We start from the raw sequence: 49000 nt of genomic DNA, 5'->3' as shown, positions 1-49000 counted from the left end.
AATCCCCCAATAGTAGACTGCCTATCCATTTTATCAGATAGGCTTTTTCACGTGTCTACTATAAGGGGATAATACCAAATTGAACGGTCTTTTACATTTTGATTCGGTAAAACCATTTCAAGATTATTTCTAACACTCTATCCAAACCCAGCATTTGTTTTCGTCTTGTTTTTCAATAATTCCACCGTTTTTCATTGCAACCTTTAATGAGTTTATATTGTTGATATGTATCGTTAGTAAAACTTTATCAATTCCCATTTCTTTAGCTCTTTCAAGCAATAACTTTAATTGAAGTTTGCCATAGTCTTTTCCTCGTTCAGAAGGAAGAATTGAATATCCAATATGTCCTCCATCATCTAACAACTTTTTTGTTAATCTGTGACGGATCTTACCGTAACCTACTGGAAATCCATTTGCAAAAAGCCAATAAATATCTTGAGGAACTCTACCTTCCCCAATTCCAATCCCCTTCGATTCGTTATCACGTTTAATCAGCCACGCCTGAAATTCCTCTAAAGTTGCTCCATTCATATCATTTAAGAACCCATTTTCATTATAAGGAATTTCTTGAAGCATCGCGTAAATTTCTTGGCCATCATTAGTTGATAATTTTTTTAAATTGAATTCCATAGTTTCAACTCTCCTTTTATTACCAAGTAATCCCCGAATGTTTATTCTCATACATATTTTACTAAGTTTTCAGGGGGTAATCTTTAAAAAAGGCAAAAAAAAAGAAAAAACAAGCTATGCTTGTTTTTTCTTTTCTTATGAAATAATTTCGTATATTTCAATTGCTACCATATCGATATTATCGAATGGGAACGTTTGTGGTTTTTCACCTTGTTGAAATACTTCTAATTCAAATGTTTCATTTTTCTCAGAATACTTTACGCTACACTTTCTTTCACCGTTAACTTCAAAATATCTTTGAGCAACCTCACCGTTCGTAGCTTGTTGTTTTAAACTTTCTAAGCGTTCTAAAATTCCTAATAATAAAGACATATTAGAACTCCTTTCTACCATGTGTCATTCCCTAAATATAGGTTTTACTTTCTTACAATTTCTATCCAAAAAACTTCTGATAGATTTCAGCTATGTAAGTGTCCATTAATAAGAATACTTGTATTTCAAGATAAATTCAAGAAAAATAGTCGTTTCAACTATAAACAAATTTCTTTATATACTATATTTTTCTATGTCATAATAGTTTTATACAATTGCTTTAAGAAAAAATAAAAAAGGATGTCGGTTTATGAAGATCGAATTATTCACACAAGATGGATGCCCTCCTTGTGAATTTTTGAAAAATTATTTAAAAGAAATGAATGTTTCTTATATTGAATATAACGTTTCAAAAGATGAAAGTGCTAAAAAAAGAATGATGTTTGAGTTAGATTCATTCTCAACACCTACTTTAATAATTGATGATGAGGTAATTAGAGGCGTTCAGATGGAGCAAATTGAAGCTGCATTACAAAAACGTTAATCCATTATCTATTCGTTTCCTTTTCAAATTAAAAACACCTAAATGAACTGTTACATTCATTTAGGTGTTTTTTATAGTTCTATACTTCATTTGTTTTTAAGATCGTTTCAAGGACTTGTCCAGATATAGTTTCTCATTACCCAACTCCAATAAAATGAAAAACGAAAAACAAGACGGACGATGTAAAAAGAACTTTCGAAATAAGTCCTCTCAAATAAAATCCTCCTCGGGCTGAACTTTTACTAATCGTATCATTTCTATATTGAAATTTACCACACGAATCGTTCTTATCTTTTTTACATTAGTTGACATAGAAAAACACTACTTTTAATTAAAATTAGGTTTTATATATGAATTCGTCGATTTTTGATAAAATTAACTAAACCTCTATGTTCCAAAACAAAATTTTTTCTGGGTAATTTCTCCCTTTATCTAAATAAAATTTAATGTTAAAGTTAGATAATTTGTGTCAACTTTTCAATTTTCAAAAACTTTTGGACGATTAGGGAGTGTTAATATGGAGTTTCGTGGTTCTACGGTTTACAATCAAGATGATTTTTTTTCAGAGTATATTCGACGAAAAAATAGAGAAGATAGTCCTAACAATGCGATTGAAGGACCAATCATCAATGAACTAATTGGGAATGTTGATCGAAAAAACATATTAGATTTAGGATGTGGTGACGCATCATTTGGTAATGAACTTCTACTACATGGAGCTAAAACCTATACCGGTATAGAGGGATCAGAGCACATGATTAAAGCAGCCTTGACTACTTTAAAGGATACAGTAGGTACCGTCCAACATACTTCAATCGAGGATTATCATTTTCCTACGAATTCATTTGAACTTGTCACTTCTAGATTTGTACTACACTATATTTCAAACATTGAGCTATTATTTCAAAAAATATTCTTCAGCTTAAAAGAAACCGGCCATTTTGTATTTAGTGTTCAACATCCTTTAACTACTGCCTCCTTTTTAAGTAAACAATCAGGAGATCGACGCGAAAATTGGATTGTAGACGATTACTTTCTAACTGGCGAAAGAAAAGAACCATGGATAAATGAAATAGTAGTCAAATACCATCGCACAATTGAACAATATTTTACTCTTTTAAGAAAGACTGGATTCCGGATTGATCAATTAAAAGAAGGTACTCCACAACAAATACATTTTAAAAGCAAAGAAGAGTTTTTAAGAAGACAAAGAATACCAATCGTACTTGTTTTTTCTTGTTTTAAATAGACTAAGCATAAAAAATGACTGTCATTTTTGAGACGACAGTCATTTTCTGATTAAATCTTATAAGAGAACTAAAAAAGTAACTCATTATGTTTAAATAAAAAATCATAACTTAAGTCAATATATAAATAGCTTCCATTATTCATTGGATAAGAAAACGTTCGAATCTTTTCACCGGTTTCAATATCTCTGTACATATCTGATAATTGTCCCTGATCATTTGATTGCATTTTCAAAACGGTTTCTAAAAAATATGGCCTCCAGCTCCAGTTTCTACCTTTATACTTTTCCTGAAGCTCCCACTGCTCGCCATTAACTTTAAACAAGTTAGCTGATTGCTGAAAACCGTCCTCATCACAAATATACATCCTAAAACAAAATGAATTTAATTCACTTGAAATATTAATTAAAAATGAATTTAAATCCGCTCCTAATTTAAATTTATTAATTGCCGATTCGACTTTTTGTTGTATTAAATTTGTCATATCTCTAAGCGCAATTAATTTGTTTTTTTCGCCTCGAATATATTTTAAGATATCATTCTTTAGTGGCTCACATTCATGATTTAATTGACTAATTGATGGTTGTGGTGCAAATAAGTATGCACCTTGATAGAATCTTCCACCATTCTTCCATGCATTTCTTAATTGAATTGAATCGATTATTCCATCGTAGTACATCGATGCCCCTACTTTTCTTGCCACATAAATTACGGAATTTAATAAATCTTGAAATGATGATGTATGTAGTTGTTGAACCATTTTAAAATCGATTTTAATGATATCTGGAGACAAAAACCGTAGTTTTTCTAAGTTAATTAACTTCTCATTTACGCTATTAATCGCAAATTTAATACCATATGTTTGATAATATGTAATTAAATTTTTTAATTCTTTCTCAAAACCATAAAAAAGTTGATGTTGAAGAATAATGACAATTTTATTTAGTTGTATGCCCTTTTCTTCATATGATTGTAAAATCGATAGAAGATTTTCTGGGTCATCTGAAAGAAGTGCTGAAGGGTGACGATTAATAAAAATACCACCATCGAATTTAGATTGTACAACTTCATCGAGAGCTTGAATTAAAATATGATTGTCAACCTCTAATAAGTAGTCATCTGGCACCAAATCATTTGCAAAGAAGAATTCAAGGCTGTGTAAATTTTCAAGTTTAAGTCTACCAACAACCTCAACTCCTACACAATTTTGTGTATCGGCTCCATATATTGGTTGAAAATATGGTACGACTTTATCTAAGTTACTTATTACGTCTAAAGGATCCATTTTGAACCTCCTTCTAAAATGGGTATTGATGTAAGGACTGTCCTCCATCCATTGTAAAACAAGAACCATTAATATAACCAGCCTCATTTGAAAATAAATATGCACAAAGTCCCGCTATTTCTTCTGGAGTGCCTAACCTGCCTAGTGGTACACTTTGTATTGTGCGGTTTTCTAATTCATCAGAAAGCCATAGTTTAGCCGCACCACCTGTACGCTCAATAGGTCCAGGAGCGATCGCATTGACTCTAATTCCATATCTTCTACCCCACTCAACGGCTAATGTTCTTGTCATAGCGAGGACACCAGCTTTAGCTGATGCAGAATGAATGACTCCAGGACCCGCATCCCAAGCATATGTAGCAATTATATTTGTAATCGCTCCTTTAATTTTATGTTGTATCATATACCGTCCAACTTCAGAACTACAATAAAAGGTTCCATTTAATACGATATTTATAACCGTGTTCCAACCGTTCACAGACAAATCCTCTGCAGCACAAATAAAATTGCCAGCCGCATTATTTACTAAGAAGTCTATCGTTCCAAATGTTTGATCAACTTCATTTACCATATTTTTAATTAATTCCGGATCCCGTACATCCATAACAATTGGTAATACTTGACCATCATATTGTTCAATTTCCTCTTTTGCATTATTTAATTTTTCTAAATCTCTTCCGGCAATAACCACTTTTGCACCTTCTTTTGCAAAACGCATAGCCATTGCTTTCCCCATACCACTAGAGCCACCAGTAACGATCACAACCTTATCCTTCACTCGTATCACTCCCTTTGTATTCTATAGTTTAACAACATTTTGTTATTTTGAGAATATTTTTAAGAATTAAACTATTTAATATAGTATGCAGTATTTATTTCTTTAAAAAGGTCGGGGGACAATTGAAAATTAAACTAACATCATTTTTTTTACTATTAATTTGTACAATCTATTATTCAGTCTATGTTGAGCCAACTTCAATTCGAACTAAGCATTTAACATTTTCAGACTATCGATTACATTCGAATACTACTATTAAATTAATACAAATCTCTGATACTCACTTTAATAATAAAAAAGATATAGAGCGATTTAAAAAGGTTGTAAATAATATAAACCAAATGAAGCCTGATTTTATTCTATTTACTGGAGATTTGGTTAGTGATATACGAAAGTTTTCTTACAAGCATGAAGTTATTCAACTTTTAAAAGAACTTAATCCAAAAATAGGAAAACTTGCAATATATGGTAACCATGATCATGGGGGTTATTTTACTGAACAATACGAAGAGCTGTTAACCCAAAGCAATTTTATATTATTAAAAAACGAAGAAAAAACTTATTTCGTTCAAAAACAAAAAGTATCATTTATCGGTCTCGATGATTATATGCTAGGAAACAAGCAATATAATCATATTTTAGAACGAATTCAAAAAAATAGTTATACGATTGTTCTAGCACATGAACCTGACATTGCTGATATGACGAAAAACTATCCGATCAATCTTCAGCTCTCTGGCCATAGCCATGGCGGACAAATTTATTTACCTATATATAAGTCCTTTATAATGCCTCCATATGCAAAGAAATACAACCGAGGTGTTTACACCCTTTCAAGTAAATTTAATAGTCATTTAGTCGTTTCAAATGGAATTGGGACAACTAAACTACCAATTCGCCTATTTACTCCACCTGAAATCGTATCAATTGAAATCACAGGCAAAAATAAAAAATAATAATGATCAAGAATTATTATTCCCCACAGCTCTCACCCGTACTAGGTTGGTTACCTATTTTTATGGGTACTTGCTCAATTATTTTAGTACTCCCATACACTAATATTGAAGACAAGAGAGGAGGTTAAATACATGAATTATCAATATCACCCTAATTTACATTATTATTATAGAGAAGATCATGCTCCATCCTACTACTATGATCATAACGAACAACGCTTTCTACCTTTTTTCCCAATTTTGCCAATAATAGGAGGGTTAGCGGGATTAGCAGGCGGATTCGCGTTAGGTGCACTAGCGTTTAGACCACCTTATTATCCGCCATACGGACCATACCCACCATATCCAGCATATCCTCCGTACGGTGGTGGGTTTGGCGGTGGGTTCGGTGGTGGATTCGGTGGCGGATTCGGCGGTGGGTTTCCTGGATACCAACAACCTTACCCACCTGTAAATCCTGGTGCTTTTTTACCTAGTAATGCCGGATTAAATTCGCCAGGTAATATAGGACCCTATCCATACTAAATAGAAAAAAGCTAGTCGTATTAATGAATATTATTTCGATTAGCTTTTTATTATATAACCACTTCTCTAGATTTGATTTGAAAAAATTTAAACTAAAGATATAATATACTCATATCTATTATTTTTTGGAGGTAACCAAGAAGCATGAAATCGAAAGAACCTAGCCTGAATAAACTAAATTTTACAAATGAAGAAATTTTTCAGGCAATATTTGTTGTAAATAAACATGCTAAAACAGCACTTGAACCAAGTGAACTATATTCACTAAAAAGACAAGCTATATTAAAGCTTATTGATAAAGGAATTGCTAAGAAAGTTGGATTACATTTTTCAAATAACCCCAAGTCAAGTAAACAACAATCTGATGTGTTGATTGCTTGTGGAGAATTTTTCTTTCATATACCACCGTTAAAAGAAGACTTTAAACTTCTCCCGCATTTAGGAATATTAGAAAATACTCACCGTAACCCAAAGGTATCCATGTCATTAAGTTATGCAAAAAAAATACTTCATCATTTCTTAGGTATTCAAAACGTTAAATCTGAAAACCATTTCAAAAACGGATCTAACTACCGAAAAAATACCCCAGGGCAATTTTTAAGAGCTTCTTCATTTCTAAATAACTCTACATTTACTTTTCCGAGTGAACCAATTCGTAAAAATAAAGGTAAGCAAGAGAGATAAGTTGAAACAATTCTTACTAAAATAACATTAATATAGATTAAATGGGAAGATTAAAAACCTTTTAAATTAAATGGTTTTTATCCTTCCCTTTTTTTATTTGAATGTACGGATATTCATATTTTCCCCCTATTATTTTAGTAGATTTGTCACACCTATTATATGAAGCAAGCATACTTTATTAACAGGGGGTGATTGATCTGTTCGGTAAAAATAACTTACAAGATATTATTCGTTATGTTGCTGGGTTCTTATTTGCACTTCAATTGTTACTAAATTCTTTTGGGTTTAAATTCTTAAATAATGAACAAATTGATGCTGTAATTAATATAATTTCATTCCTTTTTATTTTATACTTCGGTGCTAAGCATAATTATTTAGGTAAAAAAGGACAAGCTCAAAAGGCTGTACTTCAAGAAGCAGGATTAGAAAAAACAAATAAGCAGACAAATTCAGATCAATAGATTACTTTATGTCTACTTTTTGATAGATTAGATTACAAATTTAAAGATTTGGTTTGAGAGTGATTAAACATTGTTTCACTCTCTAATTTTGAGTCGAATTTATGCTATTTTTTAAGTAATATTTTCTATTTTTCACTATTTTTCCTCATATATTGATTTTAATTGTAGTAAACATATGGACTTTGTTATACATTGTAGAATTATTTTAAGAAGATTAGGTAGGAAAATTTTAACTTTGTATTGAATGTTCTAAAAACACACATTTTTCAGGAGGATATCAAATGTCAGTAATTTTTACAAGTAAAGACATTTCAAAGAAATTAAAAATAGGTAAATCTCGTGTAAGAGAGATTAGTAAGGAATTAGAAAAGAAAGAATATCATTTTACAAAGAACCAAGATACTAGAATCTATAATCAAAACGATTTCGAATTATTTCAAATGATTATTAAAGAGTACCAACAGAATGAAAATCTTCTACGATCAGTTGAATATGCTTTAAATAACCAATCAGTTCAAAGTCAATCTGAAGCTCATGTAATTGAAACACCTTCAATTGAGAATGAAATTACAGAAAAAATTACTGAAATCAATCCAAATAACACCCCGAATATTCCTCTAGAAATTAACATACATAAAAATTTTGACATGAAGTATGACTCAGAACTAATTGAAGTAGAAAAGAATGAAATAGTTGAAGTAGCAGTTTCCCAAATTGAAACAATTGATTCGGAATTAATCCATCATTCACTACTACAAGAAGAAACACCTTTAGAAGTGTCTGTATCCCAAGAAGAAACAATCGAAGTAGCAGAGATAAGCCAAATAACTTCACAAGATACAAATCATTTAGAAAAATCACTTTCACAACTAGAAACAATTGATGAAATCGTAATGGAGCAATCTATTTCACATGATACTGAGAAGTTTGAAGAGTCCGTATCACAATTCGAAATAATAGAAGAAGATGTAACAGATCAATCTTTACAAAAAGAAGAGCAAGTTACAGTATCTGGTGCATTAAATGAGCAAACAGATCAAAACACTGAGGTTGAAGTAGTCCAAGAATATCGTTTTGAAGAAATGACTGTTGAACAAGTACTTGAGGAAAATAAAAAACTACCTGATGAAGTAGTTCTTTCGAAGTTAAATGGATCAGTAACTGAACCTATTGTTTCAAAAGAAAATGTCACTACTTTTGTACCGACAAATTCTAATCAAATTATGTTTGAAGAATTTATGTCTCAAATTACGAATCTAGCATATCAAAATGAACAAATTCTAACTCAAAATCAAACATTAATTAATCAAAACTTGGAGAAGGATCAAAAGTTAGAAAAAATATTATATTCAGTTGAAGAAAAAAGTGAAGAGCTTCAAGGGTTAGCAACAGTAATTGAAGAAAAAGATGAAAAATTAGAGCAAATGTTTGAAGAAATTAAATCAAAAGAATCTGGTCGAGATGCTCAATTAATGAGGATGATTAGAGAATTACAGGAAACAAAAAAGATGGTAGCTGCCTCAAAAGAAAGAGACTGGAAGAATGCAATTAAATCACTCTTTTTTAAACCTAAGTCAGCAAAATAATTTGTTTATTATTTAGCACCTATCACTATTCACGAACATTAAATTTAAAGATAATTAGTTTAAAAAGAGAAGGGAAATTTCCAATTTCCCTTCTCTTTATTCTTTCATTTGGATCTCTTCACTCTGTTCTTGATGGTATGCTGGTAACACAATATGAACTTCAGTACCTTTACCCTCTTCACTTAAATACTCAATCGTTCCCTTATGGGCTTCAATGATACTAAAGGTAACCATTAGTCCAAGACCTGTTCCTTTTTCTTTTAAAGAATAAAAAGGTTGTCCTAACCGGTCCAATTGTGCTTTTGACATACCTACTCCATTATCTTTAACAACAATTCGTATGTACTCTCGATCTCTTTCTTTCTCAATATTAGCTTCAATCTTAATATAACCTTTCGTGTCCTTTATAGCTTCTACGCCATTTTTTAGAACATTAATGATTGCTTGTTTAAGCTTAGCTCGATCTCCGACAGTATACATATCCTCATTTACATTTACTTGTAAGAAAGCACCTTGCAGTGAGGCGTAACTCGACATTAATGTTGTTACTTCATTCAATTGCTCTGTCATATTGATTATTTTCTTTTCTTCAATTTGAGGTCTAGCTAAGTTTAAATAATCCGAAATGATATTTTCTGCTCGGTCTAGTTCAGCTAATACAAGTTTCATATACTCCCTATTCGTTCCACTTTCTTGATTCTCAATCAACTGAATGAAACCCCTTACAACTGTTAATGGATTTCTAACTTCATGAGCTACACTCGCCGCAAGTTCACTCACCATATTTAATTTCTCCGATTTCTGCATTTGAACACGAATTTCAGCATTTTCAAATAGAAACTCTCGTAAATAAACATGAAACAGCATTGTAATTGTTAAAACAGTAAAAAATATGCACGCCGAAAAAATTGTTTGATCTGATTGGTACTCTTTAATACCATTAACCGTTGCTTCATAATAAAGCAAACAGACCATACTGAACGAAAATAAAATTGGCATTAGTATACTTAAAGCAAATTTCTTTCGTTTAGAAAAACTAACCCAATGTGGTGAAACAATAAATGGTAAAATACACGAAATCAATTCAAAAGGAAAAGATTTCAAAGATGCTAAACCATATAGCAAATACACAAAAACTGCTTTCGTTAAAATAATAATCGTTCCGATCAATCTTCCACCATATAAAATAGATGAATAGATTAATAAAATACTAAAAGTAATAGCCATGCTTTTACTAATGTGAATTGGGTAAAGCAAGCAAATAAAAATATTAAAAAAAGTTAGCAATCCAACTAATATTCTATTTTGTTTCGGGCTTGTATTGTGGTATCTACTAAGCCAGAACATTTCGTATAAAAAGACCGGAATGATTATGATTGCAAATTGAATTAATAAATCTTTTAATTGCAGCATTAAAGTGTCCCCCACCCCTTCTTTCAACAAATTATAACATAGTTATTTAAACTTCTAATTATTAATACAAAAAATTCGAAAAAAACATTTCTACATAGAACGTCACATTATTACAAAGTATTCTAAAATATAAGAAAAGTCGTCAAGCTTAAGCGCTTAACGACTTAAAACCAACCTTTTCTTTTAAAAAATATGTACATTATGATCGTAACAAATCCCATTAAAATTAAGATAAATAAGTAACCATATTTCCATGTTAATTCTGGCATATAGTGGAAATTCATTCCATATAAACCTACGATAAACGTTAGTGGTAAAAAGAAAGATGATATGATTGTTAATGTTTTCATAATATTATTCATTTTTTCTGAGCTTAATGAAAAATAGCTTTCTCGAATATCAGAAGCTAAATCTCGATTCGTCTCAATCATATCCGAAAGCTTCATTAAATGATCGTGTATATCTTCAAAATAAATTCGATGTTCAGATATATCTTTAAATCGATTCGAGTTAAGGATTCGATATAATAAATCACGCGTTGGTAAAATCGTTCTTCTTAATTTCGATAAATCTGATTTAGTATCATATAATCTTTCTACAGCATTATCTACTTGTTTCCTTAATGGATCAATTTCTAGGTCTGATAGTTCATCCTCCAAACGATAAATTAATGGAAAATAACTATCTACAAGCTCATCAATAATTCGATGAGTTAAATGAAGTGGACTCTTCGAAGCTCGACGATCTGACATTATATTATCTAAAACTAGTTGTACAATCGGACTTTTATGTATATGAAAGGTGATAACATAATGATCACTTACAAAAATATCCAATTCCGTTTCATCTAAGTCTAATTTATTTAATTCGTGCAAAATTAAAAAATGATATCCTTCATAGTAGTCAAGTTTAGGTCGTTGTACATATTCCAAACAATCTTCAATCGCTAAAGGATGAAAATTAAATTCAGTTGATAAAAGTTGAATCTCATCTTCGGTCGGTTCATTAATATCTACCCAGTACCATAGGTAATTATTTGATTTAGCATCTGCAATCGTTATATTACGATCGATAACTTTATTTTTAGTTATTCCGATTACTTGTAACAAGTTTTTACTCACCTTCTTTAGTCAATCAAATTATTTCACTACTAAATACTTTTTTTATTATATGGTAAAATGAAGGAAATTTCATTGAATAGTTCGATTAAAAAGTTTTAATTTTAATATAAAAATAATAAGTTGAGGGATATAAAATGAACAGATTTATAAACGAAAGTGTAAAAGAAATTCAAATCTCTGGTATTAGAAAATTTGCCCAAAAAATTGAAAAATATGACAATGTCATTGCATTAACATTGGGTCAACCTGATTTTCCAACTCCAGCACCTATTAAAGAAGCTGCTATTCATGCAATTAATCAAAATCAAACAGTTTATACCCCTAATGCAGGACTGCCTGCACTTAGAAATTCTGCTTCTAATTTTTTACAGAAAAAATATTCTTTATCCTATGATCCAACGAACGAAGTAATCGTTACAGTAGGAGCTAGTCAAGCACTCGACGTTACATTTAGAACAATTCTTAACGATGATTGTGAGGTTATTCTTCCAGCACCAATCTATCCTGGCTATGCACCAATTATTCAAACATGTGGTGCAAAACCAGTATTTGTAGATACATCTACTAGTGGTTTTAAAATAACGCCTGAATTATTAGAAGAACAGATTACTGAAAAAACACGCTGTATTGTTTTACCTTATCCAAATAACCCAACAGGTGTCACATTAACGAAAGAGGAACTTGAGAATTTAGCTAACTATTTATCTCAGAAAGATCTATTCATTTTATCTGATGAAATCTATAGTGAACTGACATATGATACTACTCATACTTCTATTGCCAGTTTCCCTGGAATGAGAGAAAAGACAATTGTCATAAACGGTCTTAGTAAATCACATTCTATGACTGGTTGGAGAATTGGTTTTATCTATGCGCCTGCTTATTTAGCTCAGGAAATCTTAAAAGTGCATCAGTATAACGTATCATGCGCTACATCAATCTCTCAATATGCAGCAATTACAGCATTAACTGATTGCATTGATTCTCCGATCGAAATGGCAAAGGAATATAAAATAAGACGTAATTATATGATTGATCGATTAGAAAAGATGGGGCTACCTTGTATTAAGCCAGAAGGTGCATTTTATTTATTCCCTTCAATTAAAGAATTCAATATGCCTTCCATGGAATTCGCACTAAATCTAGTAGAAAAACATAATCTGGCGGTTATTCCAGGAGAAGCTTTTTCTGAATATGGAGATTCATATATTCGACTATCTTACGCTTATTCAATGAAGGAACTAGAACTTGCGTGTGATCGATTAGAAGAGTTTGTAACTAGTCTTAGAAATTAAAAGCTAAATTACGGAAATAAAAAAGCAGGGGTGGATATCTTAATCCTTCCCTGCTTTTTTTATCTAGCTTGTATTACTCTTGTTTTGAATAACAAATCTTGAATTGTTTTATGGTCTTTTCTAAATAACATTAAATAGACATTAACTATTAATGGTACACCTAAAAGTAGAACTGATATTGCTGCGATAAAGATAAAACGAATGAAAAATAGGATCATTGTTGTTTCTTCATAGTTATCTTTTATCATTTTAATAGCTAAAAATCTTTGACCAAATGTCATCCCTTTATTAAATTGTGGAACAACTACAAATAATATGATCATAATAATTGAAATAACGATTAAATCGACCGTTGAATTTCCTGATGTAGAATTAAAACGACTTAATATCTTCTCAGGATTCATTGTAATAATAGCGATAATGATCCCATAGGCTACTGAAACAATAAACGTATCGAATAAAAACGCACTTAATCGTTGATAAAACTTTGCAAGTTGAAAATTCTGCACTTGTTAACCTCTATTCATTAAATTATTGAATGTGGTGAGACGGATCGTATAAAGTATAAAGTGCTTGCGTTCCTTTTTCATCTAAACCATTTTTAGACAGTTCATCGTAGCATTTTTTTGCAAGTAAAAGTCCTGGTAGATTTAATTCCATCTTTTCCGCTTCTTCAATTGCGATTCCCATATCTTTTATAAAATGTTTAATATAGAATCCTGGCTCGAAATCGCCTCTTAATACACGAGGTGCTAAATTAGATAATGACCAACTACCTGCTGCACCAGTAGAAATACTTCCTAATACTTTTTCACCGTCTAATCCTGCTGATGAAGCATATGCAAGCGCCTCACAAACTCCTAACATACCTGAAGCTATTGCAATCTGATTACACATTTTTACATGTTGTCCACTACCAGCATTTCCATGATAAGCAATATTTTTTCCTAAAACATCAAATAATGTGGACATTTTATGAAAAGTTTCTTCTTCTCCACCAACCATAATCGCTAATCTAGCTTCTCTTGCCCCTAAATCCCCACCTGACACAGGTGCATCTAATGATGACATACCTACTGATTTCGTTAGTTCATCAATTTTTTTTGCTAAAGTTGGTGTCGAAGTTGTAAAGTCGATAAAAGTCGTCCCTTTTGAAGCCGATTGGATGATCCCATTATCGCCAAAATATACTTCTTCTAAGTCACTTGGATAACCGACCATCGTACAAATAACCTGACAATTTGGTGCTAATTCTTTAGGTGTATCATACCAAGTAGCACCTAAATCAATTAATTCATTTGCTTTTTCTTTTGTACGGTTATAAATATGTAATTTTGCACCTGCATTGATTAAATGCTTTGCCATACTTTTACCCATAACGCCAATTCCGATAAATCCAACTTGTAAATCTTTTAAATTAATTGCTTCCATTTTACACACTCCTCATTTAATATCCACAAATAAAATTACCATAAAAATTATTAATAAAAAAGCATGAGCTATTCTTATAAAAAAATAAGTAAACTAAACCTTATTCAAATTAAATTTAGGTTATTTCAACACTAATTTGTTGACTCTAATAATGGAACTATCTATATTAAATAAGTACATAAAAATGTAACTAATGCACCTAATATTTGGAGGTATTTCATATGAAAAATGAACAATTTTTTGAAATGATTAAAGAACGAAACTCTACTCGAGTATTCGACTCTTCTACTGAAATCAGTAGCAGTGAAATTACTGAGCTTCTTGATGCTGCAATGACTGCACCATCTGCTTGGAATTTACAACATTGGAAATTCGTTGTATTCCATGGTGAAAACGCACAAGGTAAATTATTACCTGTTGCATATAACCAAGGTCAGATTAAAGATGCTTCATGTGTAATTGCTGTATTAGCCGATACACAATCAGCAAAAAATGTTGACTTAGTTTTCGGACCTGCAGTGGAAGCTGGTTTTATGAAACAAGAAGCAAAAGACAAATTAAAAGCCAATGTTGAAAATGCTTATGCAACAGAGCAACGTAATCGCGAACAAGGTATTTTGAATTCTTCTCTTGCTGGTATGCAATTAATAATGGCTGCATCTGCGAAAGGTTGGAACACTTGTGCAATCGGTGGATTTAACGAACAAGCATTTAAAGAAACTTTCTTAACTGATGATCGCTATATTCCAACGATGTTGGTTGCCATTGGTAAAGAAAAAGTACCTGGACATCCTACTAAACGTTTTTCTGCAAAAGAAATGTCTATTTGGATTTAATAGTACATGAAAAGTAAAAGGGATTCTGACAATAGTCGGAGTCCCTTTTATGTCATTACGATTCATTAACAATGTTGTTCAACAGTTATGATTAATTTCTTAAGTAATTCTAGAGAAGAATCAATTGCTAATGAATAATATCTATGAGTGCCTTTTTGCTCAATTTGAACTAATTGATTATCACGCAATATCTTTAAATGATGTGATATAGCAGGTCTAGATAATGAAGTTTTTTCTGTAATTTCATTAACAGTTAGCGCTGCACCTTCTGATAACATTAAAATGATATCCTGTCTATAAGGATCGCTTAACGCTTGGAACAAGGGAATACATTCTCTAAATACTTCAATTGCTTCTTTACTCAAATCTTCCACCTACTTTTATTATCCAAAAATAATCTTATTCGTTTAATAATTTAAACATACACTAAATTAAAGAAGCGAATTTGTCAACAGTAGGAACTTTTCGATTCGGTTTGTTACTGAATATATATATAAATCCTAAAAATAAAACAACAGGTTTCCCTGTTGTTTTATTTTAGATGCTATTTACTAAATTAACAACTTCTTCAGCTGTAGACATAGATAAAGCTTTTTCAGCTAATAATTCCATCTCAGCTTTAGAAAGTTTAGCCATTTGACTACGAGCAGGTAGGATTGAAGTAGCACTCATAGAGAATTCATGTAAGCCTAATCCAACAAGTAAAGGAATAGCTAATGCATCTCCAGCCATCTCTCCACACATTCCAGCCCATTTACCTTCTTTATTTGCAGCATCGATTACCATTTTAACTAATCTTAAAATAGATGGGTTATATGGTTGATATAAATATGCAACCTGTTCATTCATACGGTCTGCAGCCATTGTATATTGGATTAAATCGTTTGTCCCAATACTAAAGAAATCAACTTCCTTAGCAAATACATCTGCTAGAACAGCAGAAGCAGGGATTTCAACCATCATACCAATTTCAATATTGTCTGAGACTTGAACATTTTCTTTTATTAACTGTTCTTTTTCTTCTAATAAAACAGCCTTTGCAGCTCTAAATTCATCTAAAGTTGCAATCATCGGGAACATAATTTTTAAATTACCATAAACACTAGCACGAAGTAATGCGCGTAATTGAGTACGGAATATGTCCTTCTGATCTAAACATAAACGAATCGCTCTGTATCCTAAGAATGGGTTCATTTCTTTTGGTAAGTGTAAATAAGATAATTCTTTATCTCCACCGATATCTAGTGTTCTTACTACTACCGGTTTGTCACCCATACTTTCAAGAACTGATTTATAAGATTCAAACTGCTCTTCTTCTGATGGGAAGTTATCGCGTCCCATATATAGGAACTCAGTACGGTAAAGGCCAACACCTTCACCACCATTATTGATAACGCCTTCTACATCATTTGGTGTACCAATATTAGCTACTAACTCAACATGATGTCCATCTTTTGTAACAGTTGGCTCATTTTTCAGCTTAGCCCATTCAACTTTTTGAAGCTCGAATTTTTCTTTTTTAGCTTTATACTCTTCTAATTCTTCATTAGAAGGATCTACTATTACATGACCATCTAATCCATCTACAATGACCATTACGCCATTTTCGATTTTACTTGTTACTTCTTTTGTCCCTACAACAGCAGGTATTTCAAGAGAACGAGCCATGATCGCTGAGTGAGATGTACGACCACCAATATCAGTTGTAAAACCTAAAGCATATTTACGGTTTAATTGCGCTGTATCAGATGGTGTTAAATCTTCTGCAATAATGATTACTTCTTCAGTAATATTGGCAGGGTTAGAAATGGTAACACATAAAAGATGCGCCATTACACGTTTCGTAACATCGCGGATATCTGCAGCACGTTCCTTCATATATTCATTATCCATGCTTTCAAACATTTGAACGAACATTGAAGCAACTTCATTCATAGCAAAATCAGCGTTTACACTTTCAGACTTAATTTTATCTTTAACTGGGTTAACTAGCTCTGGATCATTTAAAACTAAGATGTGCGCAGAAAAGATTGCAGCTTTATCTTCACCAAGTTCAGCATTCGCATGATCACGAATTTTTTCTAATTCAGTGTTAGAAACTTGAATTGCATTGTCAAGTTTAGCAATTTCAGCATCGATATCTGAAATTTGTTTTTTAACAATGTTTAATTCAGGATTTTCTAAGCGAAATGCTTTTGCAATTGCAATTCCACTAGAAGCGGCAATACCTTTGATATGTAAAGACATTATTCGCCTAAACCTTCTTTTTTCATTGTATCTTCGATTGCAGCTAGAGCTTGCTCTGCATCTTCACCGTTAGCACTAATTTTGATCTCAGTTCCTTGTTGAATTCCTAAAGACATTACACCCATGATTGATTTTAAGTTAACTGTTTTACCATTGTACTCAAGATTGATATCAGAATTAAATTTACCTGCTACGTTTACTAATAATGTTGCTGGACGTGCGTGGATTCCAGAATCAGCTGTTACTTTAAAAGTCTTTTCCATAATAATTTATCTCCTTTGTGATTAAATCTACATTTTTGGTATAGACGTTTGGCCTACTATAAATATTCTATTAAAAGGGGTGCATAGTGTCAACTATACTACCCCTTTTAAAAACAAACATTTTTCGTCTATTTAATTAGAATTATTTAATCTTAATGATGCCTACTTCACCTTTTGATTGCTTACCTGGTTTTTCGATTACAACTTGTTGTCCTTCAGCTAAGTTTGTAAATACAACAGGTGTAATTGTAGAAGGTGCATTTTCACGAATAAAGTGTAAATCAATTTTAACTAATTGTTGACCTTTTGTTACTTTCTCACCTTGTGATACCAGTACTTCAAAGCCTTCACCATTTAGTTTTACAGTATCGATTCCAATATGGATTAAAATTTCTTTTCCACCATTTGATAAGATACCAATCGCATGTTTTGTTGGGAATACATTTACAATTTCGCCATCAACTGGAGATACAACTGTACCTTCTGAAGGAATAATTGCAAAGCCATCACCCATCATTTTTCCAGAAAATACCTGATCTGGTACTTCTGTAATTGGGATAATTTCCCCTTCAATTGGATTAATAATAGCTTCTTCAATAGTAGTATCTACTGCTGAAGCTGTTTCTTTATGTGCATCTTGACTAACAACTGGTGTTTTTCCAGTCATAATGTCTTTAATTTGTGATTTTAATGTATCTGATTTAGGTCCAAAAATTGCTTGAATATTATTTCCAACTTCAAGAACTCCAGCGGCACCTAATGCTTTTAAACGATCTTTATTTACTTCATCTTTTGCATTAACTTGTACACGTAATCGTGTGATACATGCATCTAATGAAGAAATATTACTTTTTCCACCTAAAGCTTGTAAAATTTCATATGGTAATTCATTAGCTGGAGTATTACTTGTAGTATCTTCAGCTTTTGCATCTTCACGACCTGGAGTTTTTAAATCCCATTTTCTAATTGCAAATCGGAAACCGAAGTAGTAGATCACTGCTAATGCTAGACCAACGATGATTACCCACCACCAGCCAGTTCTATTCGGTAGAACCCCGAATAATAAGTAGTCGATTAGACCACCTGAGAAAGTCATACCAATTTTAACATTTAGTAATTGCATGATCATAAATGATAAACCAGCAAAGATTGCGTGAATTCCAAATAATACTGGAGCAACAAATAAGAATGAGAATTCGATTGGCTCTGTAATACCTGTTAAGAATGAAGTTAATGCTGCTGATGCTAAAATACCACCAGCGATTTTTTTATTTTCAGGTTTTGCTTCATGATACATTGCTAGTGCAGCAGCAGGTAGACCAAACATCATGAATGGGAATTTACCTACCATGAATGTACCGGCAGTTAATTTTACTCCATCTTTTAATTGAGCGAAGAAGATTTTTTGGTCACCGTGTACAACCATACCTGTTTTATCAGTATATGAACCAAACTCAAACCAGAAAGGTGCATAGAAAATATGGTGTAAACCAAATGGAATTAATGAACGCTCAATGACACCAAATACGAATGCGGATAATGTTAAATTCGCATCAATCATATTATGTGAGAATGAGTTTAAACCGTGCTGAATTGGCGGCCAAATAAAGCACATTAAAATACCAAGTAAAACTGAAAACGCCGCTGTAGCAATCGGTACAAATCGCTTACCTGCAAAGAAACCTAAATATGATGGCAAATCAATTTCATAATATTTATTGTAAGCCCAAGCAGCTAAAATACCGACTATAATACCACCAAATACACCAGTTTGTAGTGTAGGAATCCCTAATACATAAGCAAATGATGGATCATCAAATTTGGCAATATTTAATGTTTTATCTAAAACAACATATTGTCCAACATCTTTGAACACACTCATTGTTTTATTCATAATCAGGAATCCAACGATTGCAGCTAAACCTGCAACACCTTCTCCTCCTGCTAAACCTACGGCAACACCTACTGCGAATAATAATGACAGATTACTAAAAATGATGTCACCAGATTGTTCCATAACTTTCGCTACTAGTTGGAACCAGTGCGCGTCAAGAAACGGTAAATACTTTAATGTTTGTGGATTTTGAAATGCATTACCGAATGCAAGTAACAATCCAGCAGCTGGTAAAATTGCAACAGGAAGCATTAGCGCTTTACCAACTTTTTGTAACACTCCAAAGATTTTCTTAAACATTGTCTTCCTCCTTTTATCCAAACAAAAAAGGCATGAGCAGAAAAAATGAGATTATTGTATCCTGGATATAGTTTCCCCTACCCAAGTATAATAATTCACATTTTTTCAACTCATGCCTGATCGAATCAGTAACACGTTTAATGTGTACAATATTCAATTATGTTTTTATATGATTTCGCTTTCATTATATCTATAGAATTTAAAAATTTCAAGCCAAATTACCCATTTTTTAATTTTTTTTATTTATTATGTTAAAAAAGCGCCAAATTTCTATTTAGGCTTCTTAAATTATTTATTAATTTTACTCTGAACAAGTCGTTCTAAGTGTAAGGTTAAGTATATTACTTCAGCTTCACTTGCTTTTTTATTTAATGAAGCTTGGATTGACTTTAAAATTTTCCATGCTAAATCATAGCATACAGGGTATTCCTTTTTTAAGATTATGCCCAAAGCTGGTGACTCTTCAGATGAATTACCATGAAATATACGATCAATTAAAAATCGCAAATGACGAACTAATCTTGAATAATGAATACTTTCTTTATCAATTTTAATTTGTAAATATTCTTCTATATAGATGACTAAATCTTTAATGATCTGAGAGAACTTATTTACATCCGATACAACTTCCATTGATAAATTACTAACGATATGAAGAGTTACAAACCCTACTTCTTCGATCGGTAAATTTATATCTATTTCTTTATTTATCAAATCAATAACTTCTTGTGCAATTTTAAAATACTCTGGATACATTGCTTTCGTTTCTTGTAAGAAAGGATTATCAACATTATAGCCTTCTCTAATACGCTTAATCGCAAATATTAAGTGGTCTGTTAACCCGATATGAATTTGCTCATTTAAAGTACATCCTGTTCTTTCAGAAATTAAATAAATCGCCTGCTGCAGCGTACCCATTAATTTTTCATCCATAAAGTTGATTAATGATTTATATTGTTTTTGTTTTTGTTCATCTTTTAAGATGAACATTTTTTCTACTACACCTTCGGAAATTAAATCTCCTCTAGTTTTATTAAAACCGATGCCCTTACCCAACAAAACTACTTCGGTATGATCGGGATTTTTAGCTATTAAAACATTATTATTAAGAACTTTTTTGATTGTATAGCATACTGACATCTCTGACATTTTTTTTATCACCCCCAAGTTTAAAAAATCGCTTTTATATCATAACATAATTTTTCTGAAAAAGTTAAAACACGGTTTAAGTTTCATAAATTAATCATATTTTTTTGATAATCTATTATAGTAGGATAGAATATAAAAGTATAAATATAAATTGAGTAGGTGTTAAGAAAAATGATTAAGTTATTTGTTAGTGACCTAGATGGGACAATGTTTCACCAAGGTCAACTATTTGAACATGATGTTGAAGCATTAAAAAACCTTTTAGATCGCGGTGTTTTATTATGCTTTGCTTCCGGTCGTTTAGATTATGAAATCGTAAAAATTATGGAAAACTTAGAAGGTAATTTTCACCGTATTAGTATGAATGGAACTTATATTTATTCAAATGATGGCGAAGCACTGTTAGATGCAACATTCCATCCAAGTGTAATCGATCAAGTTTACGAAATGATATCAAACGATAAATTTTTAATCTACGTAGCTGATCATTCAACATACTATATCGAAGAGAAAACCGATTTAGTTAGAGAAATTGAAAAGAACTCTAGCATGAATGCAGTTGAATTAAAAACACTAAAAACCGATTTAGGTAAAACGATTACACCAAAAAAATATGTAGTTTTAGGTGAAGATGAAGACTTACTTGAGCTACAAAAAGAATTACAAAAAGAACTACCTGAATTTGTAACTTCCTTTATTTCTGCTAAAAATTGTTTAGATATCGTTCCAGTTAACGTAAGTAAAGGTTCAGCAATTCAAATACTAATCGAAAAATTAGGAATTAAACCGGATGAAATTGCTTGTATCGGTGATGCATACAACGATATCTCAATGTTTGAACTAACTCCTAATAGCTTTGCAATGGAAAATGCTGACGATGCAGTTAAGAAATATGCTTCGTATATCGTACCTTCTGTAGCCGAAGCAGTTAAAATTGTTTTACAAATTAAATAAAATGAATGGGTGCTAATTTAGGCACCCTTTTTCTTTGAAAAAAGAGTGCTTAAATAAGCACCCTTTTTAACGGTCAATATCAATTGTAAAACGATAGCGATCAGCTCGGTAAATACAGCTTACATATTCAAGTGGTATACCCTCATTAATAAACGTTACTTGATGTAGTTCTAATGCAGGAGAATCCTCCGCTACTTCAAGAATTAATGAATCTTTTTCTGTCATTAAAGATGCTTTAATCCATTTTGTAGCTTTTTGAATTGAATAACCTAATGTAACTTCAAAATATTCATATAAAGAATGATTCAATGCTTTTTCATCAATTCGATTTACTAATTTTTTTGGTAGATAAGTTGTTTCGATTGCAATGGGATGATCATTTGCTAAACGACATCTTTCAATTTTAAAAATTTCAGATCCACTTTCAATTGATAATACTTCCGCTAAATATTCATCAGCTTCGATCGTTGAAAAGCCAAGTAGTTTATTAGTAGGGGTCAATCCTATAGATGTAATATCCTCAGAAAAACTCCTTAATGATTTTAGTGATTCTTCAACTTCAATTCCATCTTTTACAGATACAAATGTACCAATTCCACGTTTCCGACTTATTAATGATTCTTTTACAAGATTGTTTAATGCTTGTCTTATTGTCATTCTGCTTACATTTAACATCTCACTCAATGTTTGCTCAGAGGGAATTCGCTCACCAGGTTTCCATTCTCCTGAGTTAATTTTTAGCTTTAAAATCTCTTGTATTTGAAAATAAATCGGTAACGGTGAATTTTTATCTAGTTTTAACATTATTTATTACAAAGTGAGTATGCTTCTTCATCAACAACAATTGTTACGTTATTGTGGTTTTGTAGTGCAGTAGCAGGACAGTTAATATCTAATTTTCCATTTAACATTTCTTTAACTGCTTCAGCCTTTTTGCTGCCTGAAGCTACTAAAATGATTTCTTTAGCTCTCATAATTGAACCAATTCCCATAGTTACTGCATGTGTAGGGACATCTTCTTCGTTCTCAAAATAAATTTTATTTGCGTTACGAGTTGATTCTGTAAGCTCTACAATATGAGTAGGTGTATCAAATGGTGTACCTGGCTCATTAAAAGCAATATGACCATTCTCACCTATTCCTAATAATTGTAAATCTACAGGATGCTTTTGTAGTAATTCTTCATAATTTTTACAAGCTTCTTCTAAATCTTTTGTATTTCCATTTGGTAAATGGTTTTCTTTAAAATTTAAGTGGTTAAAAAGTTGTTCTGCCATATAAGTGTGGTAGCTTGTTTGATCATCTTCTGCAAGACCTACATATTCATCAAGATTTACCGTAATGACGTTTGACACATCTGGTTTATGGATACGGAAAAGTTCATAAATACCTAGGGGAGATCCACCTGTCGCTAATCCTAATGTGAATTCTGCTTTCCCTTCAAATGCCTTTACCATTTTTTCATATGCTACTTTTGAAATTTCTTCTGCATTTTTTACTACGATTACGTTCATAAAGTCACCTCATCTATATTTTTACCTTGTCTAGTTGTATCAATAACGAAGAAATCAGGAGTCATTTGCACAAAATCAGCGTCTTTACCTGCTTCTAATGCGCCTTTATGTTTAAGACCAAATTCTTCAGCTTGGTTTATTGATGTCATTTGTACTGCTTCTTCAGGACTACAGCCAGTAAATGCCATAATGTTTCTGAATGCATCATCCATTTTTAAAATACTACCTGCAAGCGTTCCGTCTTCTAATCTTGCACTTTTATTTTTTACAAATACAGGTTGTCCACCTAATTCATATTTGCCGTCCTCTAACCCTTTTGCTCTCATCGCATCAGTAATAACACTTATTTTTTTAGCACCTTTTAGGCGATAAGCAAGTTTTACCATATCAGGATGAATATGAATTCCATCAGGTATCATTTCGACCATTACTCGGTCATCAAGTAATACATGTCCAACTGTTCCTGCTTCACGATGATGCATTGGTCTCATTTGGTTATACAAATGTGTAGCGTGGAAAATATTTCTACCTTCAAAATCTGATCTGATCGCATCAGAGTGACCTACTGTACCAACTACATTAGTCCGCTCTAGCTCTTTTTCTAATTCTTTTGCACCTTCAACCTCTGGCGCATAAGTAACTAATTTGATTAGTCCTCCAGAAGCTTCTTGCCATTCTTTAAATAGTTCAACCTCAGGGTTAATAATGTATTCTAATGGTTGTGCACCAGCTTTATTTTTATTAACAAACGGTCCTTCTAAATGAATATATTCAAAATGAGCACCGAGCTTTTTAGCCTCTTTTAAAGATTTTAAAGCATTTTTAATATTTTCTTTGGATTGTGTCATTGTAGTTGGGAAGAAAGTTGTTACCCCTTCCTTCATCATTTCTTTACTCATAGTTACCATTGAATTTGGATCAGCATCCATTGCATCGACATCATATGCTCCATGTATATGGATATCAATCATTCCAGGAATAATAACTGTTCCTTTTCCATCAATTATTTCTTCACCTTCATTTTCGTAACTATTCATATGCCCAACAGAAGAAATTTTTTCATCGTATCGAATATAACCAGTTTCAATTACTTCTGTACCTGTGTAAATTTTTACATTAATAATTGATTTCATTTACTCTCCTCTTTCCTTTGCTTAAGAAGTCTTCGCCAATACTCCAATATAGAAAGTAGTGTTTACTTAATCATCATTCACATTCATTTATAAGTACCTTGATTTCTTCATAACTATTTTATGATATATACTCCTAGTTGTCTATACTACTTATAAGCAATTAACAAAAACGTCACAAATAATGACGGCATTGTATATTCTTTAAATCCCTTATACCCCTAAAAAAGTAGAAGTATTGGTTCTTGTCCTTCATGGATCTACCAATACTTCTTCTTTTTCGATATATAATTTATGACCATTTGTTGCTAATTCGATATCTCCGAATTGGTCTGTTGTAAATTGTTTAATTCCTAGATGATTTAACCGCTTCATTACTGACCGATGTGGATGACCAAATAAGTTAAATTTATCATATGAAAGGATTGCGACTGTAGGATTTACAGCAAATAAAAACGCTTCTGAAGTTGATGTTGATGATCCATGATGCGGAATTTTTAGTACTTGAGCATTGATATTCTCATTTTTAATTAATCTTTGTTCGGCTTTTCTTTCAATATCTCCGGTTAATAGAATTGAAATGTCAGCATACTTAACTTTCAATACGATTGAACTATTATTATTCGTATACGATTTTTTCCCGCTATTTAAAACTGTGATATCTACATTGGGGTCAAGCATTATTTTTTCATCTAGCTTTGCAATACTAATTGGAATATTCTTCTGATATGCTTCTTTCTTATATAAATAATAAGAATGTGAATTATATTTTTTCCCACTATCTAGGATTTTTGTTATCTTAACACTATTCATCACTTTTAATAACCCACCAATATGATCAATATCTGGATGTGTACTGACTAATAGATCGATCGCATTTATATGTAGTCGTCTAAGTTTTTTTATAACGACTCCACCATGTTCAACGTCTCCTCCATCGATCAGTACTGTTTTACCATTTGGTAAAATCATAACCATGCTATCTCCTTGACCTACATCAAAAAAATAAATTAATAATGGGTGAGTAATATAGCCGTAATTTGTAGTTCTTGCTTCACTATTTATGTTATGACTAAAAAAAGCAGTAAAAAAAATAAAGATAGAAAATATGAGAGAGTATCGTTTTCGATTTTTGTTCATTCCCACTTCCTCCTAACATTATTTTCTCATAGCAAATTCAAAAGTATGTATGATGCCCATAAAATTAAGTTGGAAAATAGAGTATACTTCAAATTGGAATTGTAATTCAAATCGGTGATAAAGATCAGCCCACTATCATTAAAAATGCACAAGAAAAAACTGTAAGCAATTTTCGCTTACAGTTTTTAAATTTACTCAAATACTTCCTCTAGTTTTTTTACAACTAATAGGGAATCACTAACTTGCATAGTCGTTTGATTTGTAATGTATACTCCGTGCATACCTAATTTTAAAGCAGGAGAAATTTCATTAATAAAATTATCACCGATCGACACAATTTCATTTGGCATAACATTGAACTTATTCATTATACTTTTAAAATGGTTTTCGGTTTCTAACGGCTTCTTTCCATCAGTAATTTCAAGATGAAATAATTCGTTTAAATTAAGTAACTTCAATAATCTAGTTACATCTTCACGATCAGAGTTTGTTAACAATACTAATTTTTTAGAATCCTTAACTTTTTCTAAAGCCTCTTTTAAACCTTTTATATAAGGAATACTAAACTCTTTTGTTGCCATATACTCTTTTGTTTTATCATAACAGTGAAATACATCCTTTGCACCGTAGTGATAGCTTGCTACTAAAGGAATCCACCAACCATCTCCTACTGGAATAAAAGGTAATTCATAATTAATTTTTTCAATATAATCCGCTGGAAGTTCATCTTTAGATAGTAGCTGCCCTTCCCAAGTGAATACTTGAATCGGCATCAATGTAATTGGATCTAATGATATGATTAAATCATTTTCAGAGTCATATATTTTTCCAATTGTTAATGCATGGTCATAATCTTTTATTTTTTTATAATCGCTTAAAAAAGAATCACGTTTTTCTGGACTTATTTCATTAGCTAGTAATTTAGCATAGTAATCGTAGTGCTCAGTACCATCATACAAAGTACCATCTAAATCAAAAACTAATACTTTTGAATTCATTAATAAATTGTGCATTTCCTACTCCTTAGCTGTCTTTGTCTTTTACGTCTAAAATAAAATCAAATGATTTTTGATCATCATTTAATTTAAATTCATAAAATATTTTATACATACCTGCTTCAGGTAAATCAAGTTCATAGTTTACTTTTGAATGATTATTAGGATTACTAATTAGCTTAAAATATGTACCTTCTTCATTCATAATATAAAATTGCTGATCTGTAAATTTGGAACGTTTTTTAAACTGATCAAAATCAAATGTAATTTTACTCTTAGTTTTTGGAAGAATTGAAGTATAAAGTAGCGAAACTCTGTAATCATCTGTCTTTTTCGTTAAAATTGCTGTCGGAAATACTTCATCAGTTTTGTCCTTTTGTTTTTGGAAAATCTTTGTATCAAGCGTTTGATTATTTAAAAATAGACTAACATAATATGGAGTGTCTTTCTTAAAGGAATACTTGAATGTAAATTGATTATCTCCATTATATACAGGTTCAATGACTTTATAAGAATTTAATTGATCTGTCGTAATAAATAGTCTAATTTTTTCACGTTGTAACACATTCAAAGTTCTAGAAGATACGATTACTTCTTGTGAGGTTTTTTTAGTCGTAAGATTCCATTTTACTTTTTCAACTTTAATGTGGCTAACCTGGCTACCACTTGATAATATACTATGATTAACTAAGCGATTGCTAATTAATAGAATAATTAATATAGCTATACATAGAGCTGCAATAAAACGAAATTTCATAGATCATTCTCCCTTAAATAGTTAAAAAATTTTTAGTTATTTCAAGAAAGCTGAATTTCTAATTGTAAACTCTTTCATTATCTTATCACCTGTGCAATAATTAAAATTCGCCATAAATTATCTGTATTGGTTAATTTTGTCTATGAATATTTCTATATTTATTATGTACTACGTCCATCTTACTTTTTCCTTTAAGTAGCGATACAAATAAGAATGTTTTTTATTTAAATGTAGAAACTATCATACTGATAATCGATGGGCTATTTACCTACAGTTTTAAGGAGGATCATTAAATGAGTATACATATTGGTGCCGAACAAGGTGCAATTGCTGATAAAATTTTATTACCTGGTGACCCATTAAGAGCTAAATATATCGCAGAAACATTTTTAGAGGATGTTGTTTGCTATAATGATGTTCGTGGAATGCTTGGTTTTACTGGTACATATAAAGGCCAAAGAATTTCCGTTCAAGGTACTGGAATGGGAATACCTTCAATTGGTATTTATGTAAATGAACTGATTAGTAGTTATGGTGTAAAAACTTTGATTCGCGTTGGTACATGTGGTGGACTTCAAAAGGATGTAAAACTTCGTGATGTCATTATTGCGATGACGACTTGTACAGATTCAAATATGAATCGTCAAACATTCCCTGGTTTCGATTATTCTCCATGTGCTAGCTTTGATTTATTAAAGAAAGCATATGATGGAGCAGTGAATAAAGGGTTAAATGTTAAAGTAGGTAATATTTTAACTTCAGATATTTTCTACCGAGATAGTATGGACATGTATCAAAAGTTAGGTGATTACGGAGTTCTTGCTGTAGAAATGGAAACTACTGCATTATATACACTCGCAGCGAAACATAATGTAGATGCACTTACTGTCTTAACTGTAAGTGATCATATCTTCACTGGTGAAGAAACTTCTGCTCAAGAAAGACAAACTACTTTCAATGACATGATTGTTATTGCTTTAGATGCAGCAATCGCTTAATAGATCTTAAAAAAACCTGGGATACTGATCTCAGGTTTTTTCAGTGCGTTGAAATATGAATGAGGGAATTTTGAAAACTAGAACACTAAGTGAATAATTTATCGAAAAAGTTGAGTTTTGTTTGAATCGGTAAGTTGTACCTTTCTCTATTTCTTCATGAATAATGGTCCTGCTTGCAAATTTCTAATTATTATTAAAGATCTGCTTTTTTAATTGAACTTCTATTTATTGAATTCTTAGTCTAAGGGTTTAATTAACATGATTAATATTGATAACTAAAATTTAAATTTCTAAAAAATTAGCGACCTAATGACGTTTTAATAACACTTTACATCCAATCAAAGGTACAATAGCAATATCGAAAATCAAATTAAGGATGGTAAGGAATGAAGAAACAGCAATCAATTTTATTTTTCACCTGGATTGTAAGTATTATTGCAACACTAGGTAGTTTATCATTTTCAATTATTAATCATTGGACACCATGTTCATTATGCTGGTATCAGCGAATTTTTATGTACCCGATCGTTTTTATTATTGGAATCGCTTTTTATAAAAATAAAATAAAAGATGTAATTTATGTTTTACCTTTATCATTAATAGGTATGTGTATTTCAATCTATCATATTTTAATTCAAAAAGTTCCCGCACTGAAGGAAACAGCAACGCAGTGTGGTCCGGTCCCTTGTACTGGAGATTATTTAAATTGGTTTGGATTCATTACAATTCCAATGTTAGCATTTGTTGCATTCCTACTTATTAATATTTGCTGCATAACTCTTTTACGAAAATCAAATTAAAATAATTCAAGCTGCTCGGTAGAAGATGGTCCAAATTCAATACCTAGCAGCTTCATTAATTGTTTTGCATTATCCGCTGCATCTCCACCAGAATTATTATTAAACAGTATACAAATTTCTTTTGTGTTTTTTGATAACTGCTCAATTCTTTCTACCCATTCGTATAATTCCTCTTCATTATATCGGTATAAATAACGTACTTCACGCCAATTATCTTGTCCATTGTGATTCCATCCATATATATTTCGACCATGGAACCGGATTAAAGTTAATTTCGGATTTGTCGGATGTAACACGATTGGTATGCTACCATTACCTGCTTGTGGCTCATCACAAATTGAATGAATCCATCCTTCATCCTCCATAAACTTCAAAGTTTGATCATAAAAACTCGGATAAAACCAAGTCTGATTTCGAAATTCTAAAATTGCAGGAAGTCCTTTAAGTTTACTTTTCAAGGTTCTTAATATTTCAACATTTTCTTTTTTACAATTAAACCATGGTGGAAACTGAAATAAGATCCCTTTTAACTTATTCGCTTCAATTAAAGGCTGAATAGATTCCAAAAATGGCGTCAACAGTAAAATTTGCTCCTCTTTCGAATAATTTTGCCTTGAATGGCCAGTAATTCCACCATATGCTTTAACGATAAATGAAAAGTCAGCAGTTGTTTGATTTACCCATTTTTGATAGTTTGATTGTGGCATAATACTATAATAGGAAGAATCAATTTCAACAATTGGAAAATGCATACAATATTGTCTCAATTTTTTTGAAGAGTGAATCCGATCAGGGTATAAACTATCATGATCGCCCCACCCAGTAACTCCAATTTTAATTTCCATACTTCTCTCCCATTAGTTCTTTCATTACTAATTAATTATTTCTAATTTTCATTAAAATAAACGAATTAGTTTGATATAATGACTACAGTATAATCTTATTTTAGTAGAAATTGGAGTATAGTGTAAATGATTAACGGGACAGTACAAGAACTAAAAAATAAAATTACCGAACTAGAAGAAAAAGTAAAATCGTATGAAACAATTTTAAATACAATAACTTCCGAATCTATATTTTCAAATGAAACTCGTGAATTATCTAATTCGAATCATTTAACTAGAAATACAACTTTATATCATACAAATAATGATACAATTCCATTACATACTAAATTTTCTAACTTTTTATCTAATAGTAGAAGAACTTTGCAATCGATCTACGATGCATTACCGCACCATATATTATTTATAGATAAAGATGGTATCATTACGCTATACAATCAGCAAGTTGCGATTGATTTTAAAATTACTAAATGCGAATTAATCGGACGACATATTAGAGAATTATTAAAAATAGAGGATAAAGAAATTTGTTTATTACAAACACTTTATTCAGGCGAAGAATTTTATAATAAGGAAATTTTAAATATTAATTATGGCATTATCAATACTCGCATCATCCGTGATTTAAATGGAGAAATTTCAAGAGTAATTGGTGTTTTTCATAATTTAAACGAGGCAAGAGATTCTGAAAAGCTAGCATTGTCAGGTAGAATTGCTGCAGGTATAGCACATGAAGTCCGCAATCCACTTACAACTGTTAGAGGTTATTTGCAATTCTTGCAAGAAGAAGCTCCACCTAGGTATAAACAATTGTTTAATGATTTATTGATTCCAGAATTAGATCGAGCAAATGGAATTATTACAGACTTTTTATCGATAACAAAGAATGCGAACTATAAACCAGAGCCAATTAATATTAATGATTTTTTATCAAATCACATAAAACAGCTATTATTTAGCGAGACCGTTTTAAATAATGTTAAAATTGAATATTACCTATCTGAGGAATTAATAGGAGCACATATTTTCTTTGATAAAAACCAACTTGTCCAAGTAATTTTAAATTTATTTCATAATGCACTAGATGCAAAAAAAGAAGGTCAGCTTACAATTATCATTGCAACTTATATTGATAAAGATTTTATTTATATTGCAGTAAAAGATGATGGATCTGGAATTCCACCTTCAGATTTACCATATATATTTGATCCGTTTTTCTCAACTAAAGATGACGGTACTGGACTAGGTTTATCTCTAACTAAAAAACTGATTCAAAATCATAACGGGACCATTTCTGCAATAAGCGGTAATAATGGAACTACTTTTACGATTACATTACCAATTAAATAGCTTTTTTCATAAAAAAAGACCAAAACATCAAAGTTTTGGTCTTTTTTATTAAACAGATAATATGATTTTTCCAGTTGATTTTCTACTTTCTAATAGATCATGTGCAAGCTTACCATCTTTTAAAGGAAACACAGTAGGTTGTTGTACGATTAATTGTTTCGTTGCAATCCAATTAAATAGCTCGCTACTTCTACGTAGTCTCTCTTCTTTCGAAATTAGTACATTCCACAAGTCTCCACCAGTTAGCGTTTTTGAAGTATCCATTAACATTCTTGGATCAATATGAACTGGATCCCCTCCAGCCATTCCATAAAATACAACTGTACCGTGAACTTTTGTTGCTTCAAAGCTATCCATTATTGTAGAGCCCACTGATTCATATACAACATCTACACCATTTTTTTCTTTTGTAAACTCTTTTATTTGTGAAACCCAATTATCAGTATATAAAAATACTTCTTTCGCACCGATTGATAAAGCTTTTTCTCTTTTTTCTTGTGATGAGGTTAAGCCGATTACCTCTCCACCTTTTAAAAGAATCATTTGAGTCAATAATTGGCCAACACCACCTGCAACTGCATGAACAAGTGCAACATCACCTGCTTTTATTTTATAACTATCATTAATTAAATAATGTGCAGTTAACCCTTGTAGCATAATAGACGCAGCAATTTCAAAGTTAATTTCATCTGGTATTGGTACAATATGCGATTCCTTTGCAGCGACATACTCTGCATTCGAAAAAGGAACATCTGCAAACGCTACGCGATCTCCTACTTTATAGTCTTTTACATCAGAACCGACTTCGGTAATGATTCCAGAGCCCTCATAACCTAGAATATATGGAGGTTCACCTGCTAAATGATAATTTCCTTTACGACGATAAATATCTGCAAAGTTAACCCCTACAGCTTTCATTTCAACTAATACTTCATCGTTTGAAATTTTAGGTGTTGCTATTTCTTCGTATTTTAATACGTCTGATTTACCAAATTCTCTAAAAACAAGTGCTTTCATTTACATACTTCCTTACATTTAAAATTCAAAGACAAAATCCTCATCTGTTAATTTTTCCACTGTAACTGCTTTTACATACCCATTACCTTTAACAGAGAAGAAATCATGATTTTTAGTATCCGTTTTTAAACCGTTTAAAACAATTGGATTAATATCTTCTTCATCAAAATAAGGATCAAATCCTAAGTTCATTAACGCTTTGTTTGCATTATATCGAATAAACTTATTAACTTCATCCACTAAACCAATTGAAGAATAAATTTCATCTGTATATTGTAACTCAATTTCATATAATTGAACTAATAATGACATTGTTTCATTGTAAAGTCGAGTTTTTTGTTCATCAGTAAATTGGTCATAAATTTGTTGCGCTAATAGTCCTACAAAAACACCATGAATACTTTCATCACGTAAAATTAAATTAATAATCTCTCCACTAGCAGTCATTTTACCTTGACCAGCTAAGTATAACGGGTAGAAAAATCCACTATAAAATAAGTAACTTTCTAAAAATACACTTGCAACCATTGCCATATACAACTCTTCATCCGAAACATCACGCTTTAATAGATTTAAATAATAAGAAGAAATTAATTCCGATTTTTTAGTTAAAATTGGATGCTCGTCTACCCATTTAAACAAATCTTCAATTTCATCTTCAGTAGCAAGAGTTGTAAAAATATGCGAATAGCTTTTCGCATGTACTTCTTCCATCGCACCCATAAAGGCTAGTACACTTTTAGCTTGTAAATTTTTAAGATGAACTAAGATTAAAGGCATACCTTCTCCGCCTTGCTTAGTATCTAATAATGTTAGACCGCCTAAAACCTTTTTAAATGCCGATTGCTCCTCTTTTGATAATGTATTCCAAGTATTTTTATCAGATGAAACGACAATTTCTTCTTCAGTCCAAAACTGCGATAGATTTTGCTTCCAAAATACTAAACTAAAATCATCCTCTTTTTTATTCCAGTTAACAGCTTTCATTAATATTTCCCCCTAATCATAAAGAAAGCTCGATGATATAGAACAATATGCATAAAGCATTCTATATTCGAGCTTTTCATTTTAGATCATCAAGTAATTTATTTAGATTCAGGTTTAGATTATTCAACTCTTTATATACTAAAGTTTAATACTACTTTTTTATACTGAACAACTAATGCATTCTTCTACACTCAATTTACGAGTACGTGTGTAATATAAACTCTTTAATCCTTTTTTATTAGCATAAATATAGTATCTAGCAAGCTCTCGCGTTGAGATATCACTGTTTACATATAAAATTGTACTAATACCTTGATCGACATGCTGCTGAATTTCAGCAATTAAGTCAATTAACTTAAATTGGTTAATATCATATGCCGATTTATAATACCAGAAACTATTTTTTGATAAATATGGCATTGGATAATAAGTTGTTGAATTTGCGTAAGTTCTAGACTCTATAACATTTACAATCGGCATAACCGATGAAGTAGCATTTTGAATGTAGCTAATTGATTGAGTAGGTGCGATTGCTAAACGATAGCTGTTATATAATCCATACGCTTGTACTTGCTTACTTAATGTGACCCAGTCAAATTCATTCGGGATATAGATTCCATTAAATAATTCCTTTACTTTGTCTGTTTTAGGTTCAAATGATTTTGAAGTATACTTTTCAAAATAAGTACCTTTAGCATATTCACTCTTTTCAAAATCCTTAAACGTTTTACCAGTTTCTTTAGCAATTAGCATACTTTTTTCAATAGAATAAAAGTTTACCATCATAAAGAAAGTATTCGCAAAATCTTTAGCTTCAACACTTTCATATGAAATTCCATTTTTCGCTAAAAACCCATGCAAATTCATTGCACCTAGACCAACAGAATGAAGTTCTTCATTTGCCTTTTTAACTGTAGGTGCATTCTCTATTTCCGTCATATCTGTTACAGCTGTTAATGCCTCAATTCCAACATGTACAGATTCTCTGATCGCTTTATTTTCCATTACATTTACAATATTTAATGATCCTAAATTACAATTCACATCACGTTTAATCGCATCTTCTTCACCATAGTTATTGATGACTGATGTTTCTTGTAGTTGAAAAATTTCTGTCTCATATATTCAATCAGGCCCGCTACAACCTAACCCGTTCTCTTATGAACTGCTACATGTCACCATGCAGGATAGACTATATCATCACCTTCAGCTCAACCTGGTAAGGTGCTCTGCTTTTCCACTCGCTTCGAGTGTACTCTACTCGCTTCTTCACTGGAGTTTTTCATCCAGCTATGCTTTCGATAGTCGTTAGGCATTTACTTATCTTAATCTTTCAGAAAGTCTCTTATAGGTAGGAAATTTATTGCGACCTTGTCTCCTGATTGGGTTTCTTTAGACATTCCTAAATATTGTGCTACATTTTGATTAATGAATTAACACTTAATACCTATAAGACACTTACTATAAATAGTTTAGATTAACGAATTAAGATAAGATTTAGCACGGTAGATTACCTATTATAAGGCTTCTCCCGTTTAACAGAGTTTTCGACTAGAATTTCTTCTAGAAGGTGCTAGCTATTAACACAAATTAGACATTTTAATTTCGCCAATATCCTTCAATGCATGCTGCTGATTAGCATTACTCTTATACATCAAATATGGATAACCAGATTCTAACTGAATCGCAGCAATTTTTACTAAAAGATCTCGAGCATTTAAGTCTAGCTTTTTCTTTTTAATACGCTCATTATTTACTAACTCTTCATATCTTTCATCTATATCAAAGTCATCTAAATGAATTCCATATTCTTTATACACTGTATATGGTGCGAATACGTAGAATGGTTCATTTTTTTCTGCTAATTCAAAGAATTTATTTGGAACTATTAAACCGATTGATAGTGATTGAATTCTACTTTTCTCATCAGCATTGATTTTTTTTGTATCAAGAAATTCAACTACGTCCCAGTGGAAAATATTTAAATAGGTTGCACCAGCACCTTTACGTTGTCCAAGCTGGTTAGCATATGAAAATGAATCTTCTAATAGCTTCATAACAGGAACAACACCACTTGCAGCGTTATCAATTTCTTTAATTTGCTCTCCACGTGCTCTAAGTTTTGATAAATTCAGTGCAACACCACCGCCGATTTTTGACAGTTGCATTGCCGTATTAATTTGAAATCCTATTGAATTTAAACTATCGTCCATTTCTAGTAAGAAACATGACACCAATTCGCCTCTTCTACTTCTTCCAGCATTTAAGAAAGTTGGAGTAGCTGGCTGATAGTTTTGTTGAATCATCATTTTTGCTAATTTCAATGCTTTTTCAATATTGCCTCTTCCTAAATATAGTGCAACGATCGCAATTCGATCCTCATATCCTTCTAAATAATGCTTTCCATCATTTGTTTTTAATGCGTAATCTTTAAAGAATTTTGATGCGGCCATATATGATTGAAAAGTAAATCCTGCATTGTATACTAACTCATATAATTTTTCTATTTCATCAAAGGAGTAATCCATCTCAACATTATAATAGTAGTTTTCTTGAATCATATAGTTTAAGCGTTCTTTTAATGAAGAAAACTGAATCTTTTTATCTTCAACTTCTTTCAAGAAACAAAGAAGCGCTTCTTTATCTTTTGCGAGATCAAAAAAACCATCTTTTTTAATCGTCAATTCATTATTCAGCTCAATATGTCTCAAGCTTTTCCACTCCCTCAATAAAATATTGTACATCTCGACTTGTCCCTGACAGTTCAAACTTTGATAACACTGGAACTTGATAGTCTGATGCTATTTTATCTGCACTTGCTGCAAAAGAATCTCCCCAGTTTTTATTACCACTTGCACTGACTGCTTTTAAATACTTTGAATTACTCTCCAAAAAAGTACTTACGTTTTCAGGTACGTTACCAAATCCTGTAGTATAGGTTACGAGAATATACGGTACTTCAATTGTTAGTCCATCTTTTATTTGGATTGACGGCATTCTAACTTTATTGACAAATCGCTTAACATTGCCAGTCATTGAACTGTAAACTATCACCATATTATCACCCTCGTTAATATGTAAGAATATTGAAAATACTTATATTATATACCTACATATTGTATTACCTTTTTAGAACAAACACAACATATAGGTACTGAATTTAGAAAATAAACATTTCGACAATATGTCTCGAAATAAAACAATATATGAAATTTAACAAATTATGGAGAAGAGTGCAATAAAGTGTAAAACAATTTTTTTGTCAAATGAGGTCATAACATTTTCACAAAAAAAGTACTCATTAAGACCTTGCGAAATAAGAAAAAAAGCTAAAAAAACTTTTTTTTTTCGCAAACTTTTAATGAGTACTCGATTAAAATAATATTATTTTGACTTTAGATTTTAACAAAAATTGTTAACTTCTAGCTTCTTCTAAGTAAGTATAAATTGCATGGCCACCATGCTGTGCAATCCCACGAAAGTGCTTAAAGTCCTCTCGATTAACAATTATTTGTCTAAATGTTAAAAAATCATCTTTTGTAACACTAATTTCTGATATCTCACCTTTTACTAGCTGATCAATCAAATTGATAAATTCATTTTGTTCCATACTATCACCCTTTATTATTTTGATCGCCACAAGAAATAAACTTCAAACCTTACATTAACAAAGAATGTACTTAATGGAAACTAAATAGTTACATCAAGAATTTTTTCCGTAACAGCTAAATTCATATTTTTATTATTTACTAAAATTACTTCACTTTTTCCATCTTTTAAAACTAAGAATGCTTTAGGAATTACTTCTACTCCAGTTCCGATACTCGCAAACTCGTATGATGAATGTGCTTCACCTAGCGCTAAAATCATTTCAAAAAATGGTACTAAAATAATTTTTTCAAAATATAAAATCGGATCACCTATAAGAGTATTACTACTAACCAAATTTTTAATTTCATTTGAAATTTCTACTTCAAACTCTTCAAACCATTCTTTCAACAAACTAACCTCCTGAAAGTGCTACAACCATTTTTGCCTTTCAAAAGGTTTTTAAACATAATTTCTTATGAAAAAAGACAAAATTGTAAAAAAATTTAAATTTTCTCTTTACCTTTAAACCGTTTTCATGCATTATAGAAGGTGTCAAGTCAAAACTTTGTTAGGAGATATGCTCATGAAAATTGCAGAAGCAGGAAATATCATTGAGTTTAAACAGGGATTGAAAGGTAGAGTACAAAAAGTAAATAAAAATTCTGTCATTGTTGACATATCCATAATGGAAAACTTCAGAGATTTAGAAATGGAACCGCTAACAGTCGTAAACCATAAAAATTATAAAATACTAAAAACAGCTGAATAGTTTAATAACAGTAATATCAGCTTATATTCATATTTTAAAAGGTTCGAACTACATAAATTTCAATTATATTAAAATTTTATTAGAATTCTTTACCAAATCAGTCTCAGGTCCCGTGTATATCACGGGACTTTTTTTTATGATTACAAATGATAATGTGATAAGTAATGATCACGATAAAAATCTAGTACCATTCACTCTTTAGTAAAGGAGATGGCTATTTTGTTTCTTTGTCCAATTCTTTAAACGATTTTACTTTATCATGTGGCTGATGGTTCGACTTTCTTTCATTCCAAAATCGTTCCTTTTCTTTTTTTGATTTTGTCATTTTCATTCCTCCTAAAATTAATCAATTTCTTGCCATCTTATCATTTCACAAAAAATGAAAATCTATGTTAATTATTTTTAGAAGGATTGAGCAAGAAAATCGTATAAAACGTTTAGATCTTTTTCTTTTATTTTAAAAGAGTTGAAATGAACATGTTCTTTCTCCAGAGAAATAACGTCGTCTAAAGATTGAAAATTCGGATTATATTTTTTTATCACTTTATCACTATACATAGGAAGGAAGGTAATAAATGAACTTTTTAACAAAGTTTAGTTTAAAAAACTCTGTAGCAATTTTTATTATTTCGTTTTTATTAATAGTTGGAGGACTATATTCTTATTCAAAATTAAAAGTTGAAGAGCTTCCAAATATCGAGTTTCCAGCTATTTCTGTTCAAGTTGTTTACCCTGGTACAGCACCAGATGATATAAATGAGCAGATTACAACAAAACTTGAAAACTCATTTAAATCAATTGAAGGAATTAAGACACTTTCAAGTTCTTCTTTCGAAAGCGTTTCTGTAATTAATGTAGAATTCCCATTTAATACGGATATGGATAAAGTTGAACAACAAATTAACACAACATTAAAGGATGCTGGATTACCTGAAAATGTATCAACAAAAGTAGACCGTTTTTCGTTTGGTTCATTCCCTATTTATTACATTTCAATGTTTTCAAAAGATGGTTCAAATATCGAAACAACTTTAAATGACGAAATTGTACCAGCTTTAAATAAAATTGAAGGCGTAAACAGCGTTTCGATCGGTGGAGGAAAATCAACTTCATTATCAATCGAAGTTGATAAGCAAAAAATTGCAAACTTAGGTCTTTCATTAACAAGTATAAAAGATCAAATTAATGCAAAATTCCTATCCTTCCCGGCTGGAAAAATAAATGATGGCGATATTAAAATTCCAATTCGTGTTGAAGAAAAATTAGATACACTTCAGAAACTAAAGGATTTAGAATTACAACCTGCATCTTTTACTTCTACTACACCAAATCAAAATGCTCAAACTCCAAAAGTTTTATTAGGAGACATCGCTAAAATTGAATCAGTAGACTCTAAAGATGAATTAATTCGTTATAATGACAATGATGCTATATCAATGGCAATAACGAAAAAACAAGATGCAAATACAGTTGAAGTAGCTGACAAAGTAATAAAGGTACTAGATAAGCATAAAAATGAAATTTCATATAAAGTGGGTTATAGTTCTGCTGAAGGTGTAAAGTCATCTGTTGAATCTTTAATTAAAGAAGGCTTATTAGGCGCAATATTTGCCTCATTAGCAGTATTGATTTTCTTACGTAACTTCAGAGCTACATTTATTGCTATTATATCAATACCTTTATCATTATTAATTACATCGATTTTCTTACTTAAATTAGATATAACGCTAAATATTATGACCCTAGGTGGTATGGCAGTTGCAGTAGGACGTGTAGTTGACGATAGTATCGTTGTAATTGAAAATATTTTCCGAAGAATACGTAAATCTAAAGAAGGCATTTCAAATCATTTAATTTTATCTTCTACAAAAGAAATATTAAAAGCAGTCACATCTTCTACTATTACTACTATTGTAGTTTTCTTACCTTTAGGTGTTGTCGGTGGATTTACTAGTAAAATATTCCTACCATTTGCTTTAACAATTGTTTTTTCTTTACTAGCTTCATTGTTAGTTTCGATTACAATCGTACCAATTTTAGGTCGCTATGCTTTTAAGAAAGTGCCACCTGAAGAAAAAGAAGATAAAATTCAAGTTTGGTACGGTAATGTGATCGAAAAATCATTAAATCGCAAATGGATTGTTATTGTACTAGCTATTGTATTACTTGCAGGTTCTTTCTCTTTAGTAGGTAGACTTGGGTTCACATTTATTCCAAATGAATCTTCACGATCAATCATTGCTTCATTAGAACTGCCATCATCAACATCATTAGAAAAAACAAATGAAGTTTCATTAAAAATGGAAAAGATGTTCTTAAATATGAAGCAAGTTAAAGAAGTTTCTACTGGTGTTGGTAGCCGTGACTTTATGACTGGACTAAAAACTGAGAATAAAGCTAGCTATTTTATTAATTTAAAACAAAGTGCAGATGTTGATCAATTCATTAAAGATACAAAAAGTAAAATGGAGAAAGTAGCAACATCTGAAGTTCAAGGTGCTAAAGTAGGATTACAAGAAAACTCATCTGGTGGTCCACCATCAAATAATAACGTGGACATCAATTTATATTCTAATAACTTAGTTGCACTACAAGAAAGTGCAAAAAAAGTTGAAGACTATATGAAAAAGAATGACCACCTAAAATATGTTACGAATAATTTCGCAGAAAAACAAAAACAAGTTATTGTTTCAGTTGATGAGAAAAAAGTTTCTGAAAATGGACTTTCCGCTGGGATGATCTTAGGTTTAGTTGCTGACCAAACAAATCCAGTCAATATGGGAACATTAAAAATTGATGGTAAAGATCAAAATGTGCAATTAACTTACAATAAAGAACTCCAATCTGTAGAGGATATTAAAAATATTAAATTGTTTGGTAAATTAGGACCAATCAAATTATCAGATGTAGCCCAAGTTAAAGCAGTTGAAACATATTCAGCAATTCAAAAATTAGATGGTAAAGTATTTGCTAAGGTTTCTGCTCAAATAAAAGGAAAAGACATTGCAAAAGTAACAAATGAAGTAATCAATGATGTAAAAAAAGATGTAGACTTGCCAACTGATGTAACTTTAAAAGGTGGTGGCGGTAGTGATGATACTACTCAAACATTTAAAGATCTAGGTGTTGCAATGGGAGTTGCAATCGGATTAGTTTATTTAACCATGTTAATTACTTTTGGCAAAGCTCGAATTCCATTTATTATTTTATCTGCATTAGTATTTGTACCAATCGGTTCATTTGTTGCACTATTCCTAGCTGGCGAACCGCTCTCAATTAGTGTAATGATTGGTTTACTAATGTTAATTGGAATCGTAACAACAAATGCAATCGTACTTGTCGATCGAATCGGACAAAATTTAGAACAAAAACGATTACCTCTTCGCCAAGCAATCATCGAGGGAGGTAAAACACGTCTAAGACCTATATTAATGACCGCATTTGCAACAATAGCTGCTTTACTACCTTTAGCATTAACAAAGTCTAGTGGTACACTTATTTCGAAAGGATTAGCTATTACAGTAATTGGTGGTTTAACTTCATCAACATTATTAACGCTAGTATTTATTCCGGTTGTATATGAACTGTTCTTTTCTAAGAAAACAAAGAAGCATGCTAAGTCTGAAGATACTGCTAAGGTAGTTAATAATTAAATTTGTTAAACAATAAAAGAGAAAGGTAATAATCCTTTCTCTTTTTTGTGTTTTTAAATATTTCTACTAGATTTTCTTTTGATTTGATTTTTTTCTGCAAAATTTTATTAGTATTTTTGCAAATAATTCAATGGTTAGAAGCTTTATTTGCACTTTCATATTTATAATTGCAGTTTTATCAAATTTAATTGCACTTCATCATCCTTAGGAGTATTTGTTGACTTTCTTCTTATTTAAACTTTCTAGATAAAAAAACTCCGACTTTTCAAAAGTCGGAGTAATTCCTTATAAATTTTGATCGTTAACTCCTGCTAGCCATTTTCTAACAGGTTCTAGTGTTTCCTCAATACAGCCATCATTAAATGGTGATTCAAGTTTAGCCTCTTTAACTAAGCCTAAAAATGATTTACTTCCTCCTAATTGGCAAAGTCCAACATAATCAGACCACGCAGAATTACGATCTTCATGCATTTTATTCCAGAATTGTAATGCACAAATTTGAGCTAATGTATAATCAATATAATAGAATGGTGATTGGTAAATATGCCCTTGTCTTTGCCATAAACCACCTTTTTCTAAATAACTATTTCCGTCATTTGCTCGATGAGGTAAATATTTTTCTTCTAGGCTCTTCCAAAGTCCGTGGCGTTCCTCAGGTGTTAAATCAGGATTTGCGTAGATTTCATGCTGGAATTCATCTACTGCCACACCATAACTAATAAAAGTAATTGCACTACTTAAATGTGTAAAATAATATTTTTGTGTATCCTCTTTAAAGAATTCTTCTTGCCAAGGCCATGTGAAAAATTCCATACTCATTGAATGAATCTCACACGCCTCAAAAGTTGGCCAGTTATACTCAGGTGTTTCAAATTTACGACTTTCATAAACCTGGAATGCATGCCCAGCTTCATGTGTTAGTACGTCAATGTCACCAGATGTTCCGTTGAAGTTCGAGAAAATAAAAGGAGCTTTATAATTTGGAATATAAGTACAGTATCCCCCACCTTGTTTTCCTTCCTTAGCAACTAGATCTAGTAAATTTTCCTTTAACATAAAATTGAAAAACTCACTCGTTTCTTTCGATAATTCATCATACATTTTTTTACCATTCTCAATAATCCACTCAGGATTACCTTTAGGCGTCGCATTACCAGTTACAAATTCGAATTTATCGTCATAGTAATAAAGTTGTTCTACACCGATTCGATTAGCTTGTCGTTCTCTTAATTCGGTAGCGATTGGAACAATTGTTTCAAGAACTTGTTCTCTAAACTTCTTAACATCATTTGCATCGTAATCCGTCCTCATCATACGAGCATATCCTAGTTCAATAAAGTTTGAGAAACCGAGTTTGTTTGCTATACGAGTTCGAATTTTTACTAATTTATCGTAAATCTCATCAAATTTATCTTGATTCTCCGAGAAGTATCCAAAGTATGTATCGTAAGCTGTCTTTCTAACCTCTCGATCTTTATCCTCGAAATGTGCTGAAATTTGTGCTAACGTTTTCACTTCACCATAAAACGGAAGTTTAGCAGCCGCTACTAACTTAGCATATTCAGTCGTTAGTTTATTTTCTTCTTGTAAATCTGGAATTACTTCTTCACTTAAAATTTTCACTTCACATTCAGCTAAAGCAAATAATTGACGGCCATATTTTTCTTCAAGTTGCTCTCTAAATGGTGAACCGATTAATGCTTTATAATATTGTTGCCCATATGATTGAACAATTGGAGTGTTCTCATCAAAAAACGCTTGCTCATCCTCATAAAACTGATCGTTTGTATCAACTGAATGGCGAACTGCACATAAATTTTCCATTGTTGAAAATTCATTTCTTAAATCATTGATTTCATTCATTGCTAATTCTTGTTCATAGACCGTTGAAGCATCATAAAAATTTTGTAATGAACGTTTAAATTGTTCCCCAAAGTTCTTAATATTTGGTCTAGAATACTGGTAATCTTGAAAACCCATGTTAATCCCTCCATTTTTTGTGATATTGCTATTATATAAAAAATCTTCTTGTAAAAAAACCTAAATCTAAATAAATTTCTGAAAATTTAAAAATTATTTACTTAGAAACATAAAATTTAATTCCAGAGAAATAGTTTTTAACAGCTTAAATAAGTGTTAATTCAATATATTTTTAAATAGATAATTGTTTAAAAATAAAAAAAGCTCCATCAAATGAGAGCTTTTTTAATTAGACCCATGGTACCCAATTTTCTTCAATAAGTGAATTAGGAAATTTTTTTCTTCATTAGATAGATCACTCATTTGCTCATGTAAAAATTCTTCGTGCACCGGAAAAATTTCTTCCATCAGTTTATTTCCACTTTCAGTTATTTCAGCATAGATTACTCGACGATCTGCACTACAAGGATTTCGATAAACTAGACCTTTTTTCTCAAGTTTATCTACTACATAAGTAATACTTCCACTTGCAATTAATATTTTTTCTCCAATATGTTGAAGTGGTTGGTTTCCTTTATGATACAACAGCTCAAGAACTGCAAATTCAGTTGGATTTAAATTAAAACTAGCAATCGATTTATTTGCAGAATCATTTATTTTTCTATGAGCTCGCGATAATACAATAAATAGCTTTAAAGAAAGCTCTATATCTTTTCTATTTGTCTCTTCCATAATAATACTCCTTCAATTTCTTTTACTTTGTTCATTCTATATTATTATTTTACACTTATAAATCAATCTTAAGATTATTTCAATGAAAATGACTTATTTAATTCAGTTAGCAATTTTTTTTGGTATGAAATAATTAACTCGTCCAATTCTTGACTGGCCTTTAAGGTTAAATGTTCGTTTAACCCTTTAGTTTCCGCAAAAAATACCATTTCTTCCCTTTTTAATGAAATAGATAATAATAAACGGCTGAGTTGATATTCATTCATTAGACAGATTCCCTTCTACAGGATGTTTTTTAACAAACCTTTTCATTCAAACTCGAATTAATTCTATTATTCATTCTATCTAAATTATTTAAAATAGATACAATATGAAACCTACTAAGCAAAATTACCTAGTAGGTTTATTTTTTTTATGAAATAGCGCTTTTATCGTTCTTACTTTATAAATTAGACGACTTTTTATTAAATCCTGCTTAAAATGATTAATTTTGATTTAAGTGATATTCTATAGGCAACTTTATCTAAAGTTTAGTAATTTGTAGCTATGAACAAATAGTATTGTTCAATTCCTATAAATACTGTATACTCTAAAAAAAATTTATATTTAGCATAAGCTACTAGAAAAGATCCTAATTCAATAATAGTATAATTTTATTATAAAATAAAAAAGCTGAAATGTAATGGAATTTATTTACCACTACTATTTCAGCTTTTTCACTTCTATTTAGTTGCCTGCTTTTATTTTATGACCTTGAATCATCATTAATTTTACTTTATAACTTATTAGAAATTCTATTCCTTCTAGCCACTTCTTCGTTTCTAGTGGGCTTCTTCCCCAAACAGTGATCCCGTGATTCCTAACAAGAACAGCCCCAAAATCCTTTGTTAAAAATGGAGTGTATGCACGATTAAAAGTTTCCATGTCTTGTGCATTCTCAATGATTGGAACTATTATTTTATTTTCAAAATAAGAACTCGTTAATATATGAATCATTTCATTATTTTCAAGTTCTACCTGCCCCTCATCACCAAATAATTCAGAAATTACATTATTATCTACAGTATGTACATGGAGCACACAAGTAGCAGATGTTTTTTCGTAGATATTTGCATGAACCAATGTTTCAAGTGATGGCTTTAATACCGTATCAAATACTGGTTCACCCAGGTTATTAACTACAATAAATTCTTCATCACAGCGCGCTCTCTTATCCTTCTCATCCGCAGTTACAAGAAACAATAATGGATCGTCTGAAATTTTCATTGACAAGTTTCCACTAGTACCATAAAACCAATCTCTTTTAGCCAAATCACATTTAATATTCGCAAGCTTTTTCCATTGTTCTAAAAATAAACTCATATTTACACCTCCACTTATTTAGACTATCTATTTGGACACCGTAAAAATTCAAACTATTCATACTATTTAATAAAATTATGTCATGTGTCGGTCTTCATTGTCAATAGTTCTAAGTAAATGAACAATCACCAATTTTCTACAACTTTTTTCCATTTTTGATAGTAACTAATGATTTAATACTTTTTTTACATCTTGATTTGACAGCACTCCTATTTTATTACACAAATACGTAAAAAATAATACTTTCCTACTCATTTTGTTGTTCCTTTCTTTCCCTAGGGAAACTTTTTTGTATTTAGTAAATCATATGTCTTTTTATAAAAAGTGTGAGGAAAATCTACTATAAAATAGAGCAAGATTCTGCTTACTTTATTAGCGGATTTTAGTCCGAATCTTCTCCAAAATAATCCACCCTAAATTGATTTCGCCTAATAATTAGATAGATGGATCGCTTCTTTTTTTCATTCATTTTCTATTTCGCTTTTGAAAATTTAGTAATCTCAATATTTTATGATAAAATAAATCGATAATAATTTAGAACGAGGTATATCAATGAACATTGTTTTAGCAACATTAAATGCAAAATATATCCATACTAATTTGGGTATTCGATACATTAAAGCGTATGCTCAGCCTGAATATGATATTGAGCTTGCAGAATATACAATTAAAGACCCAAGCCTTAATATCATCACTGACTTATATAAACGCAAGCCAAAAATTCTTGGCTTTAGCTGCTATATTTGGAATATCGAACAAACAATTGAAGTAATCCGTATGTATAAAAAAATTGATCCTTCAGTTATTATTTTTGTTGGCGGACCAGAAGTAAGCTATGATGTGAATTATTGGTTAGATCGCGTAAAGGAAATTGACATTATTACGATCGGTGAAGGAGAAATTACCGTTAAGAAATTAATTAAAGCTATTGAAAATGGGAATGATTTCACTTCCATAAATGGCATTGGTTATCGAGATGAAGGAAAAAATATCATTAAACCACAAACCGAAAAATTAGATTTAACAACTATTCCTTCCCCTTATCGCTTTAAAGAAGATTTACCATTTCTAAGTAAAAGAATTCAATATATCGAAACAAGCAGAGGTTGTCCATTTAATTGCCAGTTTTGTTTATCTTCTATTGAAGTTGGGGTTCGATATTTTAATCGAGAGGTTATTAAAGATGATATTCGTTACCTTATGGCAAACGGAGCAAAGGTTTTTAAATTCGTAGACAGAACTTTTAACATAAGTCGTAGTTATGCAATGGATATGTTCCAATTTTTAATTGATGAACATGTCGAAGGAACAGTATTCCAGTTTGAAATTACTGGTGATATTATGCGACCAGAAGTCATCGAATTTTTAAATCAAAATGCACCTAAAGGCTTATTCCGATTTGAAATTGGTGTACAATCTACAAATGATGCTACAAACGAACTAGTTATGAGAAGACAAAACTTTGAAAAGCTATGCAGAACTGTCACACTTGTACGGGATGGAGAAAAAATAGATCAACATTTAGATTTAATAGCTGGTTTACCAGAAGAGGATTACAATTCATTCCGTCAAACATTCAATGACGTTTTTGCTTTAAGGCCGGAAGAGTTGCAACTTGGGTTCTTAAAAATGCTAAGAGGCACTGGAGTACGATTAAGAGCACATGAACATGATTACGTATATATGGATTATGCTCCGTATGAAATATTAAGTAATAATGTACTATCTTTCGATGATATAGTAAAAATTAAGCAAGTTGAAGACGTACTCGAAAAATATTGGAATGATCACCGTACAAATAGTACGATTGAATATTTAATTAAAAATGAATTTGAAAGTCCATTTGATTTCTTCCAATTATTTGGTTCATATTGGGAAGAAAAAGGGTGGTCAAGAATAGGCCACCAGCTTGAAGATTTATTTAAGCGTCTAAATGAGTTTTTAACTCAATATCAAATTAAAAACGATACGATTGTTAAAGATATTATGAAGATTGATTATTACTTAAATCATAAATATAAACCGCGTAAACCATGGTGGGACGAAGTAACAAACCATGATTTTACGAAGGAAGTTTATAAACGAATTATCGAAAATCCTGAATTTTTAGGTTCCGATTTTATTTCACTTAATTTAAATGAAAAAGAGATCTATAAACACACAATGATTGAATCACTTTCATTTGATATCGAACATTTCTTACTAACTGGAGAATATAGAACCGGTAATTATGCAATGCTAGTTTATTTCTCACCAAAAACATTATCGCCTTCATTTTTTACAATTGAAGTATAGGTACAAGAGGACAATATTCATTTTGGATATTGTCCTTTTTGTATTGATTTTACTATTTAGCAAATAATAATTTGTAAGTAGAGGTGATATATAATGAAGAGAAAAAATGACAAATCTAAAATCGATTCACCGGTATTGCATGATACTTTACCCCATATTTCAAATTTTCCATCTTTTAAAGGAACAGACATTAAAATGGAAGAACCTTTTGTAAATTCAAAAGGTGTAGTTATTGGAGACAGTAAGTATAGCTCCCCTAGCTCTCCATTAAATAATTGGTCTGACGATGTTGATCCATCAGTTATGGCGGGCGACGAATGGGTTCATCCAACAAATGATATTGGTTGGGCAAGTGCAGAAAACGCCGACCTATTAGAATCAAAAAAGCGAGAACAACCAGCAAAACAATTTATGCATCCACAGCACGAAACCAAAGACTGATTATGTGCAAGTTTTAGGGGATAGAAAAGAGTTATCATTTCTTCTATCCCCTATTTTTTTTAAAATAGTGCGATATTTATATCGCCCTTTTTTTGAACTAGTAACATATATAATTGCGCTCTGTGATGTGTGAAGTGGACTAAAATCTCTAATAACCATTCGAATTTAGAATATTGAAGACCCCAATATGAAGTAGTTTTTACAACTAAATCATTTTCTTTCATATTAAAATAGCATTCCTTTAATTCCTGAAAGTTTTTTTGTAATAAACTCTTCATTTCAACGAAAGATTTACATTCAACCACGGTATAGTAATTAACCATCATTTCTTGACTTGCACCGCTCATAATTTCCATATCAGCACCAATAAGTTCACATAGATGCTGCACTAACTCCCCGATCGATTTCTTATCATCAACCGGTCGAAAATTTAAATCTTCCTCATTAATTAAATCAATCATTTCTAAAACACTCTTTACACATATACTTAACTGATTAATCACATTTTCAATATACATACATTGGTGCGGGAAAAGAATGGCAGAATTATTTGGATTCGGAATATTTGTGTTCACGATCAATCACTCCATAATTTCTAACCTCCTCCCTTTTCCTCCTTCCTACTTAACCTCTAATTTTTTATCCGTCATATAACCCTTTCCTATTGAATAGACTTGTACAATAGAGGAGGGATATTGAATGAGAACATTAGCTTGGCATGAAACTTTAGAATTACATGAAATTATTGCTACAACTACTTACTATTTATATAAGCTTAAAACAAATATAAAAA

At 31.2% G+C, this 49000-nt stretch carries 49 protein-coding genes and 2 pseudogenes (1 of these 51 only partly in view); 18 read left to right on the top strand and 33 right to left on the bottom strand.

Annotated elements, in window-relative coordinates; translation table 11 throughout:
- Nucleotides 1-129: 129 nt before the first annotated feature.
- Both AN960_RS17915 and AN960_RS17910 read right to left on the bottom strand, forming a co-directional pair.
- Nucleotides 130-630 carry a GNAT family N-acetyltransferase gene (locus AN960_RS17915; protein WP_056474226.1) on the bottom strand — a complete coding sequence of 167 codons (501 nt, stop codon included), beginning with the start codon at nt 628-630 and terminating at the stop codon, nt 130-132.
- 135 nt (nt 631-765) lie between these two features.
- Entirely contained in the window at nt 766-1002 is a 237-nt protein-coding gene (locus AN960_RS17910; RefSeq protein ID WP_056474223.1) for a YkuJ family protein, read from the bottom strand.
- Between the two features lie 250 nt (nt 1003-1252).
- Here AN960_RS17910 and AN960_RS17905 point away from each other — a divergent pair, with 250 nt between their 5' ends.
- Both AN960_RS17905 and AN960_RS17900 read left to right on the top strand, forming a co-directional pair.
- The gene (locus AN960_RS17905) at nt 1253-1486 is read left to right on the top strand and encodes a glutaredoxin domain-containing protein (protein WP_056474220.1); all 234 of its coding nucleotides are present in this window, start codon (nt 1253-1255) and stop codon (nt 1484-1486) included.
- A gap of 517 nt (nt 1487-2003) precedes the next feature.
- The gene (locus tag AN960_RS17900) at nt 2004-2735 is read left to right on the top strand and encodes a class I SAM-dependent methyltransferase (RefSeq protein ID WP_056474217.1); all 732 of its coding nucleotides are present in this window, start codon (nt 2004-2006) and stop codon (nt 2733-2735) included.
- A gap of 68 nt (nt 2736-2803) precedes the next feature.
- Here AN960_RS17900 and AN960_RS17895 read toward each other — a convergent pair whose 3' ends face one another.
- A complete protein-coding gene (locus tag AN960_RS17895) occupies nt 2804-4018 on the bottom strand; it encodes an EAL domain-containing protein (RefSeq protein ID WP_056474216.1) in 1215 nt (404 codons plus the stop codon).
- A 13-nt stretch (nt 4019-4031) separates the two neighbouring features.
- A complete protein-coding gene (fadH, locus tag AN960_RS17890; protein WP_056474213.1) occupies nt 4032-4796 on the bottom strand; it encodes a 2,4-dienoyl-CoA reductase in 765 nt (254 codons plus the stop codon).
- 122 nt (nt 4797-4918) lie between these two features.
- Here fadH and AN960_RS17885 point away from each other — a divergent pair, with 122 nt between their 5' ends.
- The 5 genes from AN960_RS17885 (at nt 4919) to AN960_RS17865 (ending at nt 9008) form a co-directional block, all read left to right on the top strand.
- The gene (locus AN960_RS17885; RefSeq protein WP_056474209.1) at nt 4919-5752 is read left to right on the top strand and encodes a metallophosphoesterase; all 834 of its coding nucleotides are present in this window, start codon (nt 4919-4921) and stop codon (nt 5750-5752) included.
- A 132-nt stretch (nt 5753-5884) separates the two neighbouring features.
- Nucleotides 5885-6277 (top strand): hypothetical protein, encoded by a 393-nt coding sequence (locus AN960_RS17880; RefSeq protein ID WP_056474206.1) that lies wholly within the window; start codon nt 5885-5887, stop codon nt 6275-6277.
- Between the two features lie 144 nt (nt 6278-6421).
- Nucleotides 6422-6961, top strand: a complete 540-nt coding sequence (locus AN960_RS17875) for a YkyB family protein (protein ID WP_082459565.1) — start codon at nt 6422-6424, stop codon at nt 6959-6961.
- A gap of 197 nt (nt 6962-7158) precedes the next feature.
- Entirely contained in the window at nt 7159-7422 is a 264-nt protein-coding gene (locus AN960_RS17870) for a phage holin (RefSeq protein ID WP_056474275.1), read from the top strand.
- A gap of 281 nt (nt 7423-7703) precedes the next feature.
- Nucleotides 7704-9008, top strand: coding sequence for a DUF3967 domain-containing protein (locus AN960_RS17865; protein ID WP_056474203.1), 1305 nt, complete (start codon nt 7704-7706; stop codon nt 9006-9008).
- Nucleotides 9009-9104: 96 nt separating this feature from the next.
- On the opposite strand, the gene AN960_RS17860 is transcribed toward AN960_RS17865, so the two are convergent.
- Nucleotides 9105-10421 (bottom strand): ATP-binding protein, encoded by a 1317-nt coding sequence (locus AN960_RS17860; protein WP_056474200.1) that lies wholly within the window; start codon nt 10419-10421, stop codon nt 9105-9107.
- A 164-nt stretch (nt 10422-10585) separates the two neighbouring features.
- Nucleotides 10586-11530, bottom strand: a complete 945-nt coding sequence (gene corA, locus AN960_RS17855) for a magnesium/cobalt transporter CorA (protein ID WP_056474196.1) — start codon at nt 11528-11530, stop codon at nt 10586-10588.
- Nucleotides 11531-11676: 146 nt separating this feature from the next.
- On the opposite strand from corA, the gene AN960_RS17850 reads away from it, so the two are divergent.
- Entirely contained in the window at nt 11677-12837 is a 1161-nt protein-coding gene (locus AN960_RS17850; RefSeq protein ID WP_056474192.1) for an aminotransferase A, read from the top strand.
- A gap of 59 nt (nt 12838-12896) precedes the next feature.
- Here the strand turns inward: AN960_RS17850 and AN960_RS17845 are convergent, their stop codons facing one another.
- On the bottom strand, nt 12897-13346 hold the full coding sequence (locus AN960_RS17845; RefSeq protein ID WP_056474190.1) for an RDD family protein: 450 nt from the start codon (nt 13344-13346) through the stop codon (nt 12897-12899).
- 22 nt (nt 13347-13368) lie between these two features.
- A complete protein-coding gene (locus tag AN960_RS17840; protein ID WP_156339721.1) occupies nt 13369-14259 on the bottom strand; it encodes an NAD(P)-dependent oxidoreductase in 891 nt (296 codons plus the stop codon).
- Nucleotides 14260-14489: 230 nt separating this feature from the next.
- On the opposite strand from AN960_RS17840, the gene AN960_RS17835 reads away from it, so the two are divergent.
- Nucleotides 14490-15104 carry a nitroreductase family protein gene (locus tag AN960_RS17835; RefSeq protein WP_056474182.1) on the top strand — a complete coding sequence of 205 codons (615 nt, stop codon included), beginning with the start codon at nt 14490-14492 and terminating at the stop codon, nt 15102-15104.
- A 65-nt stretch (nt 15105-15169) separates the two neighbouring features.
- Here the strand turns inward: AN960_RS17835 and AN960_RS17830 are convergent, their stop codons facing one another.
- The 5 genes from AN960_RS17830 to glcT form a co-directional block, all read right to left on the bottom strand.
- A complete protein-coding gene (locus AN960_RS17830) occupies nt 15170-15469 on the bottom strand; it encodes an ArsR/SmtB family transcription factor (protein WP_056474180.1) in 300 nt (99 codons plus the stop codon).
- A 172-nt stretch (nt 15470-15641) separates the two neighbouring features.
- Nucleotides 15642-17351 (bottom strand): phosphoenolpyruvate--protein phosphotransferase, encoded by a 1710-nt coding sequence (gene ptsP / locus AN960_RS17825; RefSeq protein WP_056474176.1) that lies wholly within the window; start codon nt 17349-17351, stop codon nt 15642-15644.
- Nucleotides 17351-17614 carry a phosphocarrier protein HPr gene (locus AN960_RS17820; protein ID WP_056474173.1) on the bottom strand — a complete coding sequence of 88 codons (264 nt, stop codon included), beginning with the start codon at nt 17612-17614 and terminating at the stop codon, nt 17351-17353. The genes ptsP and AN960_RS17820 overlap by 1 nt, the downstream gene beginning before the upstream one ends.
- A 142-nt stretch (nt 17615-17756) precedes the next feature.
- Nucleotides 17757-19808, bottom strand: a complete 2052-nt coding sequence (gene ptsG / locus AN960_RS17815; protein ID WP_056474170.1) for a glucose-specific PTS transporter subunit IIBC — start codon at nt 19806-19808, stop codon at nt 17757-17759.
- A gap of 288 nt (nt 19809-20096) precedes the next feature.
- Nucleotides 20097-20948: a glucose PTS transporter transcription antiterminator GlcT gene (gene glcT / locus AN960_RS17810; protein WP_056474272.1), complete on the bottom strand. Its 852-nt coding sequence runs from the start codon at nt 20946-20948 to the stop codon at nt 20097-20099.
- Between the two features lie 180 nt (nt 20949-21128).
- Between glcT and AN960_RS17805 the strand changes: the two genes are divergently transcribed.
- A complete protein-coding gene (locus AN960_RS17805; RefSeq protein WP_056474167.1) occupies nt 21129-21911 on the top strand; it encodes a Cof-type HAD-IIB family hydrolase in 783 nt (260 codons plus the stop codon).
- 66 nt (nt 21912-21977) lie between these two features.
- Here AN960_RS17805 and AN960_RS17800 read toward each other — a convergent pair whose 3' ends face one another.
- The 6 genes from AN960_RS17800 to AN960_RS17775 all read right to left on the bottom strand — a co-directional run bounded on the left by AN960_RS17800 (nt 21978) and on the right by AN960_RS17775 (nt 27447).
- Nucleotides 21978-22715, bottom strand: coding sequence for a GntR family transcriptional regulator (locus tag AN960_RS17800; RefSeq protein ID WP_056474164.1), 738 nt, complete (start codon nt 22713-22715; stop codon nt 21978-21980).
- Nucleotides 22715-23425, bottom strand: coding sequence for a glucosamine-6-phosphate deaminase (nagB, locus tag AN960_RS17795; protein ID WP_056474162.1), 711 nt, complete (start codon nt 23423-23425; stop codon nt 22715-22717). Before nagB ends, AN960_RS17800 begins: the two co-directional genes overlap by 1 nt.
- The gene (gene nagA / locus AN960_RS17790; protein WP_056474160.1) at nt 23422-24558 is read right to left on the bottom strand and encodes an N-acetylglucosamine-6-phosphate deacetylase; all 1137 of its coding nucleotides are present in this window, start codon (nt 24556-24558) and stop codon (nt 23422-23424) included. The genes nagB and nagA overlap by 4 nt, the downstream gene beginning before the upstream one ends.
- 249 nt (nt 24559-24807) lie before the next feature.
- On the bottom strand, nt 24808-25695 hold the full coding sequence (locus AN960_RS17785) for a ComEC/Rec2 family competence protein (RefSeq protein ID WP_056474157.1): 888 nt from the start codon (nt 25693-25695) through the stop codon (nt 24808-24810).
- 191 nt (nt 25696-25886) lie between these two features.
- The gene (locus tag AN960_RS17780) at nt 25887-26708 is read right to left on the bottom strand and encodes an HAD family hydrolase (RefSeq protein WP_082459564.1); all 822 of its coding nucleotides are present in this window, start codon (nt 26706-26708) and stop codon (nt 25887-25889) included.
- Between the two features lie 10 nt (nt 26709-26718).
- Nucleotides 26719-27447, bottom strand: a complete 729-nt coding sequence (locus AN960_RS17775; protein ID WP_056474156.1) for a hypothetical protein — start codon at nt 27445-27447, stop codon at nt 26719-26721.
- 293 nt (nt 27448-27740) lie between these two features.
- Between AN960_RS17775 and deoD the strand changes: the two genes are divergently transcribed.
- A complete protein-coding gene (gene deoD, locus AN960_RS17770; RefSeq protein ID WP_056474152.1) occupies nt 27741-28445 on the top strand; it encodes a purine-nucleoside phosphorylase in 705 nt (234 codons plus the stop codon).
- A 386-nt stretch (nt 28446-28831) separates the two neighbouring features.
- Nucleotides 28832-29245 (top strand): disulfide oxidoreductase, encoded by a 414-nt coding sequence (locus AN960_RS17765; RefSeq protein ID WP_056474150.1) that lies wholly within the window; start codon nt 28832-28834, stop codon nt 29243-29245.
- Here the strand turns inward: AN960_RS17765 and AN960_RS17760 are convergent.
- Nucleotides 29242-30090: a DUF72 domain-containing protein gene (locus tag AN960_RS17760; protein ID WP_056474145.1), complete on the bottom strand. Its 849-nt coding sequence runs from the start codon at nt 30088-30090 to the stop codon at nt 29242-29244. The two genes, AN960_RS17765 and AN960_RS17760, sit on opposite strands and share 4 nt — an antisense overlap.
- A 126-nt stretch (nt 30091-30216) precedes the next feature.
- Between AN960_RS17760 and AN960_RS17755 the strand changes: the two genes are divergently transcribed.
- Complete coding sequence (locus tag AN960_RS17755) at nt 30217-31440, top strand: two-component system sensor histidine kinase NtrB (RefSeq protein WP_056474143.1); 1224 nt, start codon at nt 30217-30219, stop codon at nt 31438-31440.
- A 48-nt stretch (nt 31441-31488) separates the two neighbouring features.
- On the opposite strand, the gene AN960_RS17750 is transcribed toward AN960_RS17755, so the two are convergent.
- The 7 genes and pseudogenes from AN960_RS17750 to AN960_RS17720 all read right to left on the bottom strand — a co-directional run bounded on the left by AN960_RS17750 (nt 31489) and on the right by AN960_RS17720 (nt 37443).
- Nucleotides 31489-32457: a quinone oxidoreductase family protein gene (locus tag AN960_RS17750; RefSeq protein WP_056474141.1), complete on the bottom strand. Its 969-nt coding sequence runs from the start codon at nt 32455-32457 to the stop codon at nt 31489-31491.
- Between the two features lie 18 nt (nt 32458-32475).
- Nucleotides 32476-33444, bottom strand: coding sequence for a class 1b ribonucleoside-diphosphate reductase subunit beta (nrdF, locus tag AN960_RS17745; RefSeq protein ID WP_056474139.1), 969 nt, complete (start codon nt 33442-33444; stop codon nt 32476-32478).
- A gap of 159 nt (nt 33445-33603) precedes the next feature.
- Nucleotides 33604-34560: pseudogene (locus AN960_RS17740) on the bottom strand (ribonucleotide reductase barrel domain-containing protein); the annotation flags it as partial.
- A gap of 467 nt (nt 34561-35027) precedes the next feature.
- A pseudogene (locus AN960_RS17735) lies at nt 35028-36155 on the bottom strand (ribonucleotide reductase barrel domain-containing protein); the annotation flags it as partial.
- The gene (gene nrdI, locus AN960_RS17730; RefSeq protein ID WP_056474136.1) at nt 36142-36501 is read right to left on the bottom strand and encodes a class Ib ribonucleoside-diphosphate reductase assembly flavoprotein NrdI; all 360 of its coding nucleotides are present in this window, start codon (nt 36499-36501) and stop codon (nt 36142-36144) included. The gene nrdI and the pseudogene AN960_RS17735, both read right to left, overlap by 14 nt.
- Nucleotides 36502-36859: 358 nt before the next feature.
- On the bottom strand, nt 36860-37054 hold the full coding sequence (gene ykzS, locus AN960_RS17725) for a protein YkzS (protein ID WP_056474133.1): 195 nt from the start codon (nt 37052-37054) through the stop codon (nt 36860-36862).
- 80 nt (nt 37055-37134) lie between these two features.
- The gene (locus tag AN960_RS17720; RefSeq protein ID WP_056474132.1) at nt 37135-37443 is read right to left on the bottom strand and encodes a spore germination protein GerW family protein; all 309 of its coding nucleotides are present in this window, start codon (nt 37441-37443) and stop codon (nt 37135-37137) included.
- A gap of 175 nt (nt 37444-37618) precedes the next feature.
- On the opposite strand from AN960_RS17720, the gene AN960_RS17715 reads away from it, so the two are divergent.
- Nucleotides 37619-37804 carry a YkvS family protein gene (locus AN960_RS17715; protein WP_056474129.1) on the top strand — a complete coding sequence of 62 codons (186 nt, stop codon included), beginning with the start codon at nt 37619-37621 and terminating at the stop codon, nt 37802-37804.
- A 214-nt stretch (nt 37805-38018) separates the two neighbouring features.
- On the opposite strand, the gene AN960_RS25155 is transcribed toward AN960_RS17715, so the two are convergent.
- Nucleotides 38019-38129 carry a DUF6254 family protein gene (locus AN960_RS25155; protein WP_235832784.1) on the bottom strand — a complete coding sequence of 37 codons (111 nt, stop codon included), beginning with the start codon at nt 38127-38129 and terminating at the stop codon, nt 38019-38021.
- Between the two features lie 250 nt (nt 38130-38379).
- On the opposite strand from AN960_RS25155, the gene AN960_RS17710 reads away from it, so the two are divergent.
- Entirely contained in the window at nt 38380-41457 is a 3078-nt protein-coding gene (locus AN960_RS17710; RefSeq protein ID WP_056474126.1) for an efflux RND transporter permease subunit, read from the top strand.
- A gap of 285 nt (nt 41458-41742) precedes the next feature.
- Here the strand turns inward: AN960_RS17710 and AN960_RS17705 are convergent, their stop codons facing one another.
- The 4 genes from AN960_RS17705 to mtnB form a co-directional block, all read right to left on the bottom strand.
- Nucleotides 41743-43437 (bottom strand): M3 family oligoendopeptidase, encoded by a 1695-nt coding sequence (locus AN960_RS17705; protein WP_056474123.1) that lies wholly within the window; start codon nt 43435-43437, stop codon nt 41743-41745.
- A 225-nt stretch (nt 43438-43662) separates the two neighbouring features.
- On the bottom strand, nt 43663-44109 hold the full coding sequence (locus AN960_RS17700) for a MarR family winged helix-turn-helix transcriptional regulator (RefSeq protein WP_056474121.1): 447 nt from the start codon (nt 44107-44109) through the stop codon (nt 43663-43665).
- Nucleotides 44110-44183: 74 nt separating this feature from the next.
- A complete protein-coding gene (locus AN960_RS17695; RefSeq protein ID WP_056474119.1) occupies nt 44184-44375 on the bottom strand; it encodes an aspartyl-phosphate phosphatase Spo0E family protein in 192 nt (63 codons plus the stop codon).
- A gap of 460 nt (nt 44376-44835) precedes the next feature.
- Nucleotides 44836-45471 carry a methylthioribulose 1-phosphate dehydratase gene (mtnB, locus tag AN960_RS17690; protein ID WP_056474118.1) on the bottom strand — a complete coding sequence of 212 codons (636 nt, stop codon included), beginning with the start codon at nt 45469-45471 and terminating at the stop codon, nt 44836-44838.
- A gap of 552 nt (nt 45472-46023) precedes the next feature.
- Here mtnB and AN960_RS17685 point away from each other — a divergent pair.
- Together AN960_RS17685 and AN960_RS17680 are read left to right on the top strand one after the other, a co-directional pair.
- A complete protein-coding gene (locus tag AN960_RS17685; protein ID WP_056474115.1) occupies nt 46024-47766 on the top strand; it encodes a B12-binding domain-containing radical SAM protein in 1743 nt (580 codons plus the stop codon).
- Nucleotides 47767-47859: 93 nt separating this feature from the next.
- Nucleotides 47860-48207 carry a DUF3905 domain-containing protein gene (locus AN960_RS17680; RefSeq protein ID WP_056474112.1) on the top strand — a complete coding sequence of 116 codons (348 nt, stop codon included), beginning with the start codon at nt 47860-47862 and terminating at the stop codon, nt 48205-48207.
- A 59-nt stretch (nt 48208-48266) separates the two neighbouring features.
- Here the strand turns inward: AN960_RS17680 and AN960_RS17675 are convergent, their stop codons facing one another.
- A complete protein-coding gene (locus AN960_RS17675; protein ID WP_056474109.1) occupies nt 48267-48782 on the bottom strand; it encodes a DinB family protein in 516 nt (171 codons plus the stop codon).
- Between the two features lie 124 nt (nt 48783-48906).
- Here AN960_RS17675 and AN960_RS17670 point away from each other — a divergent pair, with 124 nt between their 5' ends.
- A protein-coding gene (locus AN960_RS17670; protein WP_056474106.1) for a spore coat protein crosses the window boundary here: on the top strand, nt 48907-49000 show its 5' end (the start). 386 nt of this gene lie beyond the right edge of the window; only the first 94 of its 480 coding nucleotides appear in the window; it begins with the start codon at nt 48907-48909; the stop codon falls past the right edge of the window.

Source organism: Bacillus sp. FJAT-25509, from assembly GCF_001420605.1.
Taxonomy (GTDB): Bacteria; Bacillota; Bacilli; order Bacillales; family Bacillaceae_G; genus Gottfriedia.
Note: the sequence above shows the minus strand (reverse complement) of the source record. Positions and strands in the feature narration are given on the sequence as shown.

Excerpts from the sequence above, each read along its gene's own strand:
- AN960_RS17915 (WP_056474226.1), bottom strand. The coding sequence starts at position 630 with ATGGAATTCAATTTAAAAAAATTATCAACTAATGATGGCCAAGAAATT.
- AN960_RS17910 (WP_056474223.1), bottom strand. The coding sequence starts at position 1,002 with ATGTCTTTATTATTAGGAATTTTAGAACGCTTAGAAAGTTTAAAACAA.
- AN960_RS17905 (WP_056474220.1), top strand. The coding sequence starts at position 1,253 with ATGAAGATCGAATTATTCACACAAGATGGATGCCCTCCTTGTGAATTT.
- AN960_RS17900 (WP_056474217.1), top strand. The coding sequence starts at position 2,004 with ATGGAGTTTCGTGGTTCTACGGTTTACAATCAAGATGATTTTTTTTCA.
- AN960_RS17895 (WP_056474216.1), bottom strand. The coding sequence starts at position 4,018 with ATGGATCCTTTAGACGTAATAAGTAACTTAGATAAAGTCGTACCATAT.
- AN960_RS17880 (WP_056474206.1), top strand. The coding sequence starts at position 5,885 with ATGAATTATCAATATCACCCTAATTTACATTATTATTATAGAGAAGAT.
- AN960_RS17875 (WP_082459565.1), top strand. The coding sequence starts at position 6,422 with ATGAAATCGAAAGAACCTAGCCTGAATAAACTAAATTTTACAAATGAA.
- AN960_RS17865 (WP_056474203.1), top strand. The coding sequence starts at position 7,704 with ATGTCAGTAATTTTTACAAGTAAAGACATTTCAAAGAAATTAAAAATA.
- AN960_RS17860 (WP_056474200.1), bottom strand. The coding sequence starts at position 10,421 with ATGCTGCAATTAAAAGATTTATTAATTCAATTTGCAATCATAATCATT.
- AN960_RS17850 (WP_056474192.1), top strand. The coding sequence starts at position 11,677 with ATGAACAGATTTATAAACGAAAGTGTAAAAGAAATTCAAATCTCTGGT.
- AN960_RS17835 (WP_056474182.1), top strand. The coding sequence starts at position 14,490 with ATGAAAAATGAACAATTTTTTGAAATGATTAAAGAACGAAACTCTACT.
- ptsP (WP_056474176.1), bottom strand. The coding sequence starts at position 17,351 with ATGTCTTTACATATCAAAGGTATTGCCGCTTCTAGTGGAATTGCAATT.
- AN960_RS17820 (WP_056474173.1), bottom strand. The coding sequence starts at position 17,614 with ATGGAAAAGACTTTTAAAGTAACAGCTGATTCTGGAATCCACGCACGT.
- ptsG (WP_056474170.1), bottom strand. The coding sequence starts at position 19,808 with ATGTTTAAGAAAATCTTTGGAGTGTTACAAAAAGTTGGTAAAGCGCTA.
- glcT (WP_056474272.1), bottom strand. The coding sequence starts at position 20,948 with ATGTCAGTATGCTATACAATCAAAAAAGTTCTTAATAATAATGTTTTA.
- AN960_RS17805 (WP_056474167.1), top strand. The coding sequence starts at position 21,129 with ATGATTAAGTTATTTGTTAGTGACCTAGATGGGACAATGTTTCACCAA.
- AN960_RS17800 (WP_056474164.1), bottom strand. The coding sequence starts at position 22,715 with ATGTTAAAACTAGATAAAAATTCACCGTTACCGATTTATTTTCAAATA.
- nagB (WP_056474162.1), bottom strand. The coding sequence starts at position 23,425 with ATGAACGTAATCGTAGTAAAAAATGCAGAAGAAATTTCAAAAGTAGCA.
- nagA (WP_056474160.1), bottom strand. The coding sequence starts at position 24,558 with ATGAAATCAATTATTAATGTAAAAATTTACACAGGTACAGAAGTAATT.
- AN960_RS17785 (WP_056474157.1), bottom strand. The coding sequence starts at position 25,695 with ATGAACAAAAATCGAAAACGATACTCTCTCATATTTTCTATCTTTATT.
- AN960_RS17780 (WP_082459564.1), bottom strand. The coding sequence starts at position 26,708 with ATGCACAATTTATTAATGAATTCAAAAGTATTAGTTTTTGATTTAGAT.
- AN960_RS17775 (WP_056474156.1), bottom strand. The coding sequence starts at position 27,447 with ATGAAATTTCGTTTTATTGCAGCTCTATGTATAGCTATATTAATTATT.
- deoD (WP_056474152.1), top strand. The coding sequence starts at position 27,741 with ATGAGTATACATATTGGTGCCGAACAAGGTGCAATTGCTGATAAAATT.
- AN960_RS17765 (WP_056474150.1), top strand. The coding sequence starts at position 28,832 with ATGAAGAAACAGCAATCAATTTTATTTTTCACCTGGATTGTAAGTATT.
- AN960_RS17760 (WP_056474145.1), bottom strand. The coding sequence starts at position 30,090 with ATGGAAATTAAAATTGGAGTTACTGGGTGGGGCGATCATGATAGTTTA.
- AN960_RS17755 (WP_056474143.1), top strand. The coding sequence starts at position 30,217 with ATGATTAACGGGACAGTACAAGAACTAAAAAATAAAATTACCGAACTA.
- AN960_RS17750 (WP_056474141.1), bottom strand. The coding sequence starts at position 32,457 with ATGAAAGCACTTGTTTTTAGAGAATTTGGTAAATCAGACGTATTAAAA.
- nrdF (WP_056474139.1), bottom strand. The coding sequence starts at position 33,444 with ATGAAAGCTGTTAACTGGAATAAAAAAGAGGATGATTTTAGTTTAGTA.
- nrdI (WP_056474136.1), bottom strand. The coding sequence starts at position 36,501 with ATGGTGATAGTTTACAGTTCAATGACTGGCAATGTTAAGCGATTTGTC.
- ykzS (WP_056474133.1), bottom strand. The coding sequence starts at position 37,054 with ATGGAACAAAATGAATTTATCAATTTGATTGATCAGCTAGTAAAAGGT.
- AN960_RS17715 (WP_056474129.1), top strand. The coding sequence starts at position 37,619 with ATGAAAATTGCAGAAGCAGGAAATATCATTGAGTTTAAACAGGGATTG.
- AN960_RS25155 (WP_235832784.1), bottom strand. The coding sequence starts at position 38,129 with ATGACAAAATCAAAAAAAGAAAAGGAACGATTTTGGAATGAAAGAAAG.
- AN960_RS17710 (WP_056474126.1), top strand. The coding sequence starts at position 38,380 with ATGAACTTTTTAACAAAGTTTAGTTTAAAAAACTCTGTAGCAATTTTT.
- AN960_RS17705 (WP_056474123.1), bottom strand. The coding sequence starts at position 43,437 with ATGGGTTTTCAAGATTACCAGTATTCTAGACCAAATATTAAGAACTTT.
- AN960_RS17700 (WP_056474121.1), bottom strand. The coding sequence starts at position 44,109 with ATGGAAGAGACAAATAGAAAAGATATAGAGCTTTCTTTAAAGCTATTT.
- AN960_RS17695 (WP_056474119.1), bottom strand. The coding sequence starts at position 44,375 with ATGAATGAATATCAACTCAGCCGTTTATTATTATCTATTTCATTAAAA.
- mtnB (WP_056474118.1), bottom strand. The coding sequence starts at position 45,471 with ATGAGTTTATTTTTAGAACAATGGAAAAAGCTTGCGAATATTAAATGT.
- AN960_RS17685 (WP_056474115.1), top strand. The coding sequence starts at position 46,024 with ATGAACATTGTTTTAGCAACATTAAATGCAAAATATATCCATACTAAT.
- AN960_RS17680 (WP_056474112.1), top strand. The coding sequence starts at position 47,860 with ATGAAGAGAAAAAATGACAAATCTAAAATCGATTCACCGGTATTGCAT.